This is a genomic window from Streptomyces sp. NPDC058246 (assembly GCF_042881985.1).
Taxonomy (GTDB): domain Bacteria; phylum Actinomycetota; class Actinomycetes; order Streptomycetales; family Streptomycetaceae; genus Streptomyces.
The window spans coordinates 56,696-113,838 of record NZ_JBHVWZ010000019.1 but is presented as its reverse complement, the minus strand read 5'-3'; the positions used below and the strand labels follow the sequence as shown (position 1 = coordinate 113,838).

48 protein-coding genes (2 of these 48 running past the window's edge) are annotated in these 57,143 nt (G+C 71.6%); 20 read left to right on the top strand and 28 right to left on the bottom strand.

All coding sequences use genetic code 11. The features are described from left to right. The 4 genes from ACFVXA_RS25915 to ACFVXA_RS25900 form a co-directional block, all read left to right on the top strand. A protein-coding gene (locus tag ACFVXA_RS25915; protein ID WP_362025968.1) for an aromatic ring-hydroxylating dioxygenase subunit alpha crosses the window boundary here: on the top strand, nt 1-187 show its final stretch. Its footprint begins 959 nt before the window's first position; only the last 187 of its 1,146 coding nucleotides appear in the window; the start codon falls outside the window, past its left edge; the stop codon is at nt 185-187. Continuing rightward, the gene (locus ACFVXA_RS25910; RefSeq protein WP_383741670.1) at nt 180-1,646 is read left to right on the top strand and encodes an aldehyde dehydrogenase family protein; all 1,467 of its coding nucleotides are present in this window, start codon (nt 180-182) and stop codon (nt 1,644-1,646) included. The genes ACFVXA_RS25915 and ACFVXA_RS25910 overlap by 8 nt, the downstream gene beginning before the upstream one ends. Before the next feature lie 345 nt (nt 1,647-1,991). Then, complete coding sequence (locus ACFVXA_RS25905; RefSeq protein WP_362025962.1) at nt 1,992-3,551, top strand: amino acid permease; 1,560 nt, start codon at nt 1,992-1,994, stop codon at nt 3,549-3,551. Nucleotides 3,552-3,567: 16 nt separating this feature from the next. After that, on the top strand, nt 3,568-5,118 hold the full coding sequence (locus ACFVXA_RS25900; protein ID WP_383909207.1) for a GMC family oxidoreductase: 1,551 nt from the start codon (nt 3,568-3,570) through the stop codon (nt 5,116-5,118). 100 nt (nt 5,119-5,218) lie between these two features. Here ACFVXA_RS25900 and ACFVXA_RS25895 read toward each other — a convergent pair whose 3' ends face one another. From ACFVXA_RS25895 to ACFVXA_RS25880, 4 genes are all read right to left on the bottom strand, one after another. Further along, nucleotides 5,219-9,928: a hypothetical protein gene (locus ACFVXA_RS25895; protein WP_390026863.1), complete on the bottom strand. Its 4,710-nt coding sequence runs from the start codon at nt 9,926-9,928 to the stop codon at nt 5,219-5,221. Between the two features lie 109 nt (nt 9,929-10,037). Then, complete coding sequence (locus tag ACFVXA_RS25890) at nt 10,038-10,916, bottom strand: hypothetical protein (protein WP_362025954.1); 879 nt, start codon at nt 10,914-10,916, stop codon at nt 10,038-10,040. A 136-nt stretch (nt 10,917-11,052) separates the two neighbouring features. Then, nucleotides 11,053-12,579: a hypothetical protein gene (locus ACFVXA_RS25885; protein WP_390026861.1), complete on the bottom strand. Its 1,527-nt coding sequence runs from the start codon at nt 12,577-12,579 to the stop codon at nt 11,053-11,055. Nucleotides 12,580-12,717: 138 nt separating this feature from the next. After that, entirely contained in the window at nt 12,718-13,422 is a 705-nt protein-coding gene (locus ACFVXA_RS25880; RefSeq protein WP_362025948.1) for a GntR family transcriptional regulator, read from the bottom strand. Nucleotides 13,423-13,597: 175 nt separating this feature from the next. On the opposite strand from ACFVXA_RS25880, the gene ACFVXA_RS25875 reads away from it, so the two are divergent. From ACFVXA_RS25875 to ACFVXA_RS25855, 5 genes are all read left to right on the top strand, one after another. Next, complete coding sequence (locus ACFVXA_RS25875; protein ID WP_384020573.1) at nt 13,598-14,917, top strand: MFS transporter; 1,320 nt, start codon at nt 13,598-13,600, stop codon at nt 14,915-14,917. Next, nucleotides 14,914-15,738 (top strand): putative hydro-lyase, encoded by an 825-nt coding sequence (locus ACFVXA_RS25870; RefSeq protein ID WP_390026859.1) that lies wholly within the window; start codon nt 14,914-14,916, stop codon nt 15,736-15,738. The genes ACFVXA_RS25875 and ACFVXA_RS25870 overlap by 4 nt, the downstream gene beginning before the upstream one ends. Nucleotides 15,739-15,769: 31 nt before the next feature. After that, nucleotides 15,770-16,528 carry a 5-oxoprolinase subunit PxpA gene (locus ACFVXA_RS25865; protein ID WP_362025939.1) on the top strand — a complete coding sequence of 253 codons (759 nt, stop codon included), beginning with the start codon at nt 15,770-15,772 and terminating at the stop codon, nt 16,526-16,528. Then, complete coding sequence (locus ACFVXA_RS25860; RefSeq protein WP_383909221.1) at nt 16,525-17,142, top strand: allophanate hydrolase subunit 1; 618 nt, start codon at nt 16,525-16,527, stop codon at nt 17,140-17,142. Before ACFVXA_RS25865 ends, ACFVXA_RS25860 begins: the two co-directional genes overlap by 4 nt. A 186-nt stretch (nt 17,143-17,328) precedes the next feature. Further along, complete coding sequence (locus ACFVXA_RS25855) at nt 17,329-18,210, top strand: biotin-dependent carboxyltransferase family protein (RefSeq protein WP_362025934.1); 882 nt, start codon at nt 17,329-17,331, stop codon at nt 18,208-18,210. 16 nt (nt 18,211-18,226) lie between these two features. On the opposite strand, the gene ACFVXA_RS25850 is transcribed toward ACFVXA_RS25855, so the two are convergent. The 5 genes from ACFVXA_RS25850 to ACFVXA_RS25830 form a co-directional block, all read right to left on the bottom strand. Beyond that, complete coding sequence (locus tag ACFVXA_RS25850; protein ID WP_390026856.1) at nt 18,227-19,072, bottom strand: SGNH/GDSL hydrolase family protein; 846 nt, start codon at nt 19,070-19,072, stop codon at nt 18,227-18,229. Continuing rightward, a complete protein-coding gene (locus ACFVXA_RS25845; RefSeq protein WP_383741643.1) occupies nt 19,069-20,223 on the bottom strand; it encodes a glycosyltransferase in 1,155 nt (384 codons plus the stop codon). Before ACFVXA_RS25845 ends, ACFVXA_RS25850 begins: the two co-directional genes overlap by 4 nt. Further along, complete coding sequence (locus tag ACFVXA_RS25840) at nt 20,220-21,383, bottom strand: glycosyltransferase family 1 protein (protein ID WP_362025925.1); 1,164 nt, start codon at nt 21,381-21,383, stop codon at nt 20,220-20,222. Before ACFVXA_RS25840 ends, ACFVXA_RS25845 begins: the two co-directional genes overlap by 4 nt. Nucleotides 21,384-21,522: 139 nt before the next feature. After that, complete coding sequence (locus ACFVXA_RS25835; RefSeq protein ID WP_362025922.1) at nt 21,523-22,941, bottom strand: HEAT repeat domain-containing protein; 1,419 nt, start codon at nt 22,939-22,941, stop codon at nt 21,523-21,525. A gap of 300 nt (nt 22,942-23,241) precedes the next feature. Continuing rightward, entirely contained in the window at nt 23,242-23,634 is a 393-nt protein-coding gene (locus ACFVXA_RS25830) for an ankyrin repeat domain-containing protein (RefSeq protein ID WP_362025919.1), read from the bottom strand. Between the two features lie 270 nt (nt 23,635-23,904). Between ACFVXA_RS25830 and ACFVXA_RS25825 the strand changes: the two genes are divergently transcribed. Continuing rightward, nucleotides 23,905-24,099, top strand: coding sequence for a hypothetical protein (locus ACFVXA_RS25825; RefSeq protein WP_028803620.1), 195 nt, complete (start codon nt 23,905-23,907; stop codon nt 24,097-24,099). Nucleotides 24,100-24,139: 40 nt separating this feature from the next. Continuing rightward, nucleotides 24,140-25,729 carry an ABC transporter ATP-binding protein gene (locus ACFVXA_RS25820; protein ID WP_390026854.1) on the top strand — a complete coding sequence of 530 codons (1,590 nt, stop codon included), beginning with the start codon at nt 24,140-24,142 and terminating at the stop codon, nt 25,727-25,729. 225 nt (nt 25,730-25,954) lie between these two features. Here the strand turns inward: ACFVXA_RS25820 and ACFVXA_RS25815 are convergent, their stop codons facing one another. Continuing rightward, nucleotides 25,955-27,454: a PLP-dependent aminotransferase family protein gene (locus tag ACFVXA_RS25815; protein ID WP_362025912.1), complete on the bottom strand. Its 1,500-nt coding sequence runs from the start codon at nt 27,452-27,454 to the stop codon at nt 25,955-25,957. Nucleotides 27,455-27,555: 101 nt separating this feature from the next. On the opposite strand from ACFVXA_RS25815, the gene ACFVXA_RS25810 reads away from it, so the two are divergent. From ACFVXA_RS25810 to ACFVXA_RS25795, 4 genes are all read left to right on the top strand, one after another. Beyond that, entirely contained in the window at nt 27,556-28,218 is a 663-nt protein-coding gene (locus ACFVXA_RS25810) for a hypothetical protein (protein ID WP_362025909.1), read from the top strand. Further along, entirely contained in the window at nt 28,215-28,982 is a 768-nt protein-coding gene (locus tag ACFVXA_RS25805; protein WP_383741630.1) for a glycerophosphodiester phosphodiesterase, read from the top strand. The genes ACFVXA_RS25810 and ACFVXA_RS25805 overlap by 4 nt, the downstream gene beginning before the upstream one ends. A gap of 42 nt (nt 28,983-29,024) precedes the next feature. Further along, nucleotides 29,025-30,374: an MFS transporter gene (locus tag ACFVXA_RS25800; RefSeq protein WP_389513881.1), complete on the top strand. Its 1,350-nt coding sequence runs from the start codon at nt 29,025-29,027 to the stop codon at nt 30,372-30,374. A 255-nt stretch (nt 30,375-30,629) separates the two neighbouring features. Continuing rightward, a complete protein-coding gene (locus ACFVXA_RS25795; protein WP_003977404.1) occupies nt 30,630-31,004 on the top strand; it encodes an RNA polymerase-binding protein RbpA in 375 nt (124 codons plus the stop codon). Between the two features lie 307 nt (nt 31,005-31,311). Here the strand turns inward: ACFVXA_RS25795 and fxsA are convergent, their stop codons facing one another. From fxsA to ACFVXA_RS25775, 4 genes are all read right to left on the bottom strand, one after another. Further along, nucleotides 31,312-31,884, bottom strand: a complete 573-nt coding sequence (gene fxsA / locus ACFVXA_RS25790; protein ID WP_362025900.1) for an FxsA family membrane protein — start codon at nt 31,882-31,884, stop codon at nt 31,312-31,314. Nucleotides 31,885-31,994: 110 nt separating this feature from the next. Continuing rightward, nucleotides 31,995-32,789 (bottom strand): polyprenol monophosphomannose synthase, encoded by a 795-nt coding sequence (locus ACFVXA_RS25785; protein WP_383741627.1) that lies wholly within the window; start codon nt 32,787-32,789, stop codon nt 31,995-31,997. Between the two features lie 584 nt (nt 32,790-33,373). Continuing rightward, nucleotides 33,374-34,999 carry an amidohydrolase gene (locus tag ACFVXA_RS25780; protein ID WP_383909233.1) on the bottom strand — a complete coding sequence of 542 codons (1,626 nt, stop codon included), beginning with the start codon at nt 34,997-34,999 and terminating at the stop codon, nt 33,374-33,376. Nucleotides 35,000-35,093: 94 nt separating this feature from the next. Beyond that, a complete protein-coding gene (locus ACFVXA_RS25775; protein ID WP_362025892.1) occupies nt 35,094-35,534 on the bottom strand; it encodes an Lrp/AsnC family transcriptional regulator in 441 nt (146 codons plus the stop codon). A 266-nt stretch (nt 35,535-35,800) separates the two neighbouring features. Here ACFVXA_RS25775 and ACFVXA_RS25770 point away from each other — a divergent pair, with 266 nt between their 5' ends. Then, nucleotides 35,801-36,232: a hypothetical protein gene (locus tag ACFVXA_RS25770; protein WP_362025889.1), complete on the top strand. Its 432-nt coding sequence runs from the start codon at nt 35,801-35,803 to the stop codon at nt 36,230-36,232. Nucleotides 36,233-36,266: 34 nt separating this feature from the next. Here ACFVXA_RS25770 and ACFVXA_RS25765 read toward each other — a convergent pair whose 3' ends face one another. The 3 genes from ACFVXA_RS25765 to ACFVXA_RS25755 all read right to left on the bottom strand — a co-directional run bounded on the left by ACFVXA_RS25765 (nt 36,267) and on the right by ACFVXA_RS25755 (nt 40,603). Next, nucleotides 36,267-37,379, bottom strand: coding sequence for a phosphotransferase family protein (locus ACFVXA_RS25765; RefSeq protein WP_383741621.1), 1,113 nt, complete (start codon nt 37,377-37,379; stop codon nt 36,267-36,269). Between the two features lie 65 nt (nt 37,380-37,444). Next, entirely contained in the window at nt 37,445-38,557 is a 1,113-nt protein-coding gene (locus ACFVXA_RS25760; RefSeq protein ID WP_390026851.1) for a hypothetical protein, read from the bottom strand. 837 nt (nt 38,558-39,394) lie between these two features. Continuing rightward, entirely contained in the window at nt 39,395-40,603 is a 1,209-nt protein-coding gene (locus tag ACFVXA_RS25755; protein ID WP_362025880.1) for an acyl-CoA dehydrogenase family protein, read from the bottom strand. Between the two features lie 333 nt (nt 40,604-40,936). Between ACFVXA_RS25755 and ACFVXA_RS25750 the strand changes: the two genes are divergently transcribed. Next, nucleotides 40,937-42,193 carry a glycoside hydrolase family 18 protein gene (locus ACFVXA_RS25750; protein ID WP_383741617.1) on the top strand — a complete coding sequence of 419 codons (1,257 nt, stop codon included), beginning with the start codon at nt 40,937-40,939 and terminating at the stop codon, nt 42,191-42,193. A gap of 178 nt (nt 42,194-42,371) precedes the next feature. On the opposite strand, the gene ACFVXA_RS25745 is transcribed toward ACFVXA_RS25750, so the two are convergent. Together ACFVXA_RS25745 and ACFVXA_RS25740 are read right to left on the bottom strand one after the other, a co-directional pair. Further along, nucleotides 42,372-43,031, bottom strand: coding sequence for a TetR/AcrR family transcriptional regulator (locus tag ACFVXA_RS25745; RefSeq protein WP_362025874.1), 660 nt, complete (start codon nt 43,029-43,031; stop codon nt 42,372-42,374). A 146-nt stretch (nt 43,032-43,177) separates the two neighbouring features. Next, on the bottom strand, nt 43,178-43,324 hold the full coding sequence (locus ACFVXA_RS25740; protein WP_362025871.1) for an SCO1431 family membrane protein: 147 nt from the start codon (nt 43,322-43,324) through the stop codon (nt 43,178-43,180). A 216-nt stretch (nt 43,325-43,540) separates the two neighbouring features. On the opposite strand from ACFVXA_RS25740, the gene ACFVXA_RS25735 reads away from it, so the two are divergent. Further along, entirely contained in the window at nt 43,541-45,049 is a 1,509-nt protein-coding gene (locus ACFVXA_RS25735; protein WP_383909239.1) for a M1 family metallopeptidase, read from the top strand. Nucleotides 45,050-45,100: 51 nt separating this feature from the next. Here the strand turns inward: ACFVXA_RS25735 and ACFVXA_RS25730 are convergent, their stop codons facing one another. The 3 genes from ACFVXA_RS25730 to ACFVXA_RS25720 form a co-directional block, all read right to left on the bottom strand. Then, complete coding sequence (locus tag ACFVXA_RS25730) at nt 45,101-46,453, bottom strand: peptidase C39 family protein (RefSeq protein ID WP_383741608.1); 1,353 nt, start codon at nt 46,451-46,453, stop codon at nt 45,101-45,103. Nucleotides 46,454-46,733: 280 nt separating this feature from the next. After that, on the bottom strand, nt 46,734-48,275 hold the full coding sequence (locus ACFVXA_RS25725) for an amino acid permease (protein ID WP_390026849.1): 1,542 nt from the start codon (nt 48,273-48,275) through the stop codon (nt 46,734-46,736). 88 nt (nt 48,276-48,363) lie between these two features. Beyond that, complete coding sequence (locus ACFVXA_RS25720; protein WP_362025858.1) at nt 48,364-49,320, bottom strand: hypothetical protein; 957 nt, start codon at nt 49,318-49,320, stop codon at nt 48,364-48,366. Between the two features lie 231 nt (nt 49,321-49,551). Here ACFVXA_RS25720 and ACFVXA_RS25715 point away from each other — a divergent pair, with 231 nt between their 5' ends. Beyond that, nucleotides 49,552-50,226, top strand: coding sequence for a uridine kinase (locus tag ACFVXA_RS25715; protein ID WP_390026847.1), 675 nt, complete (start codon nt 49,552-49,554; stop codon nt 50,224-50,226). A 483-nt stretch (nt 50,227-50,709) separates the two neighbouring features. After that, a complete protein-coding gene (locus tag ACFVXA_RS25710; RefSeq protein WP_362025852.1) occupies nt 50,710-52,575 on the top strand; it encodes an AAA family ATPase in 1,866 nt (621 codons plus the stop codon). Nucleotides 52,576-52,769: 194 nt separating this feature from the next. On the opposite strand, the gene ACFVXA_RS25705 is transcribed toward ACFVXA_RS25710, so the two are convergent. The 6 genes from ACFVXA_RS25705 to ribH form a co-directional block, all read right to left on the bottom strand. Continuing rightward, a complete protein-coding gene (locus tag ACFVXA_RS25705; protein WP_362025849.1) occupies nt 52,770-53,864 on the bottom strand; it encodes a hemolysin family protein in 1,095 nt (364 codons plus the stop codon). Then, entirely contained in the window at nt 53,861-55,195 is a 1,335-nt protein-coding gene (locus ACFVXA_RS25700; protein WP_383741600.1) for a hemolysin family protein, read from the bottom strand. Before ACFVXA_RS25700 ends, ACFVXA_RS25705 begins: the two co-directional genes overlap by 4 nt. 199 nt (nt 55,196-55,394) lie before the next feature. After that, nucleotides 55,395-55,862 (bottom strand): PH domain-containing protein, encoded by a 468-nt coding sequence (locus ACFVXA_RS25695; protein ID WP_362025844.1) that lies wholly within the window; start codon nt 55,860-55,862, stop codon nt 55,395-55,397. Between the two features lie 14 nt (nt 55,863-55,876). Further along, nucleotides 55,877-56,734 (bottom strand): ATP phosphoribosyltransferase, encoded by an 858-nt coding sequence (gene hisG / locus ACFVXA_RS25690; protein WP_383741593.1) that lies wholly within the window; start codon nt 56,732-56,734, stop codon nt 55,877-55,879. 45 nt (nt 56,735-56,779) lie between these two features. Continuing rightward, complete coding sequence (locus tag ACFVXA_RS25685; protein ID WP_054236279.1) at nt 56,780-57,052, bottom strand: phosphoribosyl-ATP diphosphatase; 273 nt, start codon at nt 57,050-57,052, stop codon at nt 56,780-56,782. Between the two features lie 34 nt (nt 57,053-57,086). After that, nucleotides 57,087-57,143, bottom strand: the 3' end of a protein-coding gene (gene ribH / locus ACFVXA_RS25680; protein ID WP_362025837.1) for a 6,7-dimethyl-8-ribityllumazine synthase. Its footprint extends 429 nt past the window's final position; only the last 57 of its 486 coding nucleotides appear in the window; the start codon falls outside the window, past its right edge — the gene reads right to left on this strand; its stop codon occupies nt 57,087-57,089.

The following is a 57,143-nucleotide window of genomic DNA, read 5'->3' as shown; positions in this document are numbered from 1 at the left end:
CGACGTGTCCAAGTCGGTGGAGCTCTTCCATCGAGTGAACGAACAAGATTTCGAAGCGTGCGAACGGACCCAGCCGGCGATGACGTCGCGGGCGTACCGGAAGGGTGGTGTGCTGGTTCCGACCGAGCACCACATCGGGATCTTCCATGAGTGGTTGATCACGCAATTGGGAGGCCCCCGTGCCTGACCTGTTCATCGACGGTTCCTGGCGGGGTGCGCTCGACGAGCGGACCCGTGAGATCCGCTGTCCCGCCGACGGCTCGCTGGTAGGCGTGGTCGACGAGGCCGGCGGCAAGGACACGGTCGAGGCGATCGCCGCCGCGCGCCGAGCCTTCGACGAGGGCCCCTGGCCCACGACCCCTGCGGCGGACCGCGGTGACCTGCTGCTGCGCGTCGCCGACCTCCTGGTACGCGACAAGGAGGCGCTGGCGCGCGCCGAGTCCCTCGACACGGGCAAGCGGCTCGTCGAGAGCGAGTACGACATCGACGACATCGCGAACTGCTTCCGCTACTTCGGGCGGCTGGTCGCGGCCGAGACGGGCCGGGTGATCGACACGGGCTCGGCGAGCGTCGACAGCCGGGTGGTGTACGAGCCCGTCGGGGTGTGCGCACTGATCACGCCCTGGAACTATCCGCTGCTGCAGACGGCCTGGAAGGTCGCACCGGCCCTCGCGGCGGGCAACACCTTCGTCCTCAAGCCGAGCGAACTGACCCCGCACACGGCGATCCATCTGATGCGGCTCCTCGATGAGGCGGGGCTTCCGCCGGGGGTGGCCAATCTGGTGCTGGGCGCCGGGCCCGAGGCGGGCGCTCCCCTCGGCGACCACCCGGACGTGGACCTCGTCTCCTTCACCGGCGGCCTGCAGACCGGCCGCCGCCTGATGGTCGCCGCGGCCGGGACGGTCAAGAAGGTCGCCCTGGAGCTCGGCGGCAAGAACCCCAACATCGTCTTCGCCGACGCCGACTTCGAGACGGCGGTCGACATGGCGCTGACCGCCGTCTTCCTGCACTCGGGGCAGGTCTGCTCGGCGGGCGCGCGGCTGCTGGTCGAGGACTCGCTGCACGACCGGTTCGTCGACGAGGTCGTCCGCCGGGCCTCGGAGATCAGGCTCGGCGGCCCGTTCGACGAGCGGGCGCAGACCGGGCCGCTGATCTCCGCGGCGCACCGGGCCAAGGTCGAGGCGTACGTCGCCAAGGGTCTGGAGGAGGGCGCGGTGCTGCGCTGCGGTGGCGCGCGGCCGTCCGAGCCCGAGTTCGACGCGGGCTTCTACTACCCGCCGACCGTGCTGGACGAGTGCTCGGGCGACATGTCCGTCGTCCAGGACGAGTCCTTCGGGCCCGTGCTCACCGTGGAGCGCTTCTCGAGCGAGGCCGAGGCCGTACGGCTCGCCAACGACACGATCTACGGGCTCGCGGGCGCCGTCTTCACCACCGACGGGGCCAGGGCGCAGCGGGTCGCGGCCCGGCTGCGGATCGGCACGGTGTGGATCAACGACTACCACCCCTACGTGCCGCAGGCCGAGTGGGGCGGCTTCAAGCAGTCCGGCTTCGGTCGCGAGCTGGGGCCCGCGGGCCTGGCCGAGTACCGCGAGGCGAAGCACATCTGGCGAAACACCGACCCGTCCCCACAGGGGTGGTTCGCCTGAACCCGAGTGACGACGCGCTCATGGCCCACGCGTACAACTCCCTCATTGATCCGCGGCACCTCTTGATCCGTGCCCCTACTTGATCCGCGACCCCACCTGATCCGTGCCCCTACTTGATCCGCGACCCCGCCTGATCCGTGCCCCCCCACTTGATCCGCGACCCTCTTGATCCGCGACTCTCTTGATCCGTGACCCCTCATCAGTGATCCCGTAACCCCTGGCGAGTGATCCAGTACCCCTCGTCATCGATCCCGTCCCCCTCAGCGACCTCGTCCCCCCTCATTGATCCCGGCACCCGCAGGAGCCGCTCCCTCACCCTCCCCCAGGCCCACCTGGAGTCCGCTCATGACAACCACCGAGCAACCAACCGGCCCACAGAGTCACGACGACGACGAACTCGCCGAGTTCGGCTACAAACCCGAACTCAAGCGCACCCTCGGCAACTTCCACACCTTCGCCGCCGGCATCAGCTACATCTCCATCCTCACCGGCACCTTCCAGCTCTTCTACTTCGGTTATGCCAACGGCGGTCCCGCCTACTGGTGGTCCTGGCCGATGGTCTTCGTCGGGCAGTTCACGGTCGCGCTCTGTTTCGCGGAACTGGCCGCCCGCTATCCCGTCGCGGGCTCCGTCTACAACTGGTCGAAGAAGATAGGCAATCCGCACCTCGGCTGGCTCGCGGGCTGGATGATGCTGATCGCCTCCATCGTGTCGATCTCGGCCGTGGCGCTCGCCTACCAGCTGACGCTTCCGCAGATCTCCTCGACGTTCCAGTTCATCGGGGACGGCACCGGCAAGTACGACGTGGCGACGAACGCGGTGGTCCTGGCCACGGTCCTCATCCTGTTCACGACGCTGGTGAACGCGTTCGGTGTGAAGCTGATGGCCACCATCAACAGCGCGGGCGTCTTCATCGAGCTGGTCGCCACCGTCGTCCTCATCGTGCTGTTCGCCGTCCACATCACGCGAGGACCGCAGGTGGTGACGCAGACACAGGGCCATGGGGCCGGCCAGTCGTTCGGCTATCTCGGCGCCTTCCTCGTCGCCTCGCTGGCGTCCGCGTACGTCATGTACGGCTTCGACACGGCCGCCTCGCTCGGCGAGGAGTCCCTGGATCCGTCCCGCAACGCGCCGCGCGCCATCATCCGCGCGATCGTCGCCTCGTTCATCCTGGGCGGCCTGGTGCTGCTGCTCGCGCTGATGAGCGTCTCCAGCCTCAAGGGCGACAAGCTGTCCACCGACGGTCTGCAGTACATCGTGCTCGACGTGCTCGGTCCGACGGCCGGCAAGGCGATGCTGTGGTGCGTGCTGATCGCGGTCACGGTCTGCGCGCTCGCGGTGCACACGGCGGCGATCCGGCTGGCCTTCGCGATGGCCCGGGACAACAACCTGCCCGCGTCCTCCCTGGTGGCCCGGGTCAGCCCGCGCTTCCAGACCCCGGTGCTCCCCGCGGTGGTCATCGGCGTGCTGGCCGTGGCGATCCTCGTCGTCAACATCCGCCAGCCGCAGATCTTCACCGTGGTCACCAGCATCGGCATCATCATGATCTACCTCGCCTACCTCGGCGTCACCGCGCCCATGCTGGTGGCCCGGCTGCGCGGGAAGTGGCAGCCCGCGGGCGACGGCAAGTTCTCGCTGGGCCGCTGGGGACTGCTCGTCAACATCGTCGCCGTGCTGTGGGGCACGGCCATGACGGTCAACCTGATCTGGCCGCGAGCCGCGGTCTACAACGCCGCCGCCCCGTTCCACTGGTACCTGCGCTGGGGCGCGGTGCTGTTCGTCGCCGTCATCGCGGGCGGCGGCTTCGCCTACTACTGGTTCATCCAGCGGCACCGGACCGGCGTGCTCGCCGAGCACCAGCTCCAGGCCGCCACGGCCCACCTCGCCGCTCCGGCGGCCGACTGAAGGAGGTCAACAACTCATGAGCATTGATGAGTTCGACTATGTCGTGGTCGGCGGTGGCACCGCGGGGAACGTGGTCGCGGCCCGCCTCTCGGAGGATCCGTCGGTCACCGTGTGCGTCCTGGAGGCCGGTCCCAGCGACGTCGGCGACGACAATGTCCTCAAACTGGACCGCTGGATGGGCCTGTTGGAGTCCGGCTACGACTGGGACTACCCCGTCGAACCGCAGCCCACCGGCAACAGCTTCATGCGGCACGCCCGCGCCAAGGTGCTCGGCGGCTGCTCCTCGCACAACTCCTGTATCGCTTTCTGGGCCCCCGCGGAGGACCTGGACGACTGGGCGGCGGCAGGCTGTACGGGGTGGAGCGCGGCCGAACTCTTCCCGCTCTACCAGCGGCTGGAGTCGAACGACGCTCCCGGCGACCACCACGGCCGCACCGGCCCGGTGAAGCTTCGTACGCTGAAGGGCGAGGACCCGTGCGGCGCCGCCCTGTTGGAGGCGTGCGCGCAGGCCGGCATTCCGACCTCGGCCTTCAACACCGGCAAGACCGTGGTCCGCGGCGCCAACTGGTTCCAGATCAACTCCGACGAGAACAACATCCGCCAGTCCTCGTCGGTCGCCTACCTCCACCCGGTCATGGGCAGACGACCGAACCTGGAGGTGCGGACGGGAGTGCGCGCCAAGAAGCTCGTCCTCGACGGGCGGCGGTGCGTGGGCGCCGAGTACCTCGACCCGGACCTCATCCACACCCGGACGGTCCGCGCCCGCCGCGAGGTGATCGTGTCCTGCGGGTCCATCGACACGCCCAAGCTGCTGATGCTGTCGGGCATCGGCCCCGCCGAGCATCTGCGCGAGGTGGGTGTGGAGGTGGTGGTGGACTCGGCGGGCGTCGGCGAGAACCTCCAGGACCATCCCGAGGGCGTCATCATGTGGGAGGCCAAGCAGCCGATGACCACCACGTCCAGCCAGTGGTGGGAGGCGGGCATCTTCTACGACACCGAACCGGGCCTGGACCGCCCGGACCTGATGTTCCACTACGGCTCGGTGCCCTTCGACATGAACACCGCGCGGTGGGGCTACCCGACCTCCGAGAACGCGTTCTGCCTCACCCCGAACGTCACGCGCGCGAAGTCACGCGGCACCGTGCGGCTGCGCACCCGCGACTACCGGGACAAGCCGATGGTCGACCCGCGCTACTTCACGCACGAGCACGACGTGCGCGTGATGACGTACGGGCTGAAGCTGGCCCGCCGGATCGCCGAGCAGCCCGCGCTGAGCGGCTGGGCGGGTGCGGAGCTGTCCCCCGGGCCGGACGTCCGGACCGACGACGAGCTCCTCGACTACATCCACAAGACCCACAACACCGTCTACCACCCGTCCTGCACCGTGAAGATGGGCGCGGACGACGACGCCTCGGCCCCCCTCGACGCGCGGCTGCGGGTCAAGGGGATCGAGGGCCTGCGGGTCGCGGACGGCTCGGTGATGCCGGATCTGATCTCCGTCAATCCGTGCATCACGACGATGATGATCGGCGAGAAGTGCTCGGATCTTTTGAAGGAGGACACGTAGATCGAGCGCCCCGCAAGGGGCGCGGGACTGTGACACATGCGGTTCCGCCGCGGGGGCGCGACCAGCCAGGAACGGCCCGCAGTTCCCGACGACCGTTCGTCTACGGAGCGCTCGGCGCCGGGCGCTTGTACATCCGCGTCGCCGTGATCTCCGTATGCGCCGCTTCCCCGGCGGGAGCCTCACGCGGCAGTCCCGGCCTGAGGTGTTCCTCCACGCTGATGTACTTCAGCCCGGCACGCAGGTCGGCGTCGTTGCGCAGCCGGATGACGAGCGGGAACTCGGCGAGCGCGGTCGTGTCGAAGAGGCCGGTGGTGTAGAGGAGTTGGACGCCGAGCGCGTCGGACACGGCCCGCTGCAGCTCCAGCAGGTACGTCGCGTTGGCGCGTCCGATGGGGTTGTCGAGGAAGAGCGTGCCGGCGTGCCGGTGCTTGTCGCGGCCCCGGTCGTTGCTGCGCAGCGCCGCCATCGTGCAGTACAGCGCGATGGCGGCGGTGAGCAGCTGGCCACCCGAGAACACGTCGCCCATCTGTCCGACGGGAACGCGCTCGGCGCGCAGCACGGCGTCCGGCTTGAGGATCTCGACGGCGACGCCCTTCGGCTGGAGCGCGGCGCCGACTCCGCGCAGCAGCAGCGACATGCCGTCCCGCCGCATGTCCGAGTTCTTCTTGACCGCCGCGCGGGTGGCCTCGTCGACGACCTCGCCGAGCCGCTCGGTGAGCGTCGCCTGGTCCGGCTCCTCGAAGCGGATGCGCAGGAACTCCTGTCCGGACCACTCACCGAGCCCCTCGGGCAGCCGGGAGAGCCGCTGGGCGGACCGCAGCGTGGCGAGCGCGGACTCCACGAGCCCGCGCAGCCGGTCCACGATCGAGTCGCGATTGCGCTCCAGCTGCGCCAACTCGTCCGTCAGGACCCGCAGTCGGGGCGCGAAGGCGTCCGCCCACTTCTGCGCGTGCTCGGGCAGCGAGGACGCGGGCAGCTCGCGGATCTGCTGCCGGGCCGGGGTGCGCACCTGCTCGTAGCGCGTGGAGTTGGCATGCCGTACGAGGATGTCGCTCGCCTCGCGCACCGCGCCCTCGGCGGCGGAGAGATCGGCGGCGCAGCCGCGCAGCGAGCGGCGGGCCTCGGCGGCGGAGTGCCGTGCCTCTTCGAGGGTGCCGGGGTAGGGCTCGGGCTCCTCCTGCACCTCGTCGGTGTGCTCCCGCAGGAGGTCCCGGAGCAGGGCGGCCGTCTCGTCGAAGCCGCCGGCCGCGTCCTCGGCGGCGCGGTGTCCGTCGAGGAGTTCGGCGTGGGCCTCCCGCGCCTGGCTCAACGCCTCGGTACGGGAGGCGAGTTCGGAGGTGGCGGTGCGCAGCAGGCTCTGCGCGTGCTCGGCGTCGCGCGGGACCAGTTCCTGCGATAGTTCGGTGTGGGCCTCGCCGTCCTCGGGCGCGTGCCGCTCGGCCTCGCCGCGCAGCCGCCCGAGCTGCTCGCTCGCGGTGGACATGCGGGTCTCCAGCAGCTGCACCAGCTCTTCGGCACGCGCGGCGGCAGCCTGCCGGGAGGGCCCGTCGGAACCGTCCGTCGACTCAAGGAGCTGGGCGGCGCGCGTGCGCACCTTGTTGCTGAGCCGGTCCAGCTCCGCGAGCGCCGCGCTCTCGTCGCTCTCGGCCCGCGCCTGCTCGGCCCGCAGATCGGCGCCGACGCCGACCTTCTCGTACAGCTGGGACGCCGCCCGGTAGGCCTCCCGCAGGGCGGGCAGTGACGTCTTCGACGCCTCCGATTCGTCCTCCGGTACGTCGTCGGGGGCGCCCGCGATCTCCGCGCGCTCGGCACGCAGCGCGCGGGCCGTGCGGCGGGCGTCGTCGGCCGCGCGCTGGGCGGCGCGCCGGTCCTCGTCGGCGGCGCGGGCACGCTCCAGGCAGACCTGGGCACGGGCCTCCGACTCCGTGGCCTCGTCGGCGAGTTCACGCACCTTGACCTGCCAGCCGGCGCGCTCGCGCAGCCGGAACGCGAGTCCGGCGAGCGCGTCGGCGGCACGCCGGGCGCGCTGGGCGGTCTCCTGCCGCTCGTCCCGTACGAGGGTCGCCTCGGCAGCGACCTCGTCGGCCTCCGCCCGGACGGTGCGCGCCTCGGCCAGCTCGGCCTCGGCCTCCTCGGCGAACGCGCGCGCGTCCCGGGCGGCCGTGGCCAGCTCGACGAGCCGTCCGGTGGGGCAGCCGGTGCGCCAGGACGCCAGCCGCGCCGCCAGCTCGCGGTCCTTGCCGAGCCGGGCCGCGAGCGTCCGGATCTCCTCGTCCCGCCGGCTCGCGCGGGCCCGCAGTGTCTGCCGCTCCTCGTCGGCGGCGTGTTCGTCGTGCATGGCCGGGTTGGGCGGTACGAGGAACACGTCGCCGTCGCCCGCGTCGGGTGCCGGCGTCGGGGCGAGCAGCGCGGCGGCCGTGCCGACGGCGACGGCCGACCGCGGCAGCAGGGCCGCGTCGCCGAGCGCCTCGCGGGCCCGGGCGTGCGTGTCCGGATCCGTGATGATCACGCCGTCGACCAGCTCCGGCCGGGCGGCCAGCACGCGCGCGTGGTCGACGGGGTCGACGGCCTGCGCGAGATAGCGCCAGCCGGGGAGCGCGGGGATGCCGTGCTCGCCGAGGTACTCGACGGTGGCCAGCACGTCCGGGCCGGGCGGCAGCAGGCCGCCGTCACCGAGCGCGCCGAGAATGCGTGCGTCGTCGGCCGCGGCGGTGCGCAGCTCGAAGAGCTGCCGCTCGGCGGCGGCGACCCCGTCGTCGAGGAGCTCGCGGAGTTCGTCGGCGTAGTGGTCCAGCTGTTCGGGGGCGAGCGGCGACGCGCCGGTGTCCGTCGCGTCGGCGTCGGTGGCGTCGAGGCCTGACCGGGCGGCGGCGGCACCGGCCCGGCCCTGGCCGGAGACCGCCCCGCCCTGTTCCGCGGTTCCGTCCGCGCCCGACCGGGGCACGGGAACGCCGCCCCGCCCGGCGCCCGGCAGGCTCAGCAGCTCCGCGAGCCGCTCCTCCCCCGCCAGCGCCTCGGCCGTACGCCGCTCGCCGTCGTACGCCCGCTCGGCGGCGGTCGCCGCATCGGCCGCGCGCGCGGCCGTCAGCTCCGCGCGGGATTCGGCGGACGCCGCCTCGCGGGCGTGCTCCGAGGCGCGGCGCGAGGCCTCCCGTGCGGTGTCCCAGGCGGCGACGGCGGTCTTCTCGGCGTCGCTGGCCGCGAGGGCGGCGCGGGCGGGGTCGGCGTCCGGGGCGCTGTCGTCGAGCCAGCCCGCGCGCACGGCCTCGGCGGTCTCCTGCTCGACCTCGCTCAGGCGCTGGCGCAGATGCCCGACCTCGCTGCGGGCGCGCTGCGCGGCGGTGGCCGCGGCGGTCGAGTCCGCGTACGCCCTCTCGCCGACCTCCTGGAGCCCGGCGGACCGCTCCTCCTCCTCGTTGGCGAGGGACTCGGCGCCTTCGGCGGCGCGGTGCAGGGCGCGTACGAGGTCGACGGCGGCCTTGGCCCGGGCGGCAAGTGCGGGCGCGGCGTCCCGCTCGGCCTCACGGATCGCGGCGGCCACGCGCGCGGAGCGGTCGGCGGCGGCCCGGTGCCGCAGCACGAGTTCGGCGGCCTGCCACGCGGACTGCAACGTCCGCGCGTCGGCCAGCTCGCGCTTCTGCGCCGCGGCGGACTTCTCCGCCCCGGCGAGCGCCAACGAGGCGTGCCGGTAGGCGAGTTCGGCGGCGATCAGCGCACTGCGCCCGCGGGCGCCCTCGGCGTGCGTGACGGCGTACGCGGCGGCGGTGACGCGCTGGGCGAGCTCACCGGCGCGTACGCGCTCCTGCACGGCCCGCGCGGACAGCCGCCGTGCCAGCGTCCTGGTACGCCGCTCGGCGCCCGCGTGGATGTCCCGCGCGCGTGCCCGTGCCTCGGCGGCGTCGACGATCCGGCCGAGCAGATCCACGGACCCGGCCGTGAAGTCCCGCTCGGCGATCAGCTCGGCCCGCCGCCCCAGCTTGTTGCCGAAACCGCCGACCAGGTCGGCGAGGCCGTCCGTGTCCCGGGTGTCGGTGACGGCGCGCAGCAGCAGGTCGGTGAAGTCGGAGTCCTTCTTGACCGCGAAGAGACCGGCGGCCTCGCCCTCGTCGGCGTTCATCTCCCGCTGGTAGCGGAAGAGTTCGGGGTCGAGGCCCAGGTCGCCGAGGTGTTCGTTCCAGCGGTCGTGGATCTCCTCCCAGTGCACTTCGAGGTGCGGGTACGCCTTGCCCGCCTCGGTGATCGCGTCCCGGAAGCCCTTCATGGTGCGCCGTCGTCCCTGGGCGCCCGAGGCGCCCTCGACGGACGGCCGTACGGCGGTCGCCTCGGCGACCGGCAGGTTGTCCAGGCTCAGTCCGGGGCCGGGCCGGAAGGAGTACCAGGCCTCCGCGAACTTCCTCGGGTCATTGGAGACTTGCCGCCCCCGCCACTCGCTCACCTTTCCGACGACGACACACTCGCCGGTCAGCGTGTGCTGCCACTCCAGCGCGACATGCCCGCAGTCGTCGGCGAGCAGGAACTTGCGCAGCACACCGGAGCTGGCGCCGCCCAGCGTGTTGCGGTGGCCCGGGAGCATCACCGAGAAGATCAGCTTGAGCAGCACCGACTTGCCGCCGCCGTTCTCCAGGAAGAGCACGCCCGCGGGTGCGGGCCGGCGCGGCGGCCCGACGGGCTCCTCCTGGAAGAACTCCGCCTGCATGGGCGCGGGGTCGGGCACGGGCTCGCCGACACCCCGCAGGTCAAGCACGGTGTCGGCATAGCGCGCACCGGCCGGACCGATGGAGTAGAGGCGGACCCGGGACAGCTCGTACATGGCGGCGGACTCTCGTCGTAAGTCTTCGGAAGCAAGTCTTCGTAAGGGCGGGGAACTTCAGGACACTGCCGAGAAGTTCGGGATTCTCAGGAGGTGACTCTCAGGAGGTTCAGGAGTGGAACGGCAGTCCCGCTCCGGCCGCGAGCTCCAGGTCGTCGGTGTCCTCGGCGGGCAGCAGCGTCGCGGTGCCGTCGGTCACCGGGACGATGCCCAGGTCGAGGAGCTCGGCCAGGGCCGCGCTGCCCGCCATGTCACGGACCTGGAGTTGATAGCGGGCCGTCGTCCGGTACGTCCCTCCCCCGTCGTCCCCGGTGCGCTGCAGGAACCCCGAGTCGGTGAGGAACGCGACGGCCTTGCCGACGATGCCGGTGGTCGAGCCGGCCAGTCTTCGCGCGTCCTTGGTGGCCCCGGTGGAACTGCGCCGCGCCCAGATCCGCCAGGCCGCCTCCAGACCCGGCGCATCGCTCGCCGGGTCGGTGTTCTCGCCCTGCTCCCCGGCCCGCTCCTCCAGGCGGCGGCAGGCCTGCCGTACGAACGCGTCGACGCCGTTGACCGAGACGCGCCCGATGTATCCGTCGTCCGCGAGGTCCTCGGGGCGCGGGAACGCCATGGCGGCGACCGCGAGGTGGGCGAGTCCGTGCAGGAAGCGGTCCCCGGAGTCGGCCGCCGTCCGACGCGCGTAGTCGCCCATGCGGACGGCGAACACGGAGTCCTCGGCGGCCGTCACCGCCATCCCCGCGCGCGGGGACACTTCGAGCACGACCAGCCCGAGCCCGGCGGCCACGGCGTCGGCCAGCCGCGCGAACGGCGGATCCTCGCGATACCGCCGCAGCAGCTCCGCGTACTCCTGGTCCCGCGCGGGCTGCAGCTTGGGCTGCAGCCCGAAGGCGACGAGCCGCGCCGCGTCGGCGGCGTCGGCCGGGGTGACGGGGGCATTCGCCGGCGCGGCGACTGTCTCCGGCTCACTCCACTCGACGTGCTCGGTCACGGCTGAGACTCCTTGGTCTGGCATACGAAGGTGAGAGGAGATGCCCCGTGAGGGGCGCGGGGCGTTACGTCATGCGGCACCGCCGCGTGGGCGCGACCAGTCATGGACGACCCGCCGCGGAGGGACGACCCGTGGTTCACGCGGCCTCCGTCCGGTCGGCGGCCATTGCGGCCGCATCCAGCAGAGCCATCCCCACGATGAGGTCCGCCCCGCCGAACTCGGGATCATCCAGCTCGGTCCCGTCGTCCACGGCGAACAACAGCTTCTCCTCACCCTGCCGATAGGCGGTCCCGACCGGCGGGCTGGCCGCGTGGACGGCCAACAGGGCGACCAGGTAAGGCAGTTCGGGGTCCCGTCGGCGGGCCTCGGCCAGCAAGCCGGACAGCCGCCGCGGCGCATCGGCGGGCAGATCGAGCAACTCCATGGCGGAGGCCAGCTGCTCCTCACTGAACCGGCTGTCGTCGGGGGTGGCGATCAGATCCGGCTCGGGCATCTCCGCGCCGAGGTGCTCCCGCTCCAGGGGCGGTGTCAGCAGTATGTCGACGAGATCACCCACCCGGACGGCGACCGGGGTGCGCAGCCCCGTCCCACGGGCGAAGAACGCGTCGGTCACGCGCAGCGCCTGCTCCATCGGCAGCGGCAGCACCGGCGCGACGAGATGTCCGTAGAGGTCGATCCCCGACGTCGTCATGGGCGTGGCGAAGGCCTGCCGGTCCTGCTCGGCGCGGAAGAGCGGGCCCGCCTCCAGGAGCCGGGACTGGAGCTGTGTGTGCCTGCGGATGCAGTCCTTGACGATGTCGACGAGCTCGGCGGCGCGGCGCTTCTGCTCGGGGTCCTCGGACTCGTCGCGGGCCTTGCGGATGTTGGTGAGGATCGCGTTCTCGTGCCGATAGCGGTCGGCGACGTGGTCGAGGGCCTCGGCGATCATGTCGGGCACGGCTTGGAGCCAGTCGACGGCTCGCACATTGCGCCGGGTCGCGTCCAGTGCCTTCCTGAGCGTCTCCGAGTACTGCACGGTCCGGTAGCGGGCCTGCTCGGCGGCGAGCTGCGCGTCGGCGAGCCGCCCGCGGCTGATCAGGACCTCCAGCTTGACCTCGGCGGCGATCTGCGCGCTGGTGACGTCGGTGTCGAGGGCGCCGACGAGGACGTTGACGGCTTCGTCGGTCGTACGGAGATAGACGCTCCCCCCGTATCCGGGCACCTCTTCGATCAGCTTGAAGTCGTAGTCGCGGCGGACATAGGAGCCGTCGGGCGCGAAGGTGCCGTACACGGCGCGGAAGCCGCGGTCGACGCTGCCGACGTTGATCAGGTTCTCCAGGACCCAGCGGGCCACGCGCTCGTGCTCGGCGACGGGCCGCCGCGGGGCCTGGGCGGCGATGCGCGGGATGAGCCTGGCCACTATCTGGTCGTGGTCGGCGCCGGTGTCGAAGTCCATGTTCAAGGTGACGAGGTCGATGGCGGCGAGGGCGACCTCCGCCATCCCGTAGACCGTGTACTCACCCGCGAGGTTCGCCTTGCGCACGTCGAGGTCGTGCAGCGGCGCGGTGCAGGCGAGCGCGCGCAGCCGCCGCGCCAGGCCCTCGTCGGCGGCCGGGCCCGGCGCGGGGCGCGGCCCCGCGCTGAGCTGGGGCGGAACGCTGTCCGTCGATGCAGGCGAAGTCACGGTGCACAGACTAGGTCCTCGGTCTGACACCGGTCGAAACGGCGCAGAAGCGACCGGCCGTCACGGCAGCTCACAGCCGCGGGGGGTCCGTCGCGCCGGACGGACCCGGCGCGGGTTGCGAACCGTACCCGAACCGCTTCAGCCGATCCCCTGCGCCCCGTCGGCCACCCGCCGCCCGTACACCTCCACGAGCCCGTTCAGCGAGTCGTCGAGATAGCCGGCCAGCAGCCGCTCGGCGCCGTCCCGGTCGCCCGCCTGGAGGGTCTGGAGGATCTCACGGTTACGGGCGAGATACGGCTCGTGGAGCCGGCGCGGGTCGTCCACCACGTGGAAGGCGAGGCGCAGTTCGGCGAAGACGCTGCGCATGAGTTCGTCGGTGCGGGCGCTCCCGGCGAGCGCGACCAGTTCCCGGTGGAAGTGGATGTTGGCGGTGGAGACACCTTTCCAGTCACCTTCGCGCGCCGCCCGTCGCCCGTCCGCGACGGCCTCGGCGAGACCCTCCACGGCGTACGGCGGCTCGTCGAGACCGCGGACCACCGCGCACTCGACGAGGGTCCGTGTGCGGTAAATGTCCTGAACGTCCTCAATGGTCAACACCCGCACGAAGACCCCACGATTGAGCTCGTGCACCAGCAGCCGTTCGTGCGTGAGCAGCCGGAACGCCTCGCGCAGGGTATTGCGCGAGACACCGAGCGCGCCGCCGATGCTGTCCTCCGACAGGCGCGTCCCGGGCGGAAAGAACCCCTCGGCGATCCGGCTTCTGAGGATGTCCGAGACCCGTTCGGCGGTACTGGTGCGGCCCAGCAGTGCGCGATCGTCGGCAAGTTCCGTCAGCTCTGCCATGCCCGGAATTCAATCGCAGATACGAGAACGAAACAACACGGGTATTGAGGGATCGTTCAACGATCCTCTACCTTGGCGTGCAGACGCCGACAGCACTGCTCCGGTGTCCACCGCTTCCGCACGGCACGGCACGGCTCAGTCCCCAGCACCCTCCGTCCCTCACTGCGAGGTGCCCATGAGCACGACCCCTCCGTCCCGGGCCCTGAAGGCCGAGACCCCACCCGGCACGGGTGAACCCACCGCTCGGGAAGGCGCGTTCGCCTGGCTGCGGGCGCTCGGTCCGCGCGGCCGGCGCGCCTTCGCCGGCGCGTTCGGCGGCTATGCCCTCGACTCCTACGACTACTTCACACTGCCGCTGAGCATGGTCGCGCTGGCCGCCTACTTCGGCCTGGACAGCGGCCAGACCGGCCTGTTCACCACCGTCACGCTGGTCGTCTCGGCGGTCGGCGGCGCGATCGCGGGTGTGGTCGCGGACCGGATCGGACGCGTCAAGGCGCTGATGATCACCGTGATCACGTACGCGGTGTTCACGGTGGCCTGCGGCTTCGCGCCCAACTACGAGACGCTGTTGGTCTTCCGGGCCCTTCAGGGCCTCGGTTTCGGCGGCGAGTGGGCGGTCGGCGCGATCCTGGTCGCCGAGTACGCGAGCCCCAAGCACCGGGGCCGGACGCTCGGCGCGATCCAGAGTGCCTGGGCGGTCGGCTGGGGTCTGGCGGTGGTCGTCTACACACTGGTCTTCCAGTTCCTCGGCGACGACCTCGCCTGGCGCGTGATGTTCTGGACCGGAGCGCTGCCCGCGCTGCTCGTCGTATGGGTGCGGCGCCGGGTGCAGGACGCCCCGGAAGCGGCCGCCGTGCGCGAGAAGAGCGCCGACAAGGGCTCGTTCGTGGCGATCTTCAAGCCCGCCACCGCCGAAGGCCCCGGCCTCCTGCGCACCACGTTCTTCGCGGTCCTGCTCTCCACCGGCGTCCAGGGCGGCTACTACACGCTGGCCACCTGGGTGCCCACGTACCTGAAGACGGAGCGGGGCCTGTCCGTCGTCGGTACCGGCAGCTACCTCACGTTCCTCATCTCCGGAGCCTTCCTCGGCTACCTCACCGGCGGTTATCTCACCGACAGGCTGGGCCGCAAGCGCAACATCCTGCTCTTCGCGATCCTGTCGGCGGCCTGCATCCTCGCCTACGCGAACATCCCGAGCGGCGCCAACACCCTGCTCCTTGTGCTCGGTTTCCCGCTCGGCTTCTGTATGTCGGCGATCTTCAGCGGCTTCGGCTCGTTCCTCAGCGAGCTGTACCCCGCGGCCGTGCGCGGCACCGGCCAGGGCTTCACGTACAACACGGGCCGCGCCGTGGGCGCCGCCTTCCCCACCACGGTCGGCTTCCTCGCCGACAGCTGGGGCGTGGGCGGCGCGCTGGTCTTCGGCGCGATCGGCTACGCCCTCGCGGCGCTGGCCCTGCTCGGACTCCCCGAGACCCGTGGGAAGGAACTGCTGTGAGCCACACCACCCAGGATCGCCCGTCGAGCCTCCTCGCCGAGCACGCGCACGCGTGGACCCCCGGGAAGGCGCGCGCCCGGTTCCGTTCGGGGGTGTCGGGCCCCACCTCCGGAGTCGCCGCGGGTCACACCCAGGCGAACCTGATCTCGGTGCCCGCCGACTGGGCGTACGACATGCTGCTGTTCTGCCAACGCAACCCGAAGCCGTGCCCGGTCCTCGACGTCACCGACGCGGGCTCGTGGGAGACCGTGCTGGCGGACGGCGCGGACCTGCGCACCGATCTGCCGCGCTACCGGGTGTGGGAGCACGGCGAGTTGGTCGACGAACCCACCGAGGTGACCGAGCACTGGCGCGGCGACCTGGTCTCGTTCCTCATCGGGTGCAGCTTCACCTTCGAGTGGGCGCTGACCGAGGCGGGCGTCCCGATGCGCCACATCGAGCAGGGCCGCAACGTATCCATGTACGTAACGGGGCGCCAGTGCCGTCCGGCCGGGCGGCTGCACGGCCCGATGGTCGTGTCGATGCGCCCGGTGCCGCCGCAGCACCTGGCCGCGGCGATCAGGGAGAGCAGTCTGCTGCCCGCCGTGCACGGCAGTCCGGTGCACTGCGGTGAGCCGTCGGTGCTGGGCATCGAGGATCTCTCGCGCCCCGACTTCGGCGATCCGGTGGACGTGGCGCCGGACGACATCCCGGTGTTCTGGGCCTGCGGAGTGACGCCCCAGGCGGCCGTGATGGCGTCCCGTCCGCCGTTCGCGATCACCCACGCACCCGGCGAGATGTTCCTGACGGACACCCGCGACGAGCAGTACCGCGTGGCCTGAGCACCAGCCGATGAAGGAGAAACCGCACCTCATGACCCCGATCGATCTCAACGCCGACCTCGGCGAGGGCTTCGGCCGCTGGCGCCTCACCGACGACGAACAGCTGCTGTCCGTCGTCACCAGCGCCAACGTGGCCTGTGGCTTTCACGCCGGGGACGCGGCCACCATGCGGCGGGTGTGCGAGCTGGCGGCCGAGCGCGGGGTACGGATCGGCGCCCAGGTCTCCTACCGCGACCTGGCGGGGTTCGGGCGGCGCGCGATGGACGTGCCGTCCGACGAGCTGACGGCCGAAGTGGCGTACCAGATCGGCGCCCTGGAGGTCTTCGCGCGCGCGGCGGGCACGCGCGTGTCGTACGTGAAGCCGCACGGCGCGCTCTACAACCGCGTCGTACACGACGAGGAACAGGCCGGGGCGGTCGTCGAGGGCGTACGGCTGGCGGATGCCACCCTGCCCGTCCTCGGCCTGCCGTCCTCCCGCTTCCTGAAGCTGGCCGAGCGGGCCGGACTGCCCACCGTCACCGAGGCGTTCGCGGACCGCGCGTACACCGAGGAGGGCACCCTGGTGCCGCGCGCCCGGTCCGGCGCGGTGATCACGGACGCGGACACGGTGGTCGAACGCTCGGTGCGCCTGGCCCGCTTCGGCACGGTGACCTCCTGCTCCGGGGAGCGCATCCCGGTCCGCGCGCGCTCGCTGTGCCTGCACGGGGACACTCCGGGCGCGGTGGAGCTGGCCCGCCGGGTGCGGGCCGGGCTGGAGTCCTCGGGCGTCCTCGTGGCGGCGTTCGCATGAGGGTGCTGCCGGTCGGCGACCGCGCCCTGCTGGTGGAGGTCTCCTCGGGCGACGCGGCCCAGGCCCTGCACGCCGAACTGCTGCGCCGGCGCGCGGAGGGCTCCCTGTCCGTAGGGGAGATCGTCCCCGCGGCGCGCACGGTCCTGCTGGACGGCCTGGACGACCCGGTGAGCCTGGCGGAGCGGCTGCCCGCTTGGGACATCCCGGCGCTCCCCGCGCGCGCGGGCGAGGCCATCGAGATCGCCGTACGGTACGACGGTCCCGATCTCGCGGATGTGGCCGCCCTGTGGGGCGTGCGCGAGCGGGAAGTGCCGGAGATCCACGCGGCGGCCGAGTTCCGCGTCGCCTTCTGCGGTTTCGCGCCCGGCTTCGGCTACCTCACGGGGCTGCCGCCCCGCTACGACGTGCCGCGCCGGGCGACTCCGCGCACGGCGGTTCCGGCCGGTTCCGTGGCGCTCGCGGGCCCGTACACCGGCGTGTACCCCCGCTCGTCCCCGGGCGGCTGGCAGCTGATCGGTACGACGGACGCGGTGCTGTGGGACCACGCGCGCGTACCGGCCGCGCTCCTGACCCCAGGGGCGCGGGTCCGCTTCGTACCGGCGGAACGCACATGACAACCCTCACCCCCATCGCACCGGCGAACCACCTATGACAGCCCCGGCCCCCATCGCGCCGGCGAGCCACGCATGACAGCCCCGGCCCTATCGCACCAGCGAGCCACCCATGACAACCCCGACCCCCCATCGCACCAGCGACCCACCCATGACAACCCCGTTCCGCCACGCTCAGTCGAGGTGTCCATGACCGACCGGGCCCTCTCCGTCGTCCGCGCCGGAGCCCTGACCACCGTCCAGGACCAGGGCCGCCCCGGCCACGCCCACCTCGGGGTACCGCGCTCCGGCGCGCTCGACGCGCCCGCGGCCGCACTGGCCAACCGGCTCGTCGGCAACCGGGCGCAGGCGGCCGTCCTGGAGACGACCCTGAACGGCTGTGCCCTGCGCCCGCGTTCGGCGGTCACCGTGGCCGTCGCGGGCGCGCCCTGCGCGGTCACGGTGGACGGCCGTCCGGCGCCCTGGGGCGCACCCGTGCGCGTGCCCGCCGGGGCACTCCTGGACATCGGCCCCGCGCGCGCGGGGGTACGCAGTTACCTGGCCGTGTCCGGCGGCGTGGCCGTGGACCCCGTCCTCGGCAGCCGCTCGACGGACCTTCTCTCGGGACTCGGCCCCCCGCCCCTCGCGGACGGCACGGTGCTGCCCCTGGGGCGCCCCGATGGCGTCCACGCGCGCGTGGACGTCGTTCCCCACGCCGGACCGCCCTCGGAGCTGGTCCTGCGCGTGACGCCGGGGCCACGGGACGACTGGTTCACGGCGTCCGCCGTCCGCACCCTGGCCACCCGCGCCTACCGGGTGTCCTCCGCGAGCAACCGCATCGGCCTGCGCACGGAAGGGCCCTCACTGGAGAGGGCCGTTTCCGGTGAACTTCCCAGTGAGGGCATGGTTCTGGGCGCCGTCCAGGTACCGCCCGACGGCCGACCGGTGGTGTTCCTCGCCGACCATCCGACCACCGGGGGTTACCCGGTGATCGCGGTGGTCCGGCCGGCCGACCTGCCCGCGGCGGCCCAGGCGGTCCCGGGTACGCCGGTGCGCTTCATGGTCGTACGCCGTCGGCGAGAGGGCGGTTGAGAAGACCGCCGAACCGTCATGCCGCGTCCGGTTGTTCCGCCACCGACAGCGCGGCCAGCGCGGACGCGACGGCGTGCGAGGCGCTCAGGTCGAGTCGCGCGCTGGTGCCGCGCGCCCGGTGGCGCACCTCGGCGGCGGCCAGGGTGAGCAGTTGCGGCAGCAGGTCCATGCACCGCCGGGCCACCCACCCCGTCCCCGCGGTGGCCAGCCACCACAGGTCGGCCGACCGGGTGGGCACGGGGAACTCGGGCTCGGCCGAGGGCACGGGCCCGCCGGCGAGGCCCTCCGCGGCGAGCAACGCGTGGAAACGGAGGGCGAGTTGCCGGTGCCCCCGCTCCCCCGGGTGCAGCCGGTCCGCGCTCCACATCGCGCGGTCCGTCAGCCAGGCGCCCTCCGCCGCGTGCAGGTGCACCGCTCGGTAGCGCTCGGACAGCGCGTGCACGACCGTGTTGACGGCACGCTGCCGCCGGGCCAGCGGGCGAGCCAGCGCGCCCGGCAGCCCGAGCATCGCACCGGGGTCCGGCAGACAGGCGGTGAGCAGTACGGCGTCCGTGTCCCGGAAGGCCGCGTACACCTTGTCGAGCCGGGCGGCCACGGCGTGGATGTCGAAGGTGCACCGGAGGGTGTCGTTCACACCGATCACGACGGACACCACGTCCGGTGCGAGGGCCAGCGCGGCCGGAGTCTGCCGCTCCAGTACGTCGCGCGTCTGAGCGCCGCTCACCGCGAGGTTGGTGAACTCGACGGACTCGCCGAGGCCGTCCGCGAGCAGTGCCGCCCAGCCCCGCCACCCCTCGCCCACGGGGTCGCCGACGCCTTCCGTCAGCGAGTCCCCGAGGGCCACGAACCGAAGGGGTCTCATCCCACGCCCTCCTGCAGGCGCGGGACCGCCTCGACCACCGCGTCGTGCGCGGCGAGGAAGCCCTCCACAGCGGCATCCCAGCCGAAACACTCCGCACGCGCGCGTGCTGCCTCCCTGCGCTCGCCCTCGGGCCGCCCGAGCAGCAGCCGTACGGCGTCCGCGAAGGAGTCCCCGCTGTCCGCCGCGGTGGCCCCGGCGGACCCGACGATCTCCGGCAGCGCGGACAGTGCGCTGGCCACCACGGGCGTACCGCAGGCCATCGCCTCCAGGGCGGCCAGCCCGAATGTCTCGGCCGGCCCGGGAGCCAGGCACACGTCGGCCGAGGCCTGCAACGCGCCGAGCAGCGCCCGGTCGCAGACGTGTCCGAGGAAGGTCACGGGCAGCCTCCGCTCCCGGGCACGCTGTTCGAGCCGGGCCCTGAGCGGTCCGTCCCCCGCGACGACGAGGACGGCACGCCGACCGCGCCGCAGCAGCGCCTCCAGCGCGTCGAGCGCCGTACCCGGGCGCTTCTCGACGGACAGCCGGGAGCACATCACGAGCAAGGCCTCGTCCACGCGCGCGTAGCGGTCACGCAGCCCGGGGTCCCGCAGCCCGGGGTGCCGGCCCACCAGGTCGACGCCCAGGGGGGCGCGTACGACATTGCGGGCGCCGATGCGGACGAACTCGCGCTCGGCGAACTCCGTGGTGCACACGACGCGCGCGTACGTGTGCGCGGTACGGACGTTGAGGGCGTCGGCGGTCCGCCGGGCCATCCCCTCCGGGAGCCCCCAGGTCCGCAGCACTCCGTCGGCGGTCTCGTGGGAGACCATCACCGCGGGCACCCGGGCCCGGCGCGCCCACACCCCGGTCCAGCGCAGGGTGGTCCGGTCGGAGACTTCGAGGCGGTCGGGTGCGAGCGACTCCAGCAGCCGGGCCACCCGCCGCTTGTCCGTGAGCACGCGATAGCCGCCCGTCCCGGGCAGCAGCGGCCCGGGCAGCGTGATCACCCGCCCCTGCTCGGTCTCGCGGTCGGTGGCGCGCTCACCGGGGATGACGAGCACCGGTTCGTGTCCGGCGGCCCGGTAGCCGGCGCCGAGTTCGCGCAGCGCGGTGCGCAGACCGCCGGAGGCGGGGGCGACGAAGTTGGCGAGCCGGACGATGCGCAGGCTCATGCCGCCACCAGCTTCCGCGCCGAGAGCACATCGGCGTAGTGGCCGATGAGCTGATCGCCCACGGCCGCCCAGGTGCGACCTTCGACCATGGCACGTCCCGCGGCCCCGTAGGCGGCCCGGAGAGCCGGATCGGCGGCCAGGGCCCACACCGCGTCCCGTACGGCGGCCGCCTCGCCCGGCGGCACCAGCAGCCCCGTACGGCCGTGGGACACCAGGTCGAGCGGTCCGCCCGCGGCGGGCGCCACGACGGGCACCCCGCTCGCCATGGCCTCCTGAACGGTCTGGCAGAAGGTCTCGAAGGGGCCGGTGTGCGCGAACACGTCCAACGAGGCGAAGATCCGGGCGAGTTCGTCGCCGGTGCGCCGCCCGAGGAAGACGGCGCCGGGAAGGGCGTTCTGCAAGGTCGTTTCGCTCGGCCCGTCACCGACCACGACGACGCGTACGCCGTCCAGGCCGCAGACGCCGGCCAGCAGCTCGACGTGCTTCTCGGGGGCGAGCCTGCCGACGTAGCCGACGATCAGCTCGCCGTTCGGCGCCAGTTCACGGCGGAGCGCCGCGTCCCGGTGCCCGGGACGGAAGCGGACGGTGTCCACACCGCGCGGCCACAGCCGTACCCGGGGCACACCGTGTGCCTCCAGGTCGCGCAGGGCCGCGCTGGACGGGGCGAGCGTCCGGTCGGCGGCGGCGTGGACGGAGCGGATCCGCCGCCACGCGGTGGCCTCACCGGCGCTGATGTACGTACGGGCGTAGCCGGCGAGGTCGGTCTGGTAGACGGCCACGGCGGGGATGCCGAGCCGGGCGGCGGCCGCCATGCCGCGGACGCCGAGGATGAAGGGGCTGGCCAGGTGGACGATGTCGGCGCGGTGTTCGGTGATCGCCGCGGCGACGCGTCGGCTGGGGAGGGCGACGCGGACCTGGGGGTAGCCCGGAAGCGGTAGGGAGGGGACTCGGACGACAGGGCACGGCGCGAGAGCGTCCGGCCCGCTCCCCGTGAAGGCACCGCCCTGTTCGGGGGGAGCCGAGAACTTGGGGGAGGTGGCCGGGGCGACGACGAGGGGAGCGTGACCGCGATCGACGAGGTGCCGGGCGGTCTGGAGCGCGCAGTGGGCCACGCCGTTCACATCGGGGGGAAAGGATTCGGTCACGATGACGACACGCATACGGGTGTTCTCGCCGCGCTGGACGTGGTCGCGTCAACGTGGATCTTTCCTGGCGAGGAACGTCCCGTGAGCGTTGCGCTCCGCACCCGTCCAGGTCAGCCCGCGTCCACGCCCCCCTGACTCGCGAGTCACCGAACGTTCATACGGCGGGCATGTCGGGCCCGATCCGGCTTCGTACCGCTGTCTGGACATCGGCCTCCTCGGCCGGATCCGCCGCCAGTCGCCGAAGCTGCTCCACCACACGCGCATCACCGGTTTCGGCATGCCGTGCGGCGACCTCGCGGGTGGTCTCCTCGCAGTCCCACAGGCACTCGACGGCGAAGCCGGCGGCGAAGGAGGGATCGGTGGCGGCCAGGGCGCGGGCGGCGCGGCCGCGCAGATGGGACGAGGCGGTCTCGCGGTAGATGTGCCGCAGCACGGGTGCGGCACAGGCGATGCCGAGCCGTCCGGTGCCGTCGACGAGGGTCCACAGGGTCGGCGCGTCCGGGCCTTCGCCCCGTACCGCCTCGCGCAGTGCGCCCAGCACCAGTTCGCTGTCCTGCGCTCCGCCCCGACAGGCGAGCATGCGTCCCGCGGCGGCGCCCAGTGTGTCGGGCCGGTGCGCCCAGCCGCGTGCCCGGTCGACCGCGGCGACGCTGCGCATCCGCTCGAAGGCGTCGACGGCGGCCTCGGCCACGGCCGTCGAACCGCCCGCCACGGCTCCCTCGATCAGATCGAGGGCGTCCGGATCATTGCCGTCGGCGAGATAGCGCAAGGCGGTGCAGCGGGCGCCGTCTCCGCCGTGGCGCGCGGCCTCGACGATCTCCGGCCGGTCCTCGGGACCGGCGACGGCCGAGAGGCAGCGGGCGGCCGGGACGTGCAGTGCCGCGCCGCGTTCGATGCCCTGCTGGGCCCAGTCGAAGACGGCCTGCACGCTCCACCCCGGGCGGGGCCCGGACGGTCGCATCTGGCGCTGCCAGCGGTCGAAGGAACCGGCTTCCTGGGCGGCACGCACGCGCGTGCCGATGGAAGCGCGCGGATCGTCGGCCCACAGCCGCCAGGGCCGGGGTTCGAAGGCGTCGCGCACGGCGGCGGCGAGTTCGGCGTCACCCTCCGCGTCGGCGGGGAAGCGGGCGAGTACCGGCACGGCCAGGGCGCGCAGCCCGGCGTCGTCGTCCCGCAGGGCGAGCTCGTCGAGGGCCCAGGCCCAGCTGGTGCCGGAGGCCGCGTACCTGCGCAGCAGTTCGAGTGCGTCGCGCCTGCCGTACGAGGCGAGGTGCCCGAGGACCGCGAGGGCGAGGCCCGTGCGTGACTCGCAGGTGTCGAGGATGTCCTCGGCATCGAAGAGGTGCCGCTCGATCGCGTCGAGCTCACCGCTCAGATCGAGGTAGAGACGGGCGTAGTACAGGGAGCGGTTCTCCACCTGCCAGTCGTGGCGGGGGTCGCGCAGCACACAGTGGTTGAGCGCCGCGAGCGCTTCGGCGCGCGGTGCGGTGAGCGCGTGCAGCGTGCCGTCGCCGCGGCCCCTCTGGAGCAGGCCGAGCAGCGTGGCGCTGGGCGCTATGACCGGATCGAACATGGGAAACAGCCTCACATCAAGCGTCGACGCAACCGGGATCCTGCATTACCTGGCCGCGTGACAACACGTCGGAGCGCCCGCCGTTTCTTGCTTGCTGTAGACCATGTTCCTCTGCCTCTCGTCGGTGGCCCATGCGGGCCGCATCACGGCCCGCGCGGTGCGGCAACACCTGCCCAGCCATCGCGTCCGTGACTCACGACGTCATGATGACTCGGCAGTTCTTCCTGCCGCGACCGTATTTCCGGCGGCCCCGTTCCGCCTCCCCTTTTTCCTGCGTTTCGGCTGGTCAGAACGTTCGAGTCACGGTGCGCCGAACAGTTCGAGCAGGTCCGTCTTGCCGAACATACGGGCGGTGTCGACGGCCGAGGGCGTCCCGGCGGCCGGATCGGCGCCCCCGTCGAGGAGCACCCGGATCACGGCTTCCTCGCCCTTGAACACGGCCCCGGCGAGCGGGGTCTGGCCCCGGTCGTTGACCCGGTCCGCCTCGGCGCCGCGCTCCAGCAGCGCGCGTACCGCGTCCGCGTGGCCGTGATAAGCCGCGAGCATCACGAGCGAGTCGCCGCGGTCGTTGGTGAGATTGGCCGGAACGCCCGCGTCCACATACGCCACGAGCGTCTCGGTCTCGCCACGACGCGCGAGATCGAAGATCTTGGTCGCCAGCTCCACGACCTCGGGGTCGGGGGCTTCACTCATCGGCCGGACCGCCTCTCACTGCAACCGTTCGGGTGAATCGCCAGCGTACTGGCTCCGACGGCACATGACCGGCACCGTCCACGGCAAAGATCACACCAGACTCCGGCGGACCCGCCGGACGCAACAGCCCCGCGCAGGCGACCTCGCACAGCTCCGCCAGCCGGGTGAAATCAGCCAGAATTCACCCAGTTGCACCTTTTATCGTATGGATACATGCTGTGATCCTGGAAGTACTCATGGTGACTGTCCCCACGAACCAGGAGAGCACAAATGATCCTGTCCATCTCAGGTGTGGTCCTGCTCGGCGTCATCGTCTTTCTCTTCTTCCGCAAGGACGGCCTCAAGGCGTCGCACTGCCTGGTGTCGACCTTGTTCGGCTTCTACCTCGCGAGCACCGCCATCGCTCCGAGCATCAAGGCCGGCGGGGAGAGCCTGGCGAGCCTGCTCGGCGGGATCAAGTTCTGACGTCGTCCCTCCCTCTCGCACGCACCATCAGGAGACAGCAGTGGCCCGGCGCCCTCTCCCCCAAATTCTGAGCAACGGCAGCGCACAGATCGCCCGAAGCCGGGAGCTGGCCCGGACGGCAGCCGACAGCGCCACCGACGTCCTCCACCCGCTGATCACGGTCTCCCGAGGACTGCACCGCCTGGCAGGTGTCGGACGGCGCAAGTGGGCCGACACCCCCAAGGACCGGCGCGGGCCGCTGCTGTTCCTGGTGGCCTCGGTGATCCTGGTCGTGGCACTGGTGCCGTACGGGCCGCTGCTCGCCGCCATCAGCCTGATGGCGGCGGCAGCCTGGACCGGCCGCGACCACACCCCGCCCACGCCGACGGGCCCCGACGAGGCCCAGACCGAGCGCCTCCAGTCCCTCTACGAGGCCCTGGTCCCGTACTTCTCCGCGGCCGAGGACCCCGCCCCGCTCTACGCCCACGGCGGTGACTGGGAGAAGGCCTTCGCGTCGCACGACTTCGACGACGACGGGCGCCTGTCCCGTCTCCTCATCCGCTATCCGGCCTACTTCACGGACGGCGAGCCGGAGTCCCGCGCCCGCATCGAACAGCTCCTGCACGCCAAGTCGGGGCGCGGCCGCGAGTACCACTTCGCGTGGGACGAGGAGGGCAACGAACTCACCGTCGCGGTCCTCCCGCCCCTCCCCACCGACATCGCCGCCCAGCGCTTCGTGACCGCCCCCGGCGAGACCGTCCTCGGCTTCACCGACCCGGCCGACGTCCCGCGCACCCTCCCCCTCACCCACGGTGAGGAACATCGCGACGTCCCTCCGGTCGTCTGGCGCACCGGGATGCGCTCGACCGAGCCGCACCTGCTGGTGGCGGGCGAACCCGGCAGCGGCACCAGCACACTGATGCGCTCCATCGCCCTGCAGGCCCTCCAGTACGGCGATGTCGTCATCGTCGAGGGTGCCGCCACCGGCGAGTACGCGTGCCTGACCGGTCGGGCGGGTGTGCTGGCCGTCGAGTGCGGGCTGTCGGGTGCACTCGCCAGCCTGGAATGGGCCGCGCACGAGACCGAGCGGCGGTTGATCGCCGCGAACCGCGCCCGTCAGGCGGGGCACCCTCCGCCGGACGACACCAAGAACCCGCTGTGGATCCTGCTGGACCGGCCCAGCGCGCTCGGCCACTTGGCCGCCGCCGACAGACGCCAGGACCCCCAGGAGCTCCTTCAGGTCCCGCTCCGGCATGGGCGTGCGGCGGGCGTCACGGTCGTCGTGGCCGAGCACTTCGACTGCCTGGAATTCCTGAGCGATGCCGTGCGTCAGCACACCCGCGCGCGCGTGGTGCTCGGGCCGGCGACCTCCGCCCAGCTGGAAGCGATCCTGGGCGCGCCGCCGCACACGACCCCCACCCGGGACATGCCGCCCGGCCGCGGCTACGCCCGGCTCGGGGCCGGTCCCGTCCTTCGCCTCCAGGTCCCGGCGACGCCGGACCCGTACGACGAAGCGACGAGCGAGACGCATCGGCAGGCGATCCTCGATCTGCTGCCGGAACGGACGACTCCGGCCGAGGCGGAGCCGCTGCCCGTGGAGGCGCCGCCCGTGGAGGCGCTCCCTGCGGAGGCGGCGGTCGCGGAGACGTAGGGCCGGCCCCCTTCGCCCGCTCCACACCGCACCGTCCCCCTGCGTCCGTCCCGCACGGTTCCTATCGCGCCCTATCGCGCTGACGCGCACCGTCCCTTTCGCGCTGACGCGCTGGTCCTCACACGCCGGACGGCCTGAGAACCAGCCCGTCCGGCGTGTGAGGAGCGGGGCCCGGGCCGGAGCTCCAGATACGGGTCGGGCAGGAGCGGAGGGGGGTGCACAGAGTCACGCCACGAACGTGCGCGGCGTCTCGCTCCCCCCGCTCGCACCCGTTTCCACCAGCCGGGCCGCCGCGGCCAACCGCACCGCCGCCTCCTCGGCCACCGCACCGCCCACGGTGAACGGCAGCCGGACATAGCCCTCGAAGGCGCCGTCGACCCCGAAACGGGGACCGGACGGCACGCGGACGCCCACCCGTTCCCCCACCTCGGCGAGCCGCGACCCCGAGAGCCCACCCGTCCGTACCCACAACGTCAGGCCGCCCCGCGGTACCGAGAACTCCCACTCGGGCAGCTCCCGCCGCACGGCGGCCACGAGCGCGTCGCGGTTCTCGCGGGCCTGCCCCCGGCGGATGTCCACGGCGTGCTCCCAGCCTCCGGTGCTGAGCAGCCAGTTCACCGCGAGCTGCTCCAGCACGGGGGTGCCCAGGTCGGCGTACGCGCGCGCGGCGACCAGGCTGCGGATCACATCCGGCGCCGCCCGCACCCAGCCGATCCGCATGCCCGCCCAGAAGGCCTTGCTGGCCGAGCCGACGGTGATCACGGTCGAGCCGGCGGGGTCGAACCCGCACACGGGGCGCGGCATCCGCAGCCCCTCGTCCAAGCCCAGTTCGCTCATCGTCTCGTCGACGACCAGCACGGTGCCCGCGGACCGCGCCGCGTCCACCAGCCCGCGCCGCTGGTTCTCGTCGGCGAGGGCCCCGGTGGGGTTGTGGAAGTCGGCCACCACGTACGCGAGTCGGGGTGCCGCGTCCCGCAGGACCTGCCGCCAGCGGTCCATGTCCCACCCGGCGAGTCCCTCGGCCATGGCGACGGGGACCAGCCGGGCCCCGGCCTCGCGCATCAGCTGAAGGATGTTGGCGTAGGACGGCGACTCGACGGCGATGCGCTCGCCGCGCCCGGCGAAGAGATGGCAGATCGCGTCGATCGCGCCCATCGCCCCGGTCGTCACCATGATCTGCTCGGGCATGGTCGGAATGCCGCGCGCGGTGTACCGCTCGGCGATCATCGAGCGCAGCGCGGGCAGCCCGGCGGGATAGTCGCCGTGCGTGTGCGCGTACGGCGGCAGCTCCTCCAGGGCGCCCTGCACGGCGCGGGTGAGCCACGGCTCGGGTGCGGGCAGCGCCGCGCAGCCGAGGTCGATCATGGATCCGAGCGCCTCGGGGGGCAGGGGTTCGAGACCGCGCGCGGGCAGCGGGTTCCCGGCCGGCACGGCGGTCCAGCTGCCCGCTCCACGGCGGGACTCCAGGAACCCCTCGGCCCGCAGCGCCTCATAGGCCGCGGCTACGGTCGTACGACTGACGGCCAGGGACAGCGCGAGCTCCCGCTCGGCGGGCAGCCGCGCGGCGACCGGCACCCGGCCTTCCAGCACCAGGAGCCGGATGCCGTCGGCCAGCGCGCGATAGGCGGGCGGACGACGGGTGCCCGCCCCGGCGGGGCGCTCCTGCTGGGAGTTGAGGAGCCGCGCGAGCTGTGCGGCGCCCACCGCCGAAGTCCACTGCGCCATGATTCCCAGTCCACCTTCCCCGAATTGGCCATGGATGGAGTTTCTTTCCAAGCCACAGAGTGTCATGCGTCAGGCCACTACCACCACTGGGGGGACTTCTCATGTCCATACGCTCCGAGTCCGGGCGGCTCCCGCGCCGACTCGTCCAGCTGTACGTCGGCCTGGCGCTGTACGGCGCGAGTTCGGCCCTGCTCGTGGAGTCGGGCCTCGGGCTGGAGCCCTGGAACGTGCTGCACCAGGGCCTCGCCGAGCTCACCGGCCTGACGATCGGCGTGGTGTCGATCATCGTCGGCGCCGCGGTGCTGCTCCTGTGGATTCCGCTGCGCCAGCGCCCCGGCCTCGGCACGGTCTCGAACGTCTTCGTGGTCGGCATCGCCATGGACGGGACACTCGCGCTGGTACCGGAGGCGCACACCTTGGCCGTACGGATTCCGCTGCTCGTGGCGGGCATCGTGCTGAACGGCATGGCCACGGGGCTCTACATCTCGGCCCGCTTCGGTCCCGGGCCGCGCGACGGTCTGATGACGGGTCTGCACCGGCGTACGGGCCGCTCGATCCGCCTGGTGCGCACCGTCCTGGAGGTGGCGGTCGTCGCGACCGGCTTCGCGCTGGGCGGCACGGTCGGCATCGGCACGGTGCTCTACGCCGTCGCGATCGGCCCCCTCGCCCAGCTCTTCCTGCGGGCGTTCGCCGTCCGCCCGGCACCGGGCGGCAGCACCGTCGTTGCCGTCGGTCAACCGGAGCGCGCGATACTGCCCGGGTGAGCACGCGCAGACGCCATCCGTACCTCGACCACCCCGGCCCGATCGCCTTCGCGCACCGGGGCGGGGCGGCGGACGGTCTGGAGAACACCCTGGCCCAGTTCCGGCGCGCGGTGGCGGCGGGCTACCGCTACATCGAGACGGACGTGCACGCCACGGCGGACGGCAAACTGGTCGCCTTCCACGACGCGACCCTCGACCGAGTGACGGACGGGGCGGGCCGGATCGCGGACCTCCCCTGGGAAGACGTGCGCCACGCGCGCGTGGCCGGCGCGGAACCGGTCCCCCTCTTCGAGGACCTGCTCGACGCCTTCCCCGAGGTGCGCTGGAACATCGACGTCAAGGCCGAGCCCGCCCTCCGGCCGCTGCTCGACCTGCTCGAACGCACCGCCGCCTGGGACCGCGTCTGCGTCGGCTCCTTCTCCGAGGCGCGCGTCACACGCGCCCAGCGCCTGGCCGGGCCGCGCCTGGCGACGTCGTACGGCACCCGCGGCGTGCTCAGTCTGCGGCTGCGTTCCTGGGGCATACCGGTCCCGCTGCGGCGCTCGGCGATAGCCGCCCAGGTACCGGAGTCCCAGTCGGGCGTGCCGGTGGTCGACCGTCGCTTCGTCCGGGCCGCCCACGCGCGCGGCCTTCAGGTGCACGTATGGACCGTGAACGAACCGGAACGGATGCACCGGCTCCTTGACCTGGGAGTCGATGGCATCATGACCGATCACATCGACACGCTGCGCAAGGTCCTGGAAGACCGGGGCACCTGGTTCTGAGCCTCCTCGCGCGGTCCGTTCACGGGGAAGCGAGGGGCACGGGTGGGCACTGACACCGTGCGGGCGGAGCAGGCCGACGAGGTCGCCGAGCGGCGGCGCGAGCAACACGGCTGGTACTTCTACGACTGGGCGTGCTCCGTCTACTCGACGAGCGTGCTGACCGTCTTCCTTGGTCCCTATCTGACATCGGTCGCCAAACACGCGGCGGACGCGGACGGTTTCGTCCATCCGCTGGGGATCCCGATCCGGGCCGGTTCCTTCTTCGCGTACGCAGTCTCGGCGTCCGTCATCCTGTCGATCTTCGTGATGCCGATCGCGGGCGCGGCCGCCGACCGCACGGGCCGCAAGAAGCCCCTGCTGGCGGCCGCCGCCTATCTGGGCGCCGCGGCCACCACGGGCATGTTCTTCCTGGACGGGGACCGCTATCTGCTCGGCGGCCTGCTGCTGATCGTCGCCAATGCCTCGGTGGCCGTGTCGATGGTCCTCTACAACTCCTACCTGCCGCAGATCGCCCCGCCCGAGGAGCGCGACGCCGTCTCGTCGCGAGGCTGGGCCTTCGGCTACGCGGCGGGTTCACTCGTCCTGGTCGCGAACCTGATCCTGTTCACGGCCCACGACACCTTCGGCGTCTCCGAGTCGACGGCCGTACGCATCTGTCTGGCCTCGGCGGGCGTCTGGTGGGGCGCCTTCACCCTCGTACCGCTCAAGCGGCTGCGCGACCGCCGTACGACCGCTGCCGCCTCCGCCTCCGTCCACGGCTGGCGGCAGCTGGCGGCCACCGTGCGGGACATGCGCGGCAAACCGCTCACGCTCGCCTTCCTGCTCGCGTACCTCGTCTACAACGACGGCATCCAGACCGTCATCTCGCAGGCTTCGGTGTACGGGTCCGAGGAGCTGGGGCTCAGTCAGTCGACCCTGATCGTGGCGGTGCTGCTGGTGCAGGTGCTCGCGGTCGGGGGCGCCCTGGGAATGGGGCGGCTGGCGCGCACGTACGGCGCGAAACGCACGATCCTCGGCTCGCTCGTCGCCTGGACCGTGACACTCGCCGCCGGGTACTTCCTGCCCGCCGGCGCGCCCGTCTGGTTCTTCGTCCTCGCCGCAGGCATCGGCCTGGTCCTGGGCGGCAGTCAGGCCCTGTCGCGCTCCTTGTTCTCGCATCTGGTGCCGGGCGGCAAGGAGGCCGAGTACTTCTCGGCGTACGAGATGAGCGACCGGGGCATGAGCTGGCTGGGCCCGCTTCTGTTCGGGTTGACCTACCAGCTGACGGGAAGTTATCGGGACGCGATCATCTCGCTCGTGGCCTTCTTCGTCATCGGATTCGTGCTGCTCGCGCGGGTCCCGGTGCGGCAGGCGGTGCGCGACGCGGGCAATCCCGTACCGGACAGGATTTAGCGCCCGGGGCCAAAGGCCGGTAGTGTACGCGTTTGGCCTGCCAGGCGTACCGTTACTGCGCGTCAAAGATACTGAAGCGTTGGGTGACATCTGCTGCCAGATGTGACAAACCGGGCGACGGTGGGTACAACAAGGGGCGGCTACGACGGCGACGCATGACCCGGAACGGGAATCTTTACCGCCGACCGGACGTTGACCGGATGACGACGACAGCGACACCTGTCCTGTGGGCGACAAGCCCGGGAGGCACGATTCATGAGTGAGCGAGCTCTTCGCGGCACGCGCCTCGTGGTGACCAGCTACGAGACGGACCGCGGCATCGACCTGGCCCCGCGCCAGGCCGTGGAGTACGCATGCGAGAAGGGGCACCGGTTTGAGATGCCCTTCTCGGTCGAGGCGGAGATTCCGCCGGAGTGGGAGTGCAAGGTCTGCGGGGCCCAGGCACTCCTGGTGGACGGCGACGGCCCTGAGGAAAAGAAGGCCAAGCCCGCGCGTACGCACTGGGACATGCTGATGGAGCGGCGCACCCGAGAGGAACTCGAAGAGGTCCTCGAGGAGCGCCTGGCGGTGCTGCGCTCCGGCGCGATGAACATCGCGGTACACCCGCGAGACAGCCGCAAGTCCGCGTAACCCCTCCGGGGGTTGGGCGGCATACCACGCACGCACTGACCGCGGGCGCCGTACGTTTGTGTACGGGGCTCGCGGTTCTGTGCGTTTCGGCTCCGCCAGGTGGCTGAGCGTTCGGCGCCCGCCGGGGTTCAGCGCCGGCCTGCCGACATCAATGCCAAGCCCGCGTTCAGTGCCGCCCGGTGGACATTGGTCCCGCCCGGTGGACATTCGGTGCCGCCCGGTGGGAGTTGACGGCGCTGGGGCTGCACGCCAGACCCTCTTCGCCCCGAGGGCCCGTCCGCACGTGCCGGAAGGGCTGGAAGCAGCCTCAGCGCTGCAGGGGCGGGCGCGGCCCCCGCGGGGTCTCGTCGGCTTCCTCCCTGATCACCTCGCCCTGCACCACCTTGCCGTCGGGGCGGTGGATGCGGGCCTGCTGGAAGGCGTCGCCGAAGGCACCGGGGGCGGCCTCGCGCATCTTTCGGTCGAGGGCCCGCTCCGTGTAGCGGCTGAGGGCCTTCTGGACGGGCGGGATCAGCAGAAGCAGGCCCACGGCGTCGGAGATGAGGCCGGGGATCATCAGGAGAAGGCCGCCGAGCATCATCAGCCCGTTGCCGTCGCCACCGCCGGCCCTGGGGGCCGCGGCACCGCTCTGCTGCTGTTGCAGCGTCTCGCTGAGGTTGCGGAAGGCCCGGCGTCCGGCCCGCTTGACGACCACGGAGCCGAGGACGAAACCGGCGACCAGCAGCAGGAAGACGGTGAAGCCGCTCGCCGCGCCCGCGACCACCGTCAGCAGCCAGATCTCCAGCACCAGCCAGGCGGCGATGCCGAGCGGCAGGAAGGTGCGCAGCCGCGAGCGCCGCGGGCGGGCGGGGTACGTGGGAGTCGGAGCGCCAGTCGTCATGCACCCAGTGTGCCTGGGCCCGGCTCAGTACGGGATAAGCAGATGATCAACCGCAGCTGTGGATCGAGTCGCCCGCCGGAGCCCGATCCGCCCCGCGCCAGGAGGCCGGCCTAAGAGGTGGACTTGCGCCCGGTGATCCGCGCGACCCGCTCCCCCACGCCCCACGTGGTGACCCGCCACAGGGCCTCCACGAGGATGTCGCGGCTCATCTTGGAGTCGCCGAGTTCCCGCTCGACGAAGGTGATGGGCACCTCGACGACATGGAAACCGGCCTTGACGGCGCGGCGCGCGAGGTCGACCTGGAAGCAGTACCCCTGCGAGGCGACCTCCCCGAGGCCGAGTCCTTCGAGGGTCTCGCGACGGAAGGCGCGGTAGCCGCCGGTGACGTCCCGGATCGGTACGTCGAGCAGGACGCGCGAGTACAGGCTGCCGCCGCGGGAGATGAACTCGCGGGACCTGGGCCAGTTCACGACCCGGCCGCCGGGCACCCAGCGCGAGCCGAGCACGAGGTCGGCACCCTTGAGGGCGGTCAGCAGGCGGGGCAGCTCCTCGGGCTGGTGCGAGCCGTCGGCGTCCATCTCGACGAGTACGCCGTAGTCGTGCTCCATGCCCCAGCGGAAGCCCGCGAGGTAGGCGGCGCCGAGGCCCTCCTTGCCCTTGCGGTGCAGCACCTGGACGTGGTCGTCCTCGGCGGCCAGCTCGTCGGCGAGCTTGCCCGTCCCGTCGGGACTGTTGTCGTCGGCCACCAGAACGTGCGCCTCGGGCACGGCGGCTCGCACCCGGCCCACGATCTTCTTGATGTTCTCCGCCTCGTTGTAGGTCGGGATGATCACCAAGGCCGTGCCGAGCGGGCCGAACTGCCTCCCCTGGGCTCCTGCCGCTAGGGTCCCGTCGCCGTCGTTCACTGCTGCCCCTTCGAGTCCGTACGCAGAGGTCCACCATAGTGCGCCCAACCTGCGGCGCCGCGCCGCCGCGTTAGTACCGCGGTGTCGATTCGACAAGAGCCGGGTAAGAGTGGCTGCCCGGCTCTCGGAACAAGCGTCGGAACTCCGTACTCCCGGGTCCCGGCCGCGGAGCGCGCGTGTGCTGCGGATCGGGGCCCGGCGCCCTTCGGGCCGACCAGGGACCCGCTGGCTGCGGGTCGACCAAAAGCCGTTGTCTACTGAACGTCCGGGCCCCACCCGGGTCACACCTGCCGACTTGTCGGAACGTTCACTCGTCTCGTGGCACGGGCGCTGGGCCTGGCTCCCAGTGGTGGTGCGCCGGTGCGGCACACCACCCCTGACCCAGCGGCGCTTCGAGGCCGCGCGGAAATTCCCCGGTCGGACGTCCGGTGGTGGACCCGGCCGAACCTACCGGCCCCCGGCGGCCAGCTGTCAACACTCGTTTGAGCTGCGGCTTTTCCCTCAATCTCCTGGTCAGCGCGGAGGATGCGCAGGTCGCGCGACGGGGTGGCGGGCGACGATCGGGGGCACGCCACCCCGGGACATCACTCGTTAGGCCGTACGAATACCGTCCGACCGGCCACCACGGTGCGCAGGCAGACGGGCAGGTCGTTCCCGGGGGTCAGATCCGGCAGCCCGGGGGTACCGGAGCGGGGATCGGTGGACCAGCGCGCGACCCGGTCGTCAGGGGCCTGCACGACGAGTTCGGCGGTGCGCCACACGGCGTAGTCGGCGGGCGCGCCCGGCACCAGAACCCCCGCGTCGTCCCGTCCGACCGCCCGCCAGCCGCCGCGCGTATGCGCGGTGAACGCGGCGCGCACGGACACCCGGTGGTCGGGCGTGCGGTGGAAGGCCGCGGCGCGGACGGTGCCCCACGGGTCGAGGGGCGTGACCGGGCTGTCGGACCCGAGGGCGAGCGGGACGCCGGTGCGCAGCAGGGCCGCGAAGGGGTTGAGGGTGCGGGCCCGTTCGGCGCCCAGGCGCTGGGCGTACATGCCGTCCTCGCCGCCCCACAGCGCGTCGAAGGCGGGCTGCACGGAGGCGGTGAGCCCCAGTTCGGCGAATCCGGCGATCGTTTCCGGGGTGAACATCTCGGCGTGCTCGACACGGTGCCGGGCGGCGCGGACGCGGGCCAGGCCGACCTTCTCCGCGGCGGCGCGCACGCCCTCGACCACGGAGGTCACGGCGGCGTCCCCGATGGCGTGGAAGCCCGCCTGGAGGCCCGCCTCGGTACAGGCCACCACGTGCGCGGCGACCGCGTCCGCGTCGAGGTAGGCGGTGCCGGTGTGGTCCGCGTCGGCGTAGGGCTGGTGCAGGCAGGCGGTGTGCGAGCCGAGGGAGCCGTCGACGAAGAGGTCGCCCGCGGCGCCGATCGCGCCCAGATCGCGTGCCTTCGCCACTCCCTCCTCGGCCCACTCGGCCCAGTAGCCGACGACCCGGGGCCCGGGCTCCTCGGCGGCAAGGCGCAGCAGCCCGGTGAAGTCGTCCTCGGAGGAGATGTCCGGGCCCGCGCACTCGTGCACGGAGCCGATGCCGAGCGAGGCGGCGTGGGCGAGCGCTGCGCGCTGAGCCTCGGTGCGCTGGTCCCCCGTGACGGCGCCCAGGGCGGCGGCGCGTACGGCGTGGTGGGCGTCGCGGGTCAGGGGGGCCTCGGGCGCGTACCCGGCGCGGTCGACGATCCCCGGGACCAGGTCCAGGAGCGCGGTGGTGACCACGGCGGAGTGCACGTCGATCCGGGAGAGGTAGAGCGGGCGCCCGCCGGTCGCCTCGTCGAGCTCGGCGCGCGTAGGCGGACGTCCGCCGGGCCAGCGGGCCGCGTCCCAGCCGTGCCCGAGCAGGACCCGGTCGGCGGGGCGGGCGGCGGCGAAGTCGCGTACGAGGGCGAGGGCCGCGTCCAGGGAGGGGGCGGCGGACAGGTCGAGGCCGGTGAGCGCGAGACCGGTGGAGGTGGTGTGCACGTGTGCGTCGGTGAACGCGGGGGTGACCAGGGCGCCTTCGAGATCCACGACCTCGTCGACGCCGTCCGCGAAGGCGTCGGCCGCGCCCTCGGAGCCGACCCAGGCGACGTGGCCGCGCTCGACCACCATCGCGGTGGCGAAGGGGTCGGCGGGGCTGTGGACTTCTCCACCGCGCAGCAGCACGGTGTCCGACGAGGCGGTGCTCTCACTCATGAGGACAGTCTCGCGCCTGCGCCCGCCCGAGCCGCACGCGGGGACCCCCGTCGCCCGGCGGAACGACTGCCCGCGGCGCTCGCGGCGGTCGGATTCAGATACGGGGCGGGCGCGCCTCGTACGGCGTCGACAGTACGACCGTCGTGCGCGTCGAGACGCCCGCCAGCGTGCGCAGCCTCGCGAGGAGTTCCTCGAGTTCGTGCGGGGTCGAGACGCGGACCTTGAGGATGTAGTTCTCGTCGCCCGCGACGCTGTGGCAGGCCTCGATCTCGGGGACGCCGGAGAGGCGTTCCGCGATGTCGTCGGGGGCGCTGGGGTCGAACGGCTTCACCGAGATGAAGGCGGTCAGGGGCAGTCCGACGCCCTCCGGGTCCACGACCGCGGCATAGCCGCGGATGACGCCGCGCTGTTCCAGCCGGCGCACGCGCTGGTGCACGGCGGACGTGGACAGGCCCGTGGCCTTGCCCAAGTCGGTGTAGCTCATCCGCCCGTCTGCGACGAGCAGCTGCACGATCTGTCGGTCCAGCTCCTCCATGACGCAAGAACCTACAGGGCGCTTGATCCCACCCGATACTCAGCGGCGCAGGTCATACCCGGTTTGTGATGTGGCATAGAGTCACGTGTGCGCCACCCGGGGGACCAACACGCCGGGCCGGGCACCTGCGGGCGGCATGTGACGAACGCCACATGGCTGGAACCGGGTCCGTGATGTTCTCGTGATTACCGCAGAGACGGGACGGGAAGTGCTTGCTGTGGTCGAGGCCGCAGTGCCTTGTCGGCCCACCCGAGGGGGAGAATCCCATGCAGAGTCTTAAGCGACCTGGTCGTACCGCATCCAAGCGTCAGCAGCCCGAGCCCGAGCCGGAGGGCGTCGAACCGGACGCCCTGGACGGCGAGGAGTTCGACGCGTACGACACCTTCGAGATGTACCGGGTGATCTGCCCGGACTGCGCGCAGCCCATCGCGCTGCTGGCGGACGAGGAGGTCCTGCCGGAACACGCGCTGTGCGCCTCGCCGTGGAACCCGTTCGGGCTGACGGTCTGCACCGGCACCGGCCGCGCGGCGGCCGAGGCCCCGCCCGCCGACGAGTCCGCCGAACTCCAGGAGCAGGACACGGCCCTGCTGTTGACGCTCCCTCAGGGCCTCGACTGGCGGACGCAGCCGTTCTCGCACGTCGGGGGGGCGGGCTCGCGCCCGATGCGGGTCCCGGAGATGCGCCGCGAGGCCGCCTGACCGGTCCCGGCGTCCCGATGACCGGCCCTCGCGCTCAGCGACGAACGCCCGGCCCTTCCCAGTAGCTGCCCTGCACCATGGCGCGCAGGCTGCCGTGGTGCAGGATCAGCGTGTCCGGGTCCGGGGGCACGGCGGCCTCGCCGAAGTACACCTGGCGGTAGGCGACGCGGAGCATCACGATCGCGTGCCGCAGTGCGGCGTACAGCGTGTAGAAGTCCATGTCCCGCGGTGTGTGGCCGGTGAGTTCGGCGTACCGCCGCTCCACGCGGTCGCGGCCGAGGAAGTCCGGCAGCCCACGCTGGCCGAAGCCCACGGTGAGGTCCTGGAAGAAGCGGTGCAGATAGACGGTCCAGCCGAGGTCGACCTCGCGCGGGGCCACGGCAGCCATCTCCCAGTCGAGGACGGCGGCGGGTTCGAAGCCGTCGTAGATGACGTTCCCGATGCGCGCGTCGCCCCAGTTGAGCACCGGCTCGCCCTCGGCGCCCGGCCACAGGTGGTCGAGCCGGTCGAAGGCGCTCTCGATGAGCGGCGAGCGTGACAGACCGTCAATCACCCATTCGTAGTACGCACGTTGGGCGTTGACGTGGCGGCGCAGTGGGCTGCCGTCGCCGGGCAGTGCGAGGAAGTCGGCTTCCTTCGCGGTGACTTGGTCGTGCAGTCGCGCGAGCAGTCCGATCGATGCCGCCTCCAGGTGCCCGCGCTCCTCGTCGCTCGCCGCGTGCAGCCAATTCCCCTCGTACGTATAGGGCATGACGTCCGGTGGCACCCGCCCCTCGATCCGCGCCATGACGAAGAACGGCGCCCCGAGCGGTCCGGGGTCCTCCTCCAGCCACAGCACCCGGGGCACCGGCAGGTCGGTGCGCTCGGCGACCAGGCGCATCGTGCGGTACTGCCGGGGCATGTCGTACGCGGGGAAGACGGTGTACGCCGCCGGGTCCGCGGCCAGCCTCAACGCACAGGCGTGCAGCGGGGGTTCGGGGTGCTCGATGTCGAAGAGCAGCGTTTCGCTGGACATGCCGTTGGACTCGGGCACGGTCACGTTCACCGCCTTGGCGCCGGGCAGGCGTGTGGCGAGCCAGGCGGTCAGGCGGTGCGTCAGTTCCTGCGGATCACGGGTGCTCGTACGGGGGCGCGGTGCCGTGGCCATGCCACCACTCCAATCGGGGCGTGAGCGGGGTTCCAGGCGGAACGGGGTTCAGGCCCCACTGGGGCTCAGGGTGCGACCGAGTCGAACCCGGTGAAGCCGCTCGGGTCGTGGCGGCCGAACGAGCCGTGCTCGAAGATCCCGTAGCCGACCTGCCCGTCGAGCGTGCAGCGGGCGGCGTGGTCGATCACCCCGTAGGCGGCGAGGGGGTGCGCGGCCGGGTCGGCGAGGTCGTGGACGCGCCGGTCGGTCCAGCCGCGGCCACGCCAGGTGCCGTGCTGCCAGTCCTCGGCCGGCGGATAGCCGGCGCCGACCGCGAGCGGGGAGGAGATGAGCACCTCGACGCCCAGCTCCAGGGGCTTGCGGTCCAGCGGATCCGTGAGGTGGACCACGGCGGCGGTGGGGTGGCGGGTGCCGGGGCGGTAGGTGATGTCGGCCTGGGGCCAGCCGAGTTGACGGTCGCGCTCCCCCGGGCGCACGAGCGTGGCGTCGTTGAGCGAGCGGTACCCGTCGGCGTCCTCCTGGACGATGACCATCAGGAACCGGTCCTCGAAGCGGACCGGGCACCAGATCCAGTGAAACCCCTCGGTGGGGTGCTCGTCCGCGAGCCGGCCGCCTTCCTCCCCCGGGATCGGGCGCACGCCCCAGCTTCGGTCGCGGGTGCCGGTCCACTCGTCCGCCGTCACCGGAATCTCGTCGCCGTCGACGCGGATGACCCCCTCGACGGCACCCGCCTGTACGAAGCGGCGTCCTTCCAGGGTGAGGCGGCCGCCGCGGCGCTGTATGTGGTGCGGTTCCCAGAGGGCCGGGAAGTCGGCGGTCCAGGTGAGGTCGTACGACAGGGAGTCGTCGTCCGACCGGAGGCGCAGGCGGCGCAGCGGTTCCTCGACGGTGATCCGCAGGGGTCCCACGGCCAGGTTCATCCGGTCGTCACCGAGCGCGTCCGACGCCCGTAGCGCGTGCAGGCGGTCGCCGCGGCGCAGGGTGGCGTACGCGTCGATCACTCCGACGTTCGGATAGACGCCGAGGCCCAGGATGAGCAGGGCCCGGCCCTGGTGGTCGAGGATGTGGAAGATGCAGCGGTCGTAGGCGTTCCGGTCACCGGTCGCGACGTGCTTCATGGACAGCGGCACCTGGTGCACGGGGTACTCGTCGAGGGCTACGGGGCGGTCGTCGGGCACGGCAGGCCTCCCTGGGCGCACGGCAGTTGACGTCACCCGGAGGGGTGCGGCCCCCGGCGGCGCAGTTGACGGTACGTCAGATAGTCGTCCGGGACCAGAGAGCGGGCGTCGACCGGCACCCCGTACGGGGCCGTCGCGAACTCACGCTCGAATGGGCGGGCGGGTGACCTGGGCGCCCGCCCGCGCGTTGCCCTGGTATGACCCCCACATATTCTGCGACCGGGCGTCGGCACCGGATCCTCGTCCCTGCTCCGGTCTTGGCAGAATCGGTTCGGCAGGCGCCTCCGCCGGCCCAGGATCCCCCCATCTACCGTGCCCTGATCCGCACCTGGTCCGATCGCGGACGCACCCTGCCGGGCCGCCACGACCCGGAGTGGGTCCGGCTGGTGGCACCGTCGGCTCTGTACGGGTACGGGCGGTTCAGCGCGGGGGTGGACCCCCGCGACGAGGGGCCGTTCAACCCGGGCCGGGACCCGCGAGGCGAGGGCCGGCTCAGCGCGAGCCGCGACCCGCGGGACGCCGGGCGGGACTCACGGGGCGAGGGGCGGCCCAGCGTGAGTCGGGACCCGCGCGGTGACAGGCAGGTGAGCCTGAGCCTGGACCCGCGGGACGAGGGACAGCCCAGCGTGAATCGGGACCCGCGCGGTGACAGGCAGGTCAGCCTGAGCCTGGACCCGCGGGACGAGGGACAGCCCAGCGTGAGCCGGGACCCGCGAGGCGAGGGCCGGCTCAGCACCGGCCGCGAGCCGCGAGGTGACAGGCAGGTCGGCCTGAGCCGGGATCCGCGGGACGAAGGCCAGCTCAGCGCGAGCCGGGACCCACGAGGTGAGGGGCAGTTCAGCGTGAGTCGGGACCCGCGAGGTGACGGGCGATGACCATCCGCTGGATCTGATTGGTGCCCTCGACGATCTGGAGGACCTTGGCCTCGCGCATATAGCGCTCGACCGGGAAGTCGGCGGTGTAGCCGTACCCGCCGAGCACCTGGACGGCGTCCGTGGTGACCTTCATCGCGGTGTCCGTGCACAGCAGCTTGGCCATGGCAGCCTGCTTGGAGAACGGCCGGCCCGCGTCGCGCAGCCGCGCTGCGGCCAGATAGAGCGCCCGGCCCGCCTCGATCTGCGTCGCCATGTCCGCGAGCATGAACCGCAGCCCCTGGAAGTCCGAGATCGGCCGCCCGAACTGCTGACGGTCGGTGGCGTAGGCCACGGCCTGGTCGAGGGCCGCCTGGGCGACGCCGATGGCGCAGGCCGCGATGCCGAGCCGGCCGGAGTCGAGCGCGGACAGGGCGATCGCGAAGCCCTGGCCCTCGTCACCGATGCGCCGGTCGTCCGGGACCCGCACCCCGTCGAAGTGGACCTGGGCGGTGGGCGAGCCCTTCATGCCCATCTTCTTCTCGGGCACCGCGCCGCTCAGCCCCTCGGCGTCACCGGGGACCAGGAAGGCCGTGATGCCTCGCGGGCCCTCGCCGCCGCTGCGCGCCAGCACCGTGTAGAAGTCGGCGATACCGCCGTGCGTGATCCAGGCCTTGGTGCCCGTGATCACCCACTCTCCCCCGCTCTCGGCTCCGCTCGAGCGGGAGGTGCCCCCGTCGTCCCGCACTGCCTTCGTCCGCAGAGACGCGGCGTCCGAGCCCGAGGACGGCTCGGAGAGGCAGTACGCCCCGAGCAGGCCGCCGCCGAGCATCGCGGGCAGGTGCTCGACCTGCTGCTGCTTGGTGCCGTAGTTCGCGAGGGCGTGGCAGGCGAGGGAGTGCACGCTGACGCCGAGGCCGACGGTGAGGCGGGCCGCGGCGAGCTCTTCGAGGACCTGGAGGTAGACCTCGTAGGGCTGGTCCCCGCCGCCGTACTCCGAGTCGTAGGGCAGACCGAGCAGTCCCGACTCGGACAGCAGGCTGAAGACCTCGCGCGGGAAGTGCCCGGCGTCCTCCTCCTCGGCCGCCTTCGGGGCGATCTCGCGCTGCGCGATGTCGCGAACGAGCGAGATCAGATCCCGGGCCTCGTCCGTGGGCAGTTGACGGTCCACCGGCTGCGGGGCGCGGTCGGGCATGGCGACGCTCTCCTCCCTGTCGGGCACATCGACGGTCGTCTGCCTTGGGTGGGGCAGCTCCGCCGGGTCTCACCTGGCCCAGCCGATGCTGCCGCTCCGGGTTGCGGAACCTGCTGACCAGCGACTGTGGCGCTGTGAGTATGCCCGATCGGAGGCATCCAGTCACCAGTTAACGACCGCTTACTAAAAGAAAGGGAAATTGGTCCGAACCATTGACGCACTGGTCTAGTCCTCCTACTGTGCGAGCAACGCCTTACCGCGTTCATGCCAAGCAGCGCTCAGCAGGTCCCAGCACCACGTCCCCACGCTCCCCTCCCCCACGAGGAGACATCGATGCGCAGACCGCACCGTCCCCGCGCCCTGTTCCGGACGCTTCTGTCGGCCGCCTGTTCCGCCGTTCTCGGCGCGGGGCTGCTGGCCGGCGCCGGCACCGCGACAGCCACCACGCAGGCCGGCACCGCGACAGCCACCACGCAGGCCGTCGCAGCCGGTTCCAAGGTGGTCGGCTACTTCACCGAATGGGGCGTCTACGACCGGAACTACCACGTCAAGAACGTCGAGACCTCCGGCTCGGCCGCCAAGCTGACGCACATCAACTACGCCTTCGGCAACGTCACCGGCGGCAAGTGCGCCATAGGTGACTCCTACGCGGCGACCGACAAGGCGTACACCGCCGACCAGTCCGTGGACGGCACCGCCGACACCTGGGACCAGCCGCTGCGCGGCAACTTCAACCAGCTGCGCGAGCTGAAGAAGAAGCACCCGAACCTCAAGGTCCTCTGGTCCTTCGGCGGTTGGACCTGGTCGAGCGGTTTCGGCGAGGCCGCCAAGAACCCGGCCGCCTTCGCCCAGTCCTGCTACGACCTGGTGGAGAACTCCAAGTGGGCGGACGTCTTCGACGGCATCGACATCGACTGGGAGTACCCCAACGCCTGCGGCAACACCTGTGACACCAGCGGCAGGGCGGCGTTCAAGAACCTGATGTCGGCGCTGCGTACGAAGTTCGGCTCCGGCAACCTGGTCACCGCGGCCATCACGGCCGACGCCACCGCGGGCGGCAAGATCGACGCGGCGGACTACGCGGGTGCGGCGCAGTACGTCGACTGGTACAACCCGATGACGTACGACTACTTCGGTGCCTGGGACACCACCGGTCCGACGGCCCCACACTCGCCGCTGAACTCGTACACCGGTATTCCGAAGGCGAATTACTACACCTCGGCGACGATCGCGAAGCTGAAGGGCCTCGGCATTCCGGCCTCGAAGCTGCTGCTCGGCATCGGCTTCTACGGGCGCGGCTGGACCGGCGTCACCCAGGCCGCACCGGGCGGCACGGCGACCGGCCCGGCGGCGGGAACGTACGAGCAGGGCATCGACGACTACAAGGTGCTCAAGACGAAGTGCCCGGCGACCGGCACGGTGGGCGGCACCGCGTACGCCAAGTGCGGCTCCAACTGGTGGAGTTACGACACCCCGTCGACCATCGCCACCAAGATGAGCTACAAGAACGCGCAGGGCCTGGGCGGCACCTTCTTCTGGGAGCTGAGCGGTGACACCTCGAACGGCGAGCTGATCAAGTCGATCAACTAGAGCCGCCCGTAAGGGACTTGGGGCGGAGGTCGGTCGACCTCCGCCCCTCGCTCATGCGTCGCGGTGATCGTCGCGCCCGTCGTGCACGCGCCACCGCGCCGACTCACCCGGCGTGCACGCGCCACCGCGCCGGCTCACCCGCCGGCCGCGGCCTCCGCCCCGCGTTCACGTGTCGCGTTCACGTGTCGCGGCGCGCGGCCGGCGGGGCCTGGTAGGAGGGGTCGAGCTCCTCGACGGCGCGCATGGCGCCGCCCAGCGTCTTCACCAGCAGCTCGCGCACGGTGTCGCGCGGCAGGCTCTGGTGGACGATCCAGTCGAGGGTGACGCCCTCGACGCTGTAGAGCCAGCCGAGCAGGGCCATGCGGGGCAGCGACGCGATCTCGCGCCTGCCGTACGCGCCTTCGGCGATGGTCTCGACGATCACCTCGCGCACGCCCTCCCGGACGGCCTGCACCTCGGCGTCGAAGCCGACTCCCCCGGTGATGATCGTGCGGTACGCGGCCTGGTTGTGTTCGGCGTAGCGCAGATAGCCGTCGATGGTGCGGTGCACCCGCTCGGCCGGGGGCAGTTCGAGGCCGCCGGCCGCCCGGGAGATCAGGTCCGCGACCGAGTCCTCGACGATGGCGAGGTAGTAGCCGCGCTTGGACTTGAAGTAGTAGTAGATCAGCCCTTTGGCGACATGGGCCTGCCGTGCGATGTCGTCCATGGACAGCGCGTCGTACGACGTGTCGGCGAACAACTTCCGTCCGATGGCGATGAGTTCCGCGCGGCGGGCCAGTGAGCGGTCGGTGCCGCGCGCCCGTGGGCGGTCGACGCCACGCTGTTGACTATTATTCAATTTCTGACCTGGTCTCCAACTGCCAACGGGACGCTGGCAGTATGGCAGACCGGTGCCACCTGCTCGTTCGACTCCGAACGACTGCCGGGACCGCCTTCGGGCGGCCGTTCTCGCGGGGTTCGGCGGCGGGAGTGCGGACCCGCGACTCAGACCAGGCCGAGCTGGGTGACCAGCATCGCCAGGACCACCACGAGGGCCCACCCCAGGACGTGCTCGAGGATCTTCGGGCCGTCGTCCTTGGGGCCTCCGGTGCGGGCACGGAGACGGGTGGCGGTGGCGGAGGTCGCGGTCATGGCATCTCGCTGACGTAGTGGTGCGGTGGAATCCCCCCGCCTCCCGTCGGCTCCCCACCGACTCGTCCACCTTGCCACCGAAGCGGGTTTCAGCGGTAGAGACCTTGGTCACGCCGGACACTTCGACGTGGATCGAATGCCGCGTGATTCCACAGCCTTGCGGAGACACTGTGCGTCTCATCACACGACAGTGGTCAGCCAACCGAAAGGCCCCCGATGAGCACGTTCCGGACGCCTCGCCTCAGAGTTCGCCTCGTCCTGGCGGCGGCGATCACCGTGACGGCAGCCGCCTGCACCGGGCCGGTCTCGCGAGTCCCTCTCTCGTCCCCGGAGTACCTGAACGCCGCGTCCGCGAAGGCCCCCTCCCCGGGTGCGGCGGGCCTCGGGGACCCGCTCTTCCCGCTCGACGGCAACGGCGGCTACCGGGTCGACCGCTACCTCCTCGATTTCGACTGGCAGGCGCCTCGGACGCCTTTCGAAGCCGCCACGACGATCAAGGCGACCGCCACTCAGTCCCTGTCCCGCTTCGACCTGGACTTCGCCGGCAACACCCTGCACACGGTGACCGTGGACGGGAAGACGGCAGCGACCAGGCGCGACGGCGACGAGCTGGTCATCACCCCGGCGAAGCCCCTCGCCCAGGGCAAGGCCTTCACCGTCAAGGTCACCTACACCGCCGACCCGACCCAGCTCCGCCACCGCGACGACGCCATCGAGGACTACGGCTGGATCCCCACGCCGGACGGCACGGTGCTGTATCCGCAGCCCAACGGCGCCAAGATGATCTTCCCGTCGGACGACCACCCCAGTCGGCGCGCCCCGATCACCTTCCGCATCACCACCCCGCCGGGCCTCACCGCGGTCGCCAACGGCAAGCTCACCGACCGCAGCGAGGGGGCCGACGGACGCGTGCGGTGGACGTACGACTCCGAGCAGCCGCTCGCGACGCAGCTCGCCCAGCTGGCGATCGGCAAGTTCACCCTCGTCGACAGCGAGGGCCCGCACGGGCTGCCGATCCGCGATGTGGTCCCGGACGACCTGGTGGCGCCGACCGAGGAGTACCGCAAGCTCACCGCCGACCACATCGCGTGGCTGGAGGAGCGGCTCGGCCCGTACCCCTTCAACCGGTACGGCCTCCTCGTCGGCGACACGGATCTCGGCGTGGCCCTGGAGACGAACACGATCTCGCTGATCCCGAAGGCGGACCTGCTCGGCGAACGGGTGGGCGCAGAGCGGAACCTGGTGCACGAGCTGACCCACCAGTGGACCGGCGACAGCGTCGGCATCAAGACCTGGTCCGACCTGTGGCTGAGCGAGGGCCACGCACGGTTCTACGAGCGGCTGTACTCGCAGGAGCACGGCGGCGACGACTTCGAGACCATGATGAAGGCGGCGTACGCGAACCACGACCAGTGGCGCCACGACGCGGGCGCCCCGGCCGAGCCGACCGAGCCGAACCTCTTCAAGCGGATGCGGTACGACGGCTCGGCGCTCGTGCTGTACGCGCTGCGCGAGAAGGTCGGCGAGGAGACGTTCGGGAAGATCGAGCGGGCCTGGACCACCGAGTACCGCGGGAAGATCGCCAGTACGCAGGAGTACGTCGACCTGGCGTCGAAGGTCGCGGGCGAGGACCTCGAAGGGTTCCTGCACCCGTGGCTGTACGGCGCCAAGACCCCACCGATGCCGAACCACCCGGACTGGGTGGTCAACCCCGTCCAGAGCTGAGTCGGCAAGGGCGGGCCTTCGCCGTGAGGGGCCGCCCCCGCCGCCCTCGGCTCAGCTGATGCCCACCGCCGCGAGCGCCTTGAGCTGCCGCTCCGACGGATGCGCCGGGAAGTAGAGGTAACAGACACCGCCGGTCCCGGAGACGACCTTGCCGGAGGCGTTGTACCGCTTGGTCCTGAGCCAGATGTTCTCCCACTCACGCCGCTTGTAGACCCGGCGCACCGCCTGGTCGCTCGGCGATGCCGGGTCGTTGGCGATCACGTCGCCGTCCGCCGTGAACCCGATGACGGTCATGAGGTGACCCGAGGTGCCGTAACCCGCGCCCGTCAGTTCGGACTTGAGGAACGACTGGGACGTTATGGCCGGGATGCCGGCGGCGATCAGCGTCTCCAGGTCGGTGAGCGAGCCGAGGCGGGTCACCACGCCCTGGAGGTCCTCGTACGTCGCCGCGTAGGCGGAGTTGAAGGGCCAGTTGCCGCAGCCGCCGTACTGGTAGTCGTAGGTGAAGCGGGCCGCGTGGCACACCTGCGGGTCGGCGTAGTCCGGATTGACCCAGGCGAGTTGCTCCGCCGTCGGTTTGCGGCCCCAGTACTCGATGATCATCTGCGAGGAGGTGGGGCTGCACCAGGCCTCGCCGCCGCTGTCGTACTCGGGGTACTGGCCCGCGTGGATCTCCTGCGAGTAGCGCGGGACGTCCAGTTCCTGGGCGAGGCCGGGTGTGGAGGCCGGGACGGTGAAGCGGTCGGGGATGTCGGAGCCCATCACGCCGAGCCGCCACACGGTGGGGGTGATCTTGGTGCCCGGGGTGCGGTGGAGGGTCAGGCGCAGGCGGTACGAGACGAGGCGCAGCCCCGAGGCGGCGTCGTCGATGGAGAAGGTGTCGGTCCAGATGCTGCTCTTGCCGTCGCTCTGGCCGTCCAGGGAGGTCCGCTTGATGTCCTGGTCGCCTGCCGCCCAACGGCCCATCACGTACCAGGGCGTGTCCGTGCCGTCCGAGTACGTGCCCCTCAGGTCGACCTGGAGCCAGGTGCCCGCCGGGGTGTGCGCGTTCCAGGACGCTATGGCCTCGGTGGCGGGGACGGCGAGCCGGTGCACCGGGGACGTCCAGGTCGCGTACTCCCAGGTGGCGGTCTTGCCGGTGTGCGGATCGGGGTAGTCGGCCTTGCCGGCCGGGGTGTCGATCACCAGCCCGGGCCGGACGCCCGGCACCGCCCGCGTGCCCTTCGCGCTGCCGCCGTGCCAGTCGGCGTACGAGGTCCAGGCGCGGTTGTCCACGAGCCGCGGGGCCGCTTGGGCCGACCTCGCGGGGGTGGCCGCGGCCGCGGGGCCCGCGGTGCCGGTGGCCGCCGCTGCGACGGCCACGGCCAGGATGGCTCTGCGGGACGGCTCTGAAGCTCTGGTCATGGGTGGGTGACCCCCAGTTCGTCCGGAAGCGACGGTTCAGGCGCACGGCATGGAGCGGCGGGTGCGGCCGTGGCGGGTGCACGGCTGTGGGCCAACTATGGATGCCGGATACCGGCTTCTGCCAGCACTTCGGCCCGCGTCGCGTCGACCAATATTGGTCGGGACCACTGGCATGACCTGCGCGGCATCGGCCCCGGCGCGCGGCGGTGCCGTGCGTCGGGGCCGAGGTCGTGCGCCGTCGGACGGGTAGGGGGTGGTCGCCGTCAGATGAGGGTCGCCGTCAGATGAGGTCCATCGCCGCGACCTCGTCGGGCCGTCCGTAGCTGACCGGGCCCTGGAAGCGGCGGCGCGCCGTGGCGAACCACCACACCGTGGCGATGATCAGCACCGCGGCCAGGGCGATCGACGCGTAGTTGAAGGTGTCGCCGGTGATCGGCGAGACCTGCGGCAGCATGAACAGCACGCTGCTGGCGAGGATCCAGACCACGGCCACCCAGCCGACGGCCTTGCTCCAGCGCCCCAGGTGCCAGGGGCCGGGCTGGAACTCGTCGCCGAGCCGCAGCCGCAGGAAGATCGGCACGGCGTAGGCGAGGAAGAGTCCGACGACGTTGACGCTGACGATGGCGGTGAACGCCGTGTGCGACCACCAGCCGGGCAGGACCAGGGCCAGTGAGCAGCCGACCGCGAGCCACACGGCCTTGACGGGCGTGCGGGTGCGCGGGGAGACCGAGTGCCACCAGCGGGAGCCCGGCATCGCACCGTCCCGGGAGAAGGCGAAGATCTGCCGGGTGTTGCTGGTCAGGTTCGCCAGACCGCAGAAGAGCATGGCGCCGATCACGATCAACAGGATGGTCTTTGCCATGCCCATGCCAAGCCCGTCGATGAGAATCTGCACCGGCGGCGCCGAGGAGCTCGCCACCTGGCCATAATCATGAATGCTGTATACAAGGGCGAGCATGAGGATCAGTCCGGTGATCGCCGAATAGCCGATCGCGCGCATGATCCCCTTGGGTGCGTTGACCGTGGCCCGCACCGTTTCCTCGGACATGTGGAAGCTGCCGTCGAAGCCCGTGAAGGTCCAACTGGTGACCAGCAGGCCGAGCATCCCTCCGTAAAGGCCGTTCGTGAAACCGGTGTTGTTCGCGAAATGCGTGACGAACGAGGCCGACTGGTGGTCGTCGGGCATCACGATCAGTGTGCTCACGATCACTACGAGCCCGATCAGCAGCCACCAGACCGAGATCCGGTTGAGCAGGGCGACCAGCTGCACGGTGTAGGTATTGGCCAGTCCCTGGAGCACGATGATCAGCGTGGTGATGAGGACCGTCTGCTGGGCGGTCGGCTCGTACGAGTGCCACTGCAGGGCGATGAAGGCCTGGATGAAGGTGGCGGCCGCGTATCCCGTGGCAGCCGTGCCGCCCACCTGACCCACGAAATTCAGCCAACCGGTGTACCAGGACCAGGCGCCCTTGTGGCGCTTGGCGAGCTTTCCGGCGGAGAAATAGAGCGCTCCGCTCGTCGGATAGGCGGACGCCACTTCCGCCATGGCGGCACCAATGAACAGCACCATGACCGAGACGCCGATCCAGCCGAACACGAGAATGCGCGGACCGCCGGCATTCATACCGAATCCGAAGGACGAGAAAATACCGGAGATGATGTTGATGATGGTGAAGGAGATCGCGAAATTGTCGAACGCCTGGAATCGGCGCGTGAGCTTTCGCGGATATCCCATCGCATGAAGTGTCGCGTCGTCGTCGAGCGCGACGGAACCCTCGCCGACGCCGCCTCTTGCGCGGGGGGCCGATATCCGTTCTGACACAACTGACCTTTCTCTGGGGGGGTGGACCGGAAGACTGGGGGCGGGCGGGAGACCGGTCGGGGCGGGCCGGAGGACCGGCCGGGCCGGGTCAGGCGGCTCCCGGCACGGGCAGGCCACAGGAGCGGCGGGCGCGGGAGAGCTGCTCCTCCGGGTCGCCGAACACGCTCCAGGGCATACGGCAGGCGTACGGCCCCATGGCCATGAAGACCGCGCGCGCCTCGAACTCGCGCTGGGCCATGAACAGGGCGTGCGCCAGATACGCCAGGTCGAGCACCGGCGTGAACCGGTAACCCGACACCTCGGGAAGCCAGTTCTGGTAGATCGCGAGCGCCGTGGAGCGCCACTGGGGCTGCTCCCAGGTGCGGTCGACGAGGAGCTGCGAGGGGTTGTAGCTCTCCACCAGGGCCACCAGCGGAAGGAGTCGCAGCGGTGAGGAGGCGGGGGCGCGCTGACTCAGGAAGGCGGCGACGTCCCAGGCGGCGTTCACCGAACCGCCGTGGCGCGTGAAGAAGAACGCCAGGAAGCGGTGGTGGCCCTCACGGTTCCAGGGGTCGAGACGCAGGATGTGCGAGAACAGCTGCCAGGGACCGGGCGGCTGGGTGAGCAGTCCCTGCGGCGCCGGATCGCGCAGATCGTGCAGCCGGGCCATGGCGAGTTTGGCGACCCAGGGCGTGGGGTCGGCGGGGGCCATGGCCGCGGCCCGGTCGCACGCGCCGATCGCGATGCGCTCCAGGGCCTCGGCCCGGTCGTCCTTGGCGTCCGCCGCGCGCAGCGCCCGCAGGACGGCCACCCGCGCCCACAGCAGCGCGGCCTCGGGGATCGGCTCCTCGGCCAGCCAGCGTTCGGCCAGGTCGGAGTCGGCGGCCTCGGAGGCCAGGACCAGAGCGCGGTGGGCACGGAGTCCGAAGTCGCCGCGCGTCTCGGCCAGGGCTTCATGGGCACTCAGATAGCGGCCGGCCCGGACATCCACGCAGACGCTCGCGAGTCTGCGGTCGTCGGCCGCCGGATGCCACACATACTGCCCTTCGAATACCCCCGCGGCCATCTTCCCCTGTCCATCCCCGTACGACACCGCACCTTGCGCACCAGGCACCCTACTCAGCATCAAGGGGAACCGGAACTGCGTTTCCGAAATAGCTCGTTCCGCCTCGCCCGCTTCTTATGGCGACGCCGAATGAGTTCTTGAGGATTGTTCAATGAATAGTTCAACACGACACTATTCACTACCCATGGATCCGCCGCGCATGCCGCCCGGCATAGAATGTTCCGCAGGAATATGCCGAAATCTCACCGCACCCAGGGAAGCCTCATCCGCACTCAAGGAAACCCCCTTCACGGCCTCGCCTCACGGCTGCGCGGACTGCCGCCCTCCTGCGGCCTCGTCCGCCTGATCGGCGTCGACGGACACGCGGGCTCCGGAAAGACCACCTTCGCCGGGCAGCTGGCGGCCGCGCTGGACGACGCGCCCGTGCTGCACCTCGACGACATCGCGACGCACGAGGAACTCTTCGGGTGGACGGAGCGGCTGCTGGGCCAGGTGGTCGAGCCGTTGCGGCGCGGCGAGCCGGCGCGCTACGCCCCGTACGACTGGATCGCGCGGCGCTTCGGGCCGGACCGTGAACTGCCGCCCGCGCCCGTGATCCTCCTGGAGGGCGTCGGCGCGGGCCGCACGGCACTGCGCCCCTTTCTCGCGCGACTGCTGTGGATGGAGTTGCCGCACGACGAGGCCTGGGCGCGCGGGCAGCGGCGGGACGGGGAGGCGCAGAGCGCGTTCTGGGATGGATGGGTCCGCGCCGAGCGCCAACACTTCGCCAAAGACCCCTCAAGACCGTTCGCCGATCTTTTGGTGCAGCAGTGTCCTGAGGGATACGAGGTGCTTCAGGGGCCCGTTGAGACCTCTGGAGCGGACCATACGCTCACGCACGGTGACGGACCGTCCGCAGTGTGCTGAACTTGTGAAGACCCTCGCGGGAGAAGTTGCCTGAGTCCTCCAACTCGGCTTGACCGGGGGGCCGTACAGGTCTTACGTTCTGAATGTGCGGCCATTCGAAGCCGCCCGCAGTCGCGAAGCCCCCGGTTGTTCCCCCGTGATCGGGGGCTTCGTTCTGCCCAGATCCTCCCTTTCCGGGCGCCGTGTGACGCGAGTCGTTCACCCTCGGTCACCAAGCCGAGTGCGCCCCATCTGCTCCCACCTCGTGGAACGCGGCGTGCGGCACCCTTCGGCAGGCCCCTGCACCGCAGGTACGATGCCTCTCGGTGCGACCTTCGGACGGCTGCTCTGCGCACCGGTGCAACTCCCGTCCGCGGCACGGCAGTTCGAGCACAGCTGCCGACGGGCACCGGCCCGGCGGCGAGGGGGGTGCGGTGTGGGCGGGCGCGGCCCGACCCGCAAGGCACCGCCCGACCATCGGGGGCACGGTTTGTGGGGGACGTGATGGACTTCGGCACGCAGGGCCCCGAGGCCCCGGCCGACCTCGCCTGGCTGCGAGGCGTGGACGCCTACACGATGGGCGCCTATCCGCAGGCGGAGGAGGAGTTCCGTGCCGCGGTCCGGATGGATCCGGGCATGGCGGACGGCTGGCTCGGACTGCACGCGCTGCGCGTCGACACGACGACGGCGCTGCTGCGGATGTTCCGGCACCGTGACCGCTTCGGCGAACAGCGCGCCCGGCACCGGCGCACCCTCAACTCCTGGTACTGGCTGGGGTGGTGGGTGCAGCCGGTGCTGGAGAGCCCGCGCGATCTGCTGCTCGCGCACGCCTCGCACTGGCTCGACGGACGCCATGTCCCCGAGCTGGACCGGGCGCTCGCGGGGCTGCCGCCGGTCGACGCGGATCCCCAGGTGCGGTTCCTGCACGCGTGCCGCGCCTATCTGGTCAAGGACTGGGAGCAGCTGGTCCGGCACACCGATCCGCTGATCGACGATCCGATGCTGGGCATAGAGGCCGGCCTCTTCGGCGGCATGGCGCGCGTCCGCCTGGAGATGTACGGACAGGCGGAACCCCTCCTCTCCTCCGCGCTGATGCGCTGCCGCAGCGAGCAGCCCCAGCGCAAGGAGCTGCGGTACTGGCTGGCGCGGGCCCACGAGGGGACCGGACGGTCGGCGGCCGCGCTGCCCCTCTACCGGGCGGTGCACCGGGTCGACCCCTCCTTCATGGACACCTCGGCGCGGCTCGCGGCGATCTCCGAGGGCGACGGGTACGACGATGCCGCCGCCGACCTCGCGGCGATCACGCTCGCCGGAGTCGGTCAGGACGTGATGGAGGGGCCGGACGGCGTGGACGCGCTGTTCGGCGGCGAGGGGCGTGACCTGAAGCTCTCGGAACCCGACCTCGCGGTACCGGGGTCGCTGCCTCCCGAGACCGACGCGGTGCGCGAGAAGGCCGTGGTGCCGGTGCAGCCGCCGCCCACCGGGCCGACCGACCCCGCGTTGCTCGAGGAGGCGCTCTCCGAGCTGGAGCGCATGGTGGGCCTGGAGCCCGTGAAACGCCAAGTCAAGGCGCTGTCTGCGCAGTTGAACATGGCGAGGCTGCGCGCCGGGCAGGGCCTCCCGGTTCAGCCGCCGAAGCGGCACTTCGTCTTCTCCGGCCCCTCCGGGACCGGCAAGACCACGGTCGCCCGTATCCTCGGCCGGGTCTTCTACGCGCTCGGGCTGCTCGGCGGCGACCACCTGGTGGAGGCGCAGCGGGCGGACCTGGTCGGCGAGTACCTCGGCCAGACGGCCGTCAAGGCCAACGAGTTGATCGACTCCGCCATCGGCGGCGTCCTCTTCGTGGACGAGGCGTACTCGCTGTCCAACTCCGGGTACGGCAAGGGGGACGCGTACGGCGACGAGGCCCTGCAGGTGCTGCTGAAGCGGGCCGAGGACAACCGCGACCACCTCGTCGTCATCCTCGCCGGCTATCCGGAGGGCATGGACCGGCTCCTCGCCGCCAACCCCGGCCTGTCCTCCCGCTTCACCACCCGCGTCGACTTTCCCTCCTACCGGCCTCTCGAACTCACCTCCATCGGGGAGGTGTTGGCCGCGGACAACGGGGACGTGTGGGACGAGGAGGCGTTGGACGAGCTGCGCTCGATCGCCGGGCACGTCGTGGACCAGGGATGGATCGACGAGCTCGGGAACGGTCGTTTCCTGCGGACGTTGTACGAGAAGAGCTGCGCGTACCGTGATCTGCGGCTGTCGATGTACCCGGGGGCGCTGTCCCGGGACGACCTTTCCACGCTGCGGTTGCCGGACCTGATGCAGGCGTACGGGGAGGTGCTGTCGGGGCGGGGGCCACAGGACCCGTCGACGATGTGACCGCCGGGAGGTTTTCGCCCCCGCCGCCGCCCCCGCCGCCCCTGCCCTCCCCCAAGCTCTCGGCTTCGCTCGAGCAGGGGGACCCCCCTCGTCACCTGGGGGCTGCCGCCCTCAGACCCCCGCCAAAAGACCGCGTAGTTCCCCGCGCCCCTGGACAGGGGCGCGGGGAACTACGCGAACGGGAGGCGTTGCGCTCAGCTCGCCAGGGCCTCCTCCGGGGCCTCGCTGGGGCGGGGGTCCGGGGCTGCGCGTACCGGCGTCGGAGTCACCCGGTGGGCCGGGTCGCGTACCTCGCCGACCAACAGCTCCAGTACGTCTTCCAGGGCCACGAGACCGAGGACCTTGCCCGACGCGTCGGCGACCTGGGCGAGGTGGGTGGCGGCGCGCCGCATCACCGTCAGCGCGTCGTCGAGCGGCAGCTCCGCCCGCAGGGTCGTCATCGGCCGCCAGATCTGCTGCGGCACGGCCCGCTCGGACTCCTCCAGGTCGAGCACGTCCTTCACGTGCAGGTAGCAGCTCATGAAGGCGCCGTTCTCGGCGACCACCGGGAACCGGGAGTACCCGGTGCGCGCGGTGAGCGCGACGATCTGGCCCGGGGTGACGGAGGGTGGGACCGTCACCAGCGAGTCGCGGTCCAGGAGGACGTCGGTGACCGGGCGGGAGCCCAGTTCCAGGGCGTCCTCGAGGCGCTCCTGCTCCTCGGGGTCCAACAGGCCCGCCTGGCCAGAGTCCTCGACCAGGCGGTTGAGCTGCTCGCTGGTGAAGACCGCCTCGACCTCGTCCTTGGGCTCCACTCCGAACAGCCGCAGGATCAGGCGGGCGCAGGCGCCGAGGGCGACCGTGACCGGCCGGCACAGGCGCGCGAAGGCGACCAGGCCGGGGCTGAGCCACAGCGCCGTCTTCTCGGGCGCGGCCATCGCCAGGTTCTTCGGCACCATCTCGCCGATGACGAGATGGAAGAAGACGACGAAGGCGAGCGCGATGACGTATCCGAGGGGGTGGATCACCCCGTCCGGCAGGTGGATCGCCTCGAAGAGCGGTTCCAGCAGCTTGGCGACGGTCGGCTCGGCGACCGCGCCGAGGGTCAGCGAGCAGACGGTGATGCCGAACTGCGCCGCGGCCATCATCTGCGGCAACCGCTCCAGGCCGTACAGGACCTGTCGGGCCCGCGCGGTTCCCAGGGGTTCGATCTGGCTGCGCCGCACGGAGACGAGCGCGAACTCGGCGCCGACGAAGAAGCCGTTGGCGAGCACCAGGAGTGCGGCGAACAGGAGTTGGAGCAGGCTCATCGCACGGCCTCCACGACGGGCGCGGCGTCCGCGGTCCTGACCAGTCGTACGCGCTCCGCGCGGTAGTGCCCGACCTGGCGCACGGACAGGCGCCAGCCGGGCAGTTCGGCCTTGTCGCCGGGGGCCGGGATGCGGCCGAGCAGATCGGCGACGAGGCCGGCGACGGTCTCGTACGGTCCCTCGGGCACATCGAGGCCTATGCGTTGCAGGACGTCCACGCGGCAGCTGCCGTCGGCGTCCCACGCGGGCCGCCCGTCCTCGGCCGGCGCCGCCGCGAGTTCGGGAAGGTCCTGGCCGTCGTGCTCGTCACGGACCTCGCCGACGAGTTCCTCGACGATGTCCTCCAGGGTGACGACGCCCGCCGTACCGCCGTATTCGTCGACGACGACGGCGATCGGCTGCTCGCTGCGCAGCTGCTCCAGGAGCGGCTGCACGGGCAGCGTCTCGGGCACCAGCAGCGGGGCCTGGGCGATCCGGCCGACCGGCGTGCGCAGCCGGTCGTGCGAGGGGATCGCGAGGGCGTCCTTGAGGTGCACCATGCCGACGATCTCGTCGATCCGCTCCCGGTAGACGGGGAAGCGGGACAGGCCGGTGGCGCGGGTGAGGTTGACCACGTCCTCGGCGGTCGCGGACGACTGGAGGGCGCTGACCTTCACGCGCGGGGTCATGACGTGCTGCGCGGTCAGGTCGGCGAGCGAGATGGTCCGTACGAAGAGATCCGCGGTGTCCTGCTCCAGGGCGCCGGCCTGCGCCGAATGGCGGGCCAGGGAGACGAGTTCGCCCGGGGTGCGGGCGGACGCCAGCTCCTCGGCGGGCTCGACACCGAGCGCCCGTACGAGCCGGTTCGCGACCGCGTTGAGCGCGGCGATCACCGGCCGGAACGTGCGCGAGAAGACATGCTGCGGGCCCGCGACGAAGCGGGCGACCTGGAGGGGCTTGGAGACCGCCCAGTTCTTGGGCACGAGTTCGCCGATGACCATCTGCACGGCCGAGGCGAGCAGCATGCCGACGACCACGGCGACACCGGACACGGCGCCATCGGGGATCCCGATCGCGGTGAACGGGCCGTGCAGCAGCTCGGCGAGCGCCGGTTCGGCGAGCATGCCGACGACGAGCGAGGTGATGGTGATGCCGAGCTGGGTGCCCGAGAGCTGGAAGGACAGCTCCTTGAGGGACTCGACGACCGTACGGGCCCGTCGGTCACCGTCGGCGGCGGCCTTCTCGGCGTCGGGGCGCTCGACCGTGACGAGGCCGAACTCGGCCGCGACGAAGAAGCCGTTGGCGAGAATCAGCAGGAACGCCGCCCCAAGGAGCAGCAGGGGGATGGTCATGCCGCCGCCTCGGTATGTCGGGAAGGGGCGGCGCAGGTACTACAGGACGATCCGTCCATCGCTGGAGGGAGTCACTCCTCGGGTAGCAGGGGGCCTCTGAACGCCGGGTGGCACATCAGAGACGGAGGCGCAACGAAAACGCCTCCGCCAACAGATTAATCAAGACAGGGGCCCACAGGGCAGGGTGGAAGGCCGAGAGTCAGCCGTGATGTTCGTCGTGCTGTCCGTTCGGCTCGCCGATGGAGCGGACCTCGGCGAGTGCGCGCAGGGCGCGGGCGTCCTCGATCGCGCGCTGCTTGGCGATGCCCGGCTGGATGCCGAGCGCGGGCAGGCTGGTGCCGTCACTGAGGTCGAGGAACACCCAGGGGTCGCCCGGACGGAGGTTGACCTGGAGGATCTCCGCCCACTCCAGATGCCGCCTGCTGGCGATGTTGACGACGGTGACCCCGCTCTCGTCGGCGACGACCTTGGGCCGGGAGAGCATCAGGAGCACGCCGAACAGCAGTGCGGCGGTGAAGAGGAAGCTGGCGCGCTCCCCCGGGCTGAGCTGCTCCAGAAGCATCGCGACGGTGGTGATGACCACGAAGATCGCGGCGCCCGCGGTGAGCAGCACGGCCCGGGTGCGGGACGGCCGGAAGGTGACGGGAAGGGGGGGAAGGTCCGACATGTCCGATGGTCCTGTCAGAGCCGGCAGGCGTGGATGGCCGTGGTCAGGATGGCCCGCGCGCCGAGCGCGTACAGGTCGTCCATGATCCGCTGGGCCTCCTTGGCAGGGACCATGGCGCGGACGGCGACCCAGCCCTCGTTGTGCAGCGGCGAAATGGTCGGCGACTCCAGGCCGGGAGTGAGCGCGACGGCCTTCTCCAGGTGCTCGGCGCGGCAGTCGTAGTCCATCATCACGTACGTCCGGGCCACCAGGACGCCCTGGAGGCGGCGCAGGAACTGCTGGACCTTGGGCTCGGCGTCCTCGGCGGTGCCGGCTCCGACCCGGCGGATGACGACGGCCTCGGACTTCATGATCGGGTCGCCGAAGACCTCCAGGCCCGCGTTGCGCAGTGAGGTGCCGGTCTCGACGACGTCGGCGATGACCTCGGCGACGCCGAGCTCGATCGCGGTCTCGACCGCGCCGTCGAGGTGGACGACGGAGGCGTCGATGCCGTGGTCGGCGAGGTGCTTGGCGACGATGCCCTCGTACGAGGTGGCGACCGTCATGCCGGAGAGGTCCGCGATACCGGCCGCCGTGCCCGGCTTGGTGGCGAAGCGGAAGGTGGAGCGGGCGAAGCCGAGCGGGAGGATCTCCTCCGCGTTGGCGCCCGAGTCGATGAGCAGGTCGCGTCCGGTGATGCCGATGTCGAGGCGGCCGGAGGAGACGTAGATCGCGATGTCACGGGGGCGGAGGTAGAAGAACTCGACCTCGTTCTCCGGGTCGACGATCCGCAGCTCCTTGGACTCGCGGCGCTGCTGGTAGCCGGCCTCATGCAGCATGTCCGCCGCAGGGCCTGACAGGGAACCCTTGTTGGGGACGGCGATGCGCAGCATGAGGTCGGCTTCCTTTGTGTGAAGGGGTTGGGGGACTGGCGGGATTTACAGGTGGGCGTACACGTCGTCGAGGGAGATCCCGCGCGCCACCATCATCACCTGGACGTGGTAGAGCAGCTGCGAGATCTCCTCGGCGGCGGCGTCCTTGCCCTCGTACTCGGCGGCCATCCAGACCTCGGCGGCCTCTTCGACGACCTTCTTGCCGATGGCATGGACGCCCTTGCCGACCAGCTCGGCGGTGCGCGAAGTGGTGGGGTCGCCCGTGGCGGCCTTGTGCTGGAGCTCGGTGAAGAGCTCCTCGAACGTCTTCTTGGACATGGTGCTGCCTACCCTACGCGCAAGGGCCGGTACCTCAGCGCCAGGGTTCAGATACTGAGCGGAGCGTGGCCGCCGTCGCCACGGCGGCCGT

Excerpts from the sequence above, each read along its gene's own strand:
- ACFVXA_RS25905 (WP_362025962.1), top strand. The coding sequence starts at position 1,992 with ATGACAACCACCGAGCAACCAACCGGCCCACAGAGTCACGACGACGAC.
- ACFVXA_RS25900 (WP_383909207.1), top strand. The coding sequence starts at position 3,568 with ATGAGCATTGATGAGTTCGACTATGTCGTGGTCGGCGGTGGCACCGCG.
- ACFVXA_RS25895 (WP_390026863.1), bottom strand. The coding sequence starts at position 9,928 with ATGTACGAGCTGTCCCGGGTCCGCCTCTACTCCATCGGTCCGGCCGGT.
- ACFVXA_RS25880 (WP_362025948.1), bottom strand. The coding sequence starts at position 13,422 with ATGGCAGAGCTGACGGAACTTGCCGACGATCGCGCACTGCTGGGCCGC.
- ACFVXA_RS25875 (WP_384020573.1), top strand. The coding sequence starts at position 13,598 with ATGAGCACGACCCCTCCGTCCCGGGCCCTGAAGGCCGAGACCCCACCC.
- ACFVXA_RS25865 (WP_362025939.1), top strand. The coding sequence starts at position 15,770 with ATGACCCCGATCGATCTCAACGCCGACCTCGGCGAGGGCTTCGGCCGC.
- ACFVXA_RS25860 (WP_383909221.1), top strand. The coding sequence starts at position 16,525 with ATGAGGGTGCTGCCGGTCGGCGACCGCGCCCTGCTGGTGGAGGTCTCC.
- ACFVXA_RS25855 (WP_362025934.1), top strand. The coding sequence starts at position 17,329 with ATGACCGACCGGGCCCTCTCCGTCGTCCGCGCCGGAGCCCTGACCACC.
- ACFVXA_RS25850 (WP_390026856.1), bottom strand. The coding sequence starts at position 19,072 with ATGAGACCCCTTCGGTTCGTGGCCCTCGGGGACTCGCTGACGGAAGGC.
- ACFVXA_RS25845 (WP_383741643.1), bottom strand. The coding sequence starts at position 20,223 with ATGAGCCTGCGCATCGTCCGGCTCGCCAACTTCGTCGCCCCCGCCTCC.
- ACFVXA_RS25840 (WP_362025925.1), bottom strand. The coding sequence starts at position 21,383 with ATGCGTGTCGTCATCGTGACCGAATCCTTTCCCCCCGATGTGAACGGC.
- ACFVXA_RS25835 (WP_362025922.1), bottom strand. The coding sequence starts at position 22,941 with ATGTTCGATCCGGTCATAGCGCCCAGCGCCACGCTGCTCGGCCTGCTC.
- ACFVXA_RS25830 (WP_362025919.1), bottom strand. The coding sequence starts at position 23,634 with ATGAGTGAAGCCCCCGACCCCGAGGTCGTGGAGCTGGCGACCAAGATC.
- ACFVXA_RS25825 (WP_028803620.1), top strand. The coding sequence starts at position 23,905 with ATGATCCTGTCCATCTCAGGTGTGGTCCTGCTCGGCGTCATCGTCTTT.
- ACFVXA_RS25815 (WP_362025912.1), bottom strand. The coding sequence starts at position 27,454 with ATGGCGCAGTGGACTTCGGCGGTGGGCGCCGCACAGCTCGCGCGGCTC.
- ACFVXA_RS25810 (WP_362025909.1), top strand. The coding sequence starts at position 27,556 with ATGTCCATACGCTCCGAGTCCGGGCGGCTCCCGCGCCGACTCGTCCAG.
- ACFVXA_RS25795 (WP_003977404.1), top strand. The coding sequence starts at position 30,630 with ATGAGTGAGCGAGCTCTTCGCGGCACGCGCCTCGTGGTGACCAGCTAC.
- fxsA (WP_362025900.1), bottom strand. The coding sequence starts at position 31,884 with ATGACGACTGGCGCTCCGACTCCCACGTACCCCGCCCGCCCGCGGCGC.
- ACFVXA_RS25780 (WP_383909233.1), bottom strand. The coding sequence starts at position 34,999 with ATGAGTGAGAGCACCGCCTCGTCGGACACCGTGCTGCTGCGCGGTGGA.
- ACFVXA_RS25775 (WP_362025892.1), bottom strand. The coding sequence starts at position 35,534 with ATGGAGGAGCTGGACCGACAGATCGTGCAGCTGCTCGTCGCAGACGGG.
- ACFVXA_RS25770 (WP_362025889.1), top strand. The coding sequence starts at position 35,801 with ATGCAGAGTCTTAAGCGACCTGGTCGTACCGCATCCAAGCGTCAGCAG.
- ACFVXA_RS25765 (WP_383741621.1), bottom strand. The coding sequence starts at position 37,379 with ATGGCCACGGCACCGCGCCCCCGTACGAGCACCCGTGATCCGCAGGAA.
- ACFVXA_RS25755 (WP_362025880.1), bottom strand. The coding sequence starts at position 40,603 with ATGCCCGACCGCGCCCCGCAGCCGGTGGACCGTCAACTGCCCACGGAC.
- ACFVXA_RS25750 (WP_383741617.1), top strand. The coding sequence starts at position 40,937 with ATGCGCAGACCGCACCGTCCCCGCGCCCTGTTCCGGACGCTTCTGTCG.
- ACFVXA_RS25740 (WP_362025871.1), bottom strand. The coding sequence starts at position 43,324 with ATGACCGCGACCTCCGCCACCGCCACCCGTCTCCGTGCCCGCACCGGA.
- ACFVXA_RS25735 (WP_383909239.1), top strand. The coding sequence starts at position 43,541 with ATGAGCACGTTCCGGACGCCTCGCCTCAGAGTTCGCCTCGTCCTGGCG.
- ACFVXA_RS25730 (WP_383741608.1), bottom strand. The coding sequence starts at position 46,453 with ATGACCAGAGCTTCAGAGCCGTCCCGCAGAGCCATCCTGGCCGTGGCC.
- ACFVXA_RS25720 (WP_362025858.1), bottom strand. The coding sequence starts at position 49,320 with ATGGCCGCGGGGGTATTCGAAGGGCAGTATGTGTGGCATCCGGCGGCC.
- ACFVXA_RS25715 (WP_390026847.1), top strand. The coding sequence starts at position 49,552 with ATGCCGAAATCTCACCGCACCCAGGGAAGCCTCATCCGCACTCAAGGA.
- ACFVXA_RS25710 (WP_362025852.1), top strand. The coding sequence starts at position 50,710 with ATGGACTTCGGCACGCAGGGCCCCGAGGCCCCGGCCGACCTCGCCTGG.
- ACFVXA_RS25705 (WP_362025849.1), bottom strand. The coding sequence starts at position 53,864 with ATGAGCCTGCTCCAACTCCTGTTCGCCGCACTCCTGGTGCTCGCCAAC.
- ACFVXA_RS25700 (WP_383741600.1), bottom strand. The coding sequence starts at position 55,195 with ATGACCATCCCCCTGCTGCTCCTTGGGGCGGCGTTCCTGCTGATTCTC.
- ACFVXA_RS25695 (WP_362025844.1), bottom strand. The coding sequence starts at position 55,862 with ATGTCGGACCTTCCCCCCCTTCCCGTCACCTTCCGGCCGTCCCGCACC.
- hisG (WP_383741593.1), bottom strand. The coding sequence starts at position 56,734 with ATGCTGCGCATCGCCGTCCCCAACAAGGGTTCCCTGTCAGGCCCTGCG.
- ACFVXA_RS25685 (WP_054236279.1), bottom strand. The coding sequence starts at position 57,052 with ATGTCCAAGAAGACGTTCGAGGAGCTCTTCACCGAGCTCCAGCACAAG.